Source organism: Flavobacterium sp. JAS (assembly GCF_020991455.1).
Taxonomy (GTDB): Bacteria; Bacteroidota; Bacteroidia; order Flavobacteriales; family Flavobacteriaceae; genus Flavobacterium.
This window is the reverse complement of the sequence record NZ_JAJMOX010000011.1, coordinates 115344-173014: the sequence shown is the minus strand read 5'-3', so window position 1 is coordinate 173014 and position 57671 is coordinate 115344. Positions and strand designations below refer to the sequence as shown.

54 protein-coding genes and 2 tRNA genes (1 of these 56 only partly in view) are annotated in these 57671 nt (G+C 33.4%); 44 read left to right on the top strand and 12 right to left on the bottom strand.

What is annotated here, in order from left to right; all coding sequences use genetic code 11:
• Positions 1-13 precede the first annotated feature (13 nt).
• The 23 genes from LPB88_RS17710 to LPB88_RS17605 all read left to right on the top strand — a co-directional run bounded on the left by LPB88_RS17710 (position 14) and on the right by LPB88_RS17605 (position 15454).
• Positions 14-505, top strand: coding sequence for a YgcG family protein (locus tag LPB88_RS17710; RefSeq protein ID WP_230716974.1), 492 nt, complete (start codon positions 14-16; stop codon positions 503-505).
• Between the two features lie 93 nt (positions 506-598).
• Positions 599-1498 (top strand): arginase family protein, encoded by a 900-nt coding sequence (locus tag LPB88_RS17705; protein WP_230716973.1) that lies wholly within the window; start codon positions 599-601, stop codon positions 1496-1498.
• Between the two features lie 120 nt (positions 1499-1618).
• Entirely contained in the window at positions 1619-2047 is a 429-nt protein-coding gene (locus tag LPB88_RS17700; protein ID WP_230716972.1) for a carbonic anhydrase, read from the top strand.
• Positions 2043-2297 carry a hypothetical protein gene (locus tag LPB88_RS23885; RefSeq protein WP_370635869.1) on the top strand — a complete coding sequence of 85 codons (255 nt, stop codon included), beginning with the start codon at positions 2043-2045 and terminating at the stop codon, positions 2295-2297. Before LPB88_RS17700 ends, LPB88_RS23885 begins: the two co-directional genes overlap by 5 nt.
• A 296-nt stretch (positions 2298-2593) precedes the next feature.
• Positions 2594-2983 (top strand): DUF1801 domain-containing protein, encoded by a 390-nt coding sequence (locus tag LPB88_RS17695; RefSeq protein ID WP_230716971.1) that lies wholly within the window; start codon positions 2594-2596, stop codon positions 2981-2983.
• 62 nt (positions 2984-3045) lie between these two features.
• Positions 3046-3726 (top strand): DUF4919 domain-containing protein, encoded by a 681-nt coding sequence (locus LPB88_RS17690; protein ID WP_230716970.1) that lies wholly within the window; start codon positions 3046-3048, stop codon positions 3724-3726.
• A gap of 18 nt (positions 3727-3744) precedes the next feature.
• Positions 3745-4176 carry a GNAT family N-acetyltransferase gene (locus LPB88_RS17685; RefSeq protein WP_230716969.1) on the top strand — a complete coding sequence of 144 codons (432 nt, stop codon included), beginning with the start codon at positions 3745-3747 and terminating at the stop codon, positions 4174-4176.
• 15 nt (positions 4177-4191) lie between these two features.
• Entirely contained in the window at positions 4192-4692 is a 501-nt protein-coding gene (locus LPB88_RS17680; protein WP_230716968.1) for a hypothetical protein, read from the top strand.
• Positions 4693-4771: 79 nt separating this feature from the next.
• Positions 4772-5362, top strand: a complete 591-nt coding sequence (locus LPB88_RS17675; protein WP_230716967.1) for a hypothetical protein — start codon at positions 4772-4774, stop codon at positions 5360-5362.
• A 345-nt stretch (positions 5363-5707) separates the two neighbouring features.
• A complete protein-coding gene (locus LPB88_RS17670; RefSeq protein WP_230716966.1) occupies positions 5708-6307 on the top strand; it encodes an NAD(P)H-dependent oxidoreductase in 600 nt (199 codons plus the stop codon).
• Positions 6304-6660: a DUF4180 domain-containing protein gene (locus tag LPB88_RS17665; RefSeq protein WP_230716965.1), complete on the top strand. Its 357-nt coding sequence runs from the start codon at positions 6304-6306 to the stop codon at positions 6658-6660. Before LPB88_RS17670 ends, LPB88_RS17665 begins: the two co-directional genes overlap by 4 nt.
• Before the next feature lie 231 nt (positions 6661-6891).
• On the top strand, positions 6892-7377 hold the full coding sequence (locus tag LPB88_RS17660; protein ID WP_230716964.1) for an SRPBCC domain-containing protein: 486 nt from the start codon (positions 6892-6894) through the stop codon (positions 7375-7377).
• 93 nt (positions 7378-7470) lie between these two features.
• Positions 7471-8367, top strand: a complete 897-nt coding sequence (locus LPB88_RS17655; RefSeq protein ID WP_230716963.1) for an NmrA family NAD(P)-binding protein — start codon at positions 7471-7473, stop codon at positions 8365-8367.
• A gap of 12 nt (positions 8368-8379) precedes the next feature.
• Positions 8380-9294, top strand: coding sequence for an AraC family transcriptional regulator (locus LPB88_RS17650; RefSeq protein ID WP_230716962.1), 915 nt, complete (start codon positions 8380-8382; stop codon positions 9292-9294).
• A gap of 65 nt (positions 9295-9359) precedes the next feature.
• Positions 9360-9776, top strand: a complete 417-nt coding sequence (locus tag LPB88_RS17645) for a hypothetical protein (RefSeq protein WP_230716961.1) — start codon at positions 9360-9362, stop codon at positions 9774-9776.
• A gap of 36 nt (positions 9777-9812) precedes the next feature.
• Entirely contained in the window at positions 9813-10493 is a 681-nt protein-coding gene (locus tag LPB88_RS17640) for an aspartate/glutamate racemase family protein (RefSeq protein WP_230716960.1), read from the top strand.
• A gap of 83 nt (positions 10494-10576) precedes the next feature.
• A complete protein-coding gene (locus tag LPB88_RS17635) occupies positions 10577-10945 on the top strand; it encodes a nuclear transport factor 2 family protein (RefSeq protein WP_089352506.1) in 369 nt (122 codons plus the stop codon).
• 79 nt (positions 10946-11024) lie between these two features.
• Positions 11025-11447, top strand: a complete 423-nt coding sequence (locus LPB88_RS17630) for a DUF1801 domain-containing protein (RefSeq protein ID WP_230716959.1) — start codon at positions 11025-11027, stop codon at positions 11445-11447.
• A gap of 6 nt (positions 11448-11453) precedes the next feature.
• The gene (locus tag LPB88_RS17625) at positions 11454-12551 is read left to right on the top strand and encodes an MBL fold metallo-hydrolase (protein WP_230716958.1); all 1098 of its coding nucleotides are present in this window, start codon (positions 11454-11456) and stop codon (positions 12549-12551) included.
• 103 nt (positions 12552-12654) lie between these two features.
• A complete protein-coding gene (locus tag LPB88_RS17620) occupies positions 12655-13182 on the top strand; it encodes a GNAT family N-acetyltransferase (protein ID WP_230716957.1) in 528 nt (175 codons plus the stop codon).
• Between the two features lie 20 nt (positions 13183-13202).
• Positions 13203-14327, top strand: coding sequence for a lactonase family protein (locus LPB88_RS17615; protein ID WP_230716956.1), 1125 nt, complete (start codon positions 13203-13205; stop codon positions 14325-14327).
• Positions 14328-14345: 18 nt separating this feature from the next.
• Complete coding sequence (locus LPB88_RS17610; protein WP_089352501.1) at positions 14346-14873, top strand: GNAT family N-acetyltransferase; 528 nt, start codon at positions 14346-14348, stop codon at positions 14871-14873.
• Positions 14873-15454, top strand: coding sequence for a TIGR00730 family Rossman fold protein (locus LPB88_RS17605; RefSeq protein WP_230716955.1), 582 nt, complete (start codon positions 14873-14875; stop codon positions 15452-15454). The genes LPB88_RS17610 and LPB88_RS17605 overlap by 1 nt, the downstream gene beginning before the upstream one ends.
• Positions 15455-15469: 15 nt before the next feature.
• On the opposite strand, the gene LPB88_RS17600 is transcribed toward LPB88_RS17605, so the two are convergent.
• Positions 15470-16303, bottom strand: coding sequence for an AraC family transcriptional regulator (locus LPB88_RS17600; protein WP_230716954.1), 834 nt, complete (start codon positions 16301-16303; stop codon positions 15470-15472).
• Between the two features lie 84 nt (positions 16304-16387).
• On the opposite strand from LPB88_RS17600, the gene LPB88_RS17595 reads away from it, so the two are divergent.
• From LPB88_RS17595 to LPB88_RS17575, 5 genes are all read left to right on the top strand, one after another.
• Entirely contained in the window at positions 16388-16780 is a 393-nt protein-coding gene (locus tag LPB88_RS17595; RefSeq protein ID WP_230716953.1) for a DoxX family membrane protein, read from the top strand.
• A gap of 5 nt (positions 16781-16785) precedes the next feature.
• The gene (locus LPB88_RS17590) at positions 16786-17736 is read left to right on the top strand and encodes a polysaccharide deacetylase family protein (protein ID WP_230716952.1); all 951 of its coding nucleotides are present in this window, start codon (positions 16786-16788) and stop codon (positions 17734-17736) included.
• A gap of 171 nt (positions 17737-17907) precedes the next feature.
• Positions 17908-18375 (top strand): SRPBCC family protein, encoded by a 468-nt coding sequence (locus LPB88_RS17585; RefSeq protein ID WP_230716951.1) that lies wholly within the window; start codon positions 17908-17910, stop codon positions 18373-18375.
• Positions 18376-18631: 256 nt separating this feature from the next.
• On the top strand, positions 18632-19000 hold the full coding sequence (locus LPB88_RS17580) for an iron chaperone (protein WP_230716950.1): 369 nt from the start codon (positions 18632-18634) through the stop codon (positions 18998-19000).
• Positions 19001-19006: 6 nt separating this feature from the next.
• Positions 19007-19693, top strand: coding sequence for a 2'-5' RNA ligase family protein (locus LPB88_RS17575; RefSeq protein ID WP_230716949.1), 687 nt, complete (start codon positions 19007-19009; stop codon positions 19691-19693).
• 87 nt (positions 19694-19780) lie between these two features.
• On the opposite strand, the gene LPB88_RS17570 is transcribed toward LPB88_RS17575, so the two are convergent.
• The 3 genes from LPB88_RS17570 to LPB88_RS17560 form a co-directional block, all read right to left on the bottom strand.
• Complete coding sequence (locus LPB88_RS17570) at positions 19781-20158, bottom strand: VOC family protein (protein ID WP_230716948.1); 378 nt, start codon at positions 20156-20158, stop codon at positions 19781-19783.
• Between the two features lie 82 nt (positions 20159-20240).
• Positions 20241-20942, bottom strand: a complete 702-nt coding sequence (locus LPB88_RS17565) for a VanW family protein (RefSeq protein WP_230716947.1) — start codon at positions 20940-20942, stop codon at positions 20241-20243.
• Positions 20939-21601 (bottom strand): class I SAM-dependent methyltransferase, encoded by a 663-nt coding sequence (locus tag LPB88_RS17560; protein ID WP_230716946.1) that lies wholly within the window; start codon positions 21599-21601, stop codon positions 20939-20941. Before LPB88_RS17560 ends, LPB88_RS17565 begins: the two co-directional genes overlap by 4 nt.
• A 329-nt stretch (positions 21602-21930) precedes the next feature.
• Between LPB88_RS17560 and LPB88_RS17555 the strand changes: the two genes are divergently transcribed.
• Positions 21931-23025, top strand: coding sequence for an acyltransferase (locus LPB88_RS17555; protein ID WP_230716945.1), 1095 nt, complete (start codon positions 21931-21933; stop codon positions 23023-23025).
• 3 nt (positions 23026-23028) lie between these two features.
• On the opposite strand, the gene LPB88_RS17550 is transcribed toward LPB88_RS17555, so the two are convergent.
• The 3 genes from LPB88_RS17550 to LPB88_RS17540 form a co-directional block, all read right to left on the bottom strand.
• Positions 23029-23454 (bottom strand): SMI1/KNR4 family protein, encoded by a 426-nt coding sequence (locus LPB88_RS17550; RefSeq protein WP_230716944.1) that lies wholly within the window; start codon positions 23452-23454, stop codon positions 23029-23031.
• 90 nt (positions 23455-23544) lie between these two features.
• Positions 23545-24288 carry a DUF2625 domain-containing protein gene (locus LPB88_RS17545; RefSeq protein WP_230716943.1) on the bottom strand — a complete coding sequence of 248 codons (744 nt, stop codon included), beginning with the start codon at positions 24286-24288 and terminating at the stop codon, positions 23545-23547.
• Positions 24289-24319: 31 nt separating this feature from the next.
• The gene (locus LPB88_RS17540; protein ID WP_230716942.1) at positions 24320-26467 is read right to left on the bottom strand and encodes a cation:proton antiporter; all 2148 of its coding nucleotides are present in this window, start codon (positions 26465-26467) and stop codon (positions 24320-24322) included.
• Between the two features lie 318 nt (positions 26468-26785).
• Between LPB88_RS17540 and LPB88_RS17535 the strand changes: the two genes are divergently transcribed.
• The 8 genes from LPB88_RS17535 to LPB88_RS17500 all read left to right on the top strand — a co-directional run bounded on the left by LPB88_RS17535 (position 26786) and on the right by LPB88_RS17500 (position 38708).
• A complete protein-coding gene (locus LPB88_RS17535) occupies positions 26786-28213 on the top strand; it encodes an L-serine ammonia-lyase (RefSeq protein ID WP_230716941.1) in 1428 nt (475 codons plus the stop codon).
• 121 nt (positions 28214-28334) lie between these two features.
• On the top strand, positions 28335-29534 hold the full coding sequence (locus tag LPB88_RS17530; RefSeq protein WP_230716940.1) for an SH3 domain-containing protein: 1200 nt from the start codon (positions 28335-28337) through the stop codon (positions 29532-29534).
• A gap of 49 nt (positions 29535-29583) precedes the next feature.
• Entirely contained in the window at positions 29584-30402 is an 819-nt protein-coding gene (gene panB, locus LPB88_RS17525; RefSeq protein WP_089352486.1) for a 3-methyl-2-oxobutanoate hydroxymethyltransferase, read from the top strand.
• 205 nt (positions 30403-30607) lie between these two features.
• On the top strand, positions 30608-31297 hold the full coding sequence (locus LPB88_RS17520) for an RluA family pseudouridine synthase (protein ID WP_230716939.1): 690 nt from the start codon (positions 30608-30610) through the stop codon (positions 31295-31297).
• Positions 31298-31373: 76 nt separating this feature from the next.
• Complete coding sequence (locus LPB88_RS17515; RefSeq protein ID WP_230716938.1) at positions 31374-32702, top strand: aldehyde dehydrogenase; 1329 nt, start codon at positions 31374-31376, stop codon at positions 32700-32702.
• 118 nt (positions 32703-32820) lie between these two features.
• A complete protein-coding gene (locus LPB88_RS17510) occupies positions 32821-33615 on the top strand; it encodes a hypothetical protein (protein WP_230716937.1) in 795 nt (264 codons plus the stop codon).
• A 95-nt stretch (positions 33616-33710) separates the two neighbouring features.
• Positions 33711-37760: a PAS domain S-box protein gene (locus LPB88_RS17505; protein ID WP_230716936.1), complete on the top strand. Its 4050-nt coding sequence runs from the start codon at positions 33711-33713 to the stop codon at positions 37758-37760.
• 96 nt (positions 37761-37856) lie between these two features.
• Entirely contained in the window at positions 37857-38708 is an 852-nt protein-coding gene (locus tag LPB88_RS17500) for a neutral zinc metallopeptidase (protein WP_230716935.1), read from the top strand.
• Positions 38709-38959: 251 nt separating this feature from the next.
• Here the strand turns inward: LPB88_RS17500 and LPB88_RS17495 are convergent.
• The 5 genes from LPB88_RS17495 to LPB88_RS17475 all read right to left on the bottom strand — a co-directional run bounded on the left by LPB88_RS17495 (position 38960) and on the right by LPB88_RS17475 (position 41915).
• Positions 38960-39033, bottom strand: a tRNA-His gene (locus LPB88_RS17495).
• Positions 39034-39389: 356 nt separating this feature from the next.
• A tRNA-His gene (locus LPB88_RS17490) sits at positions 39390-39463 on the bottom strand.
• 76 nt (positions 39464-39539) lie between these two features.
• Positions 39540-40256 (bottom strand): bacillithiol biosynthesis deacetylase BshB1, encoded by a 717-nt coding sequence (bshB1, locus tag LPB88_RS17485; protein ID WP_230716934.1) that lies wholly within the window; start codon positions 40254-40256, stop codon positions 39540-39542.
• A 145-nt stretch (positions 40257-40401) separates the two neighbouring features.
• Entirely contained in the window at positions 40402-41481 is a 1080-nt protein-coding gene (locus LPB88_RS17480; protein WP_230717040.1) for a chorismate-binding protein, read from the bottom strand.
• Positions 41482-41486: 5 nt separating this feature from the next.
• Entirely contained in the window at positions 41487-41915 is a 429-nt protein-coding gene (locus LPB88_RS17475) for a PaaI family thioesterase (RefSeq protein WP_089352477.1), read from the bottom strand.
• A 128-nt stretch (positions 41916-42043) separates the two neighbouring features.
• On the opposite strand from LPB88_RS17475, the gene LPB88_RS17470 reads away from it, so the two are divergent.
• From LPB88_RS17470 to LPB88_RS17440, 7 genes are all read left to right on the top strand, one after another.
• On the top strand, positions 42044-43555 hold the full coding sequence (locus tag LPB88_RS17470; protein WP_230716933.1) for a hypothetical protein: 1512 nt from the start codon (positions 42044-42046) through the stop codon (positions 43553-43555).
• Between the two features lie 322 nt (positions 43556-43877).
• Positions 43878-45734 (top strand): endonuclease, encoded by a 1857-nt coding sequence (locus LPB88_RS17465; protein WP_230716932.1) that lies wholly within the window; start codon positions 43878-43880, stop codon positions 45732-45734.
• Positions 45735-46058: 324 nt separating this feature from the next.
• Positions 46059-49712, top strand: a complete 3654-nt coding sequence (gene purL / locus LPB88_RS17460; protein WP_230716931.1) for a phosphoribosylformylglycinamidine synthase — start codon at positions 46059-46061, stop codon at positions 49710-49712.
• Between the two features lie 726 nt (positions 49713-50438).
• Positions 50439-52844: a TonB-dependent receptor domain-containing protein gene (locus LPB88_RS17455; RefSeq protein WP_230716930.1), complete on the top strand. Its 2406-nt coding sequence runs from the start codon at positions 50439-50441 to the stop codon at positions 52842-52844.
• A gap of 145 nt (positions 52845-52989) precedes the next feature.
• The gene (locus tag LPB88_RS17450) at positions 52990-53421 is read left to right on the top strand and encodes a hypothetical protein (protein WP_230716929.1); all 432 of its coding nucleotides are present in this window, start codon (positions 52990-52992) and stop codon (positions 53419-53421) included.
• Positions 53422-53601: 180 nt separating this feature from the next.
• Positions 53602-55380 (top strand): long-chain fatty acid--CoA ligase, encoded by a 1779-nt coding sequence (locus LPB88_RS17445; protein WP_230716928.1) that lies wholly within the window; start codon positions 53602-53604, stop codon positions 55378-55380.
• Positions 55381-55583: 203 nt separating this feature from the next.
• A protein-coding gene (locus tag LPB88_RS17440; protein WP_230716927.1) for a DUF6493 family protein crosses the window boundary here: on the top strand, positions 55584-57671 show its 5' portion. Its footprint extends 1005 nt past the window's final position; 2088 of the gene's 3093 nt are visible here — the first part of the coding sequence; its start codon is at positions 55584-55586; its stop codon lies off the right edge, out of view.

The following is a 57671-nucleotide window of genomic DNA, read 5'->3' as shown; positions in this document are numbered from 1 at the left end:
AAACAAATTTACCATGAAAAAAATAGCGTTCCTTTTAACAATTTTTCTTTTTTTATCGCATAACCTATTTGCGCAGACAAAAACCGAAACTCCAACTGTTTTTGCAAAATCATACGATTACGTAAATGATTTTGAAAAAATTCTTACTTCAGATCAAATCAAGTCTTTAACCGATTTTTTAAAAGTAAACGAAGCAAAAACAAAAAACAAAATCCTGATTGTAACAACTGCTTCAATAACTCCTTATACTGATCTAACCGATTATTCATTAGCTTTAGACAAGTATTTAATTTCTAAATTAAATATCGACACCTCTATTTTAATTTTGATTAGTAAGCAATTAAGGCAAATTCAGGTTCAGGGAGTCAATAAAATACGCGCTAAAATGACTGATCAGGAAATGAAAGATATTGTATCTACGTATGTAATTCCAGAATTAAAAAAAGGCGATTACTACAAAGGCTTACAAGAAGGTACAAGGCAGCTAGTAAAAAAGCTGGAATAAAAAATACAACATAGTCTTTGATTGCGAAAAGTCGGTCTTTTTTTATTTAGATCTAAATCATATTTTAATAACTTTATGGCTAAATAAGAAGTCATGAAAGAAATATGCATTGTTGAGTTTCCGTCTAATTTAGGTTTAAAAGAACCTCAACCCGGAAAAGAACCAGGCGTAAAACGTTTGCCTGATTGGTTATGGAAACATAATTTGCATAAAATAATTGATCCTAAAAGTACCATAAGACTCGACGCACCAAAATATTCAAATATCAGAGAGGTCGAAACTAATATTCTCAATGCAAATTTATTAGTCGATTATTCCCGGGAACAAGCCTATTTAATCAATAATTTATTGAGCCAAAATAAATTTCCTTTTGTGCTTGGCGGCGATTGCAGTATTCTTTTAGGGGCAGCAATTGCGTTAAAACAAAAGGGGAATTACGGATTATTGTATCTCGACGGCCACACCGATTTTATGGATGTTTCCCTTTCTGAAACCGGGGGTGTTGGCGGAATGGCAGCTTCTATAGTAACAGGTAACGGTCCAGAAAAACTTACCAATATTCTTAATTTATCTCCTTACATAAAAGAAGAAAACCTTTGGTGTGTAGGCAATCGCGAATATGATGACGAATACGAAAATGAAATCAGAAATTCTTCAGCGACCTACATAAGCCTTCAGACACTTCGAAAACAAGGTATTCTAAATACCATACAATCATTTCTCTCCGAAATCGAAAACAAAAATCTGGATGGTTTCTGGCTTCATATCGACGTAGATGTTTTAAACGATGCTATAATGCCCTGCGTAGACAGCCGAACTCCAGACGGACTTACCTATGATGAGTTCAATGAACTTACCTCCTGTTTATTTAAAAGCGATAAACTTAGCGGACTAGAAATAACAATTCTGGATCCTGATTTAGACCCAACTGGTCAATACACAAAAGATTTTGTAACAAATATTACCACGACTTTCAACTCCTTTAAGAATTAGATTTATTTGATATAAAAAAAACTTCTGGTGGCGATTTTATCTGTAGAAGCAAAATAATTTTGCATAGTTCTAAAAACAAGAATAGAACATCAAAAACAATTTAATTTTAAATTCCACAGTATGAAAACAAAAGTAGCAGTATTGGCACTTATCGTGTTCTCAATATTTGGTTGTAAAAGACACCACGAGCAAAAAAACAACATTACAGAAGTAAACAAAAATCTAACTTGCCTGGAACAATTAACAGAAGGTAACAAAAAATTCTTAGATCAAAAATCAATTCACCCACATCAAAACAAGCAAACCATTTTAGCTAATCAAGACGGACAAAAACCATTCGCAATTGTAATTACGTGCTCAGACAGTAGAGTTTCACCAGAAATTGTATTTGATCAGGGTATTGGAGATTTATTTGTGATTCGTAATGCAGGAAATTTAATTTCTGATATCGATATGGGAAGTATCGAATATGCAGTCGAACATTTAGATGCAAAATTAATTTGTTGTTCTAGGGCACACAGAGTGCGGAGCTGTAAAAGCTTACATTAATGATAAAGACGGAGCCTACAAAAAACATTTTAACCATATTGATGACATAGTTGAAACCATTTCGAAAGAAAAAGAAGAGATAGATGCAGACAAAACCACTCCAAAAGCGACAAACTATTTAGGAGCAATTAACGCTAATATCAAACATTCAGCAAAATTAATTCAGGACAATCCAATCATAAAAGAACATAAAGTTCAAATTGTTTCTATGCGATACGATGTACACATAGGAAAAGCAGAGCAATTGTAAACAATGTTCAACATACTAAAATATCAAAATCCGATTTGTGAAAACAAGTCGGATTTTTTTTATTTTGGCGTGTCCCTTCGGGTCGGGCTATTCGCTACAAGTCCTCGCACTTCCTTCGTCAGGCTGTAGGCTTTTCACTACTATCCCTCACACAAACAAACATTTCTATAAAAACATTCCTTTTTCAGATTAAATTTTCTTGATAAAAAAGACTATTTTAGCTACAACTAATAACTTCAAAAAGCCAAACAAAGAGTTATTTCATAATTCTAAAGCAAATAAAAAAGCTCATTATCATGAATGCAGCCACACAAGATTATAACAATTTGCAAAGTAGTTCAGACAAGGAAATCTGTGATCAGTTGGCAACTATAATCAACGAGAATTTACCAGATGCCGAAAACAAAATCTGGCACGCGCATCCTGTTTGGTTTCTCGACGGAAATCCAATTACAGGTTACAGTAAACTCAAAAATTGTGTCCGTTTATTGTTCTGGAGCGGACAATCTTTCGACGAAGAAAAACTTGTAAATGAAGGTTCTTTCAAAGCTTCAGAAATTCGTTATACATCTCCCGAACAAATAAACAAAGACGACTTAAAACGCTGGCTCAAAAAATCCATCGAAATACAATGGGATTACAAAAACATCGTAAAGCGCAAAGGAATACTGGAAAGACTTAAATAAAGAATCCATTTTTAACAGCAATAATACTTATCTAATTCAATCAAAAATCTAAAACCAAAACTATGATTAGAAAATTTTTATACCTGACAGTATTATTATTAACAATCACGTCATTCGCGCAAGAAGCCAGTTTTAAAGTTCCGGATTACAAAGCAATAGAAAAAGAGATTTCGGACAAAAAATCACCTTTTTATTATCCAAAATTAATGGAACGCTTTGTTAGCAATGATACGCTTTTGACCGTCGATGATTATCAGCATTTATATCTTGGCTATGTTTTTCAACCCAAATATAACGCATTCTGGAAATCTCCTGACGAAGAAAAACTTCGCGAATTTTATAGCAAAGAAAAACTGGAAACACAGGATCATGACGAAATCATAAAACTTGCCAATCATTCTTTAAGCGATTTTCCATTTGATTTAAGACAGCTCAATTTCCTTACCTATATCTATCATCTCAAAGGCGATGATAAATCTTCTGATTTGGCTTCCCTAAAATTTCACAACATCATGAATGCGATTTTTTCTAGCGGAGACGGAAAACAATGCGAAACCGGTTTTCATGTTATATTAGTCGAACACGAATATGTAATGCTAAATGTTTTCGAAATTGAATCTAAATCCCAATCTCTCGTTGATAATTGTGATTATTTAAGTTTCGAAAAAGGAAAATATAATGTCGATGGTATTTACTTTAACATCGAAAAAATGCTTGAAAATGAATCCAAAGCCCTAAAATAGAAAACCACCTTACTTCAGATGAAAATAGTATCGATTAGAAAAAGTGATTACGATTCTTTAAGAAACTTATTTTTAAAAGAAAGACAAAACACCTTTCATTGGCTCAATCCTTTAGAATTTCAGCTAAAAGATTTTGACCGCTATACAAAAGGAGAACTTATACTAGTTGCCCTTCTTGATGATATTCCCGTAGGTTTTATTTCGATTTGGATGAAAGATAATTTTATTCATCATTTGTATATCGACCAAAACCATCAGGGAAAAGGAATCGGAACTCAATTATTGAAAGCCGCAATTAAAAAAACTAAACTTCCAATTACTTTAAAATGTCTCGAAAACAACACAAAAGCTGTTAAATTTTATCTCCAAAAAGGCTTCTTCGCAGTAGAAAGAGGACAATCTGAACATGGAGGCTATATACTCTTTGAATTATTAAAAAACATTGACTAACAACCAAAATAAAAAATGAATACACAAACTACAATTCTTCTAATTGGTCTACTACTTATTTTAATTTCCATATTTTCCTCTTATCGAAAAACTCAAAAAAATAAAAACTTACAAACATTAAATCCAAATAAGTTAATACCGGGACCAATTGTTCACGAGCAGCTAACTAACGAGCAGATTGAAAAAATAAAAAAAATCCAATCTACTTTTTCAGATGTTTATCAGGTATCGTTGGAAGATACTATTACAAATTTTAAGAGAGATCGAAATCCCGATAACGAAATCAGAGTTTGGTTTAATATGATGCAAGCTTATGAAAAATTCATCTCAAAAGATTCTCAAATAACAGTTGAGAAGAAATCTGAAGTTTTCAAGTTAATTTTATTACGCTCTATGATGGATGAAAATATAGTACGAAGTCAAACTGAATGTAAAATATTAACTAAAAATGAAATGAATGAAATCTTTGAGTACTATACATTTGAATCCAAACCAATAATAACAGCAAAGGAATAAATTATATCGTAAGATTTTTAACCTCAGATAGTACTTTAAAAAAATCAAATAACCAATAAAAAACAAACCAAAACCCCAAATGAAACCAATTACCAAAAAAGACATCGATAAACCAATTGGAGGCTTATTTTTCATGATTATCAACACTGCAATCTGGGCTTTTATAGCCGAATATTATCTTGAAAATAAAGATTACAGACTTATTGGCATTCTCTTAGGCTTTATCATTACAGCCTTTTTATATTTCTATTTTACGTTTACCAAAGCACAAAAAACGCTGACTGATAGCGTTGAAGAAAAAACTGCCGAAGAAAAAGGTAAAGAAAAATGGTTTTTAATCATCTTTGGTTTAGAAGGTTTAGGGATACTTGTTGCCAAGAATATTTTGATGAACATCAATCATAACGAATTATTTATTTCGTTTTTTGCTCTGGTCGTTGGCTTGCATTTTTTTCCATTAGCCAAAATTTTCAATCGCACTTTTGATTATTATATGGGAACCTGGACTTGCTTATTTGCCTTAATCGGTATTTATTTAATAACGCAAAAAACTGCGACGGTAAATCTTGCAAATGTAGTGGTAAGTTTAGGCTGCGCAATTGCAACCATTTCTTATGGCGTTAGAATGATTAATGAAGGTAGAAAGTTGCTGCAAATACAAACCAAATAAGAAAAAAAAACAAATGACCTTGGTTTTATAAATACTCCAACTAAAAGTTTTTTTGAATGAGAGATTTCTGGCATAGCCGCGATTGAAACGATATCCTTTTTGCTGCTCCTTTAGCAGGGAAAAGATTTAGTGTAAAGCGGGACAAAAGGTCTTATTGTTTTTTTTTATGCTCCTAAAAAAAACTCCTGCTTTTATTGAATTTGATTTTTGTTTAGGAGGAATCTTTAGAAATTTTCATTTAAAAAGTCATAACATAGTCTTAGATTTAATTCGTACTTTAGTAGTAGACAAAACATTACGTTCTCTGTTTTAGTTTTATTCCTTTCTAAACTTAAAACCATACCAATGAATATCTTAATCGTTTATAGCCATCCGAGCAAAAAATCCTATACTTTTCAGGTTTTAGAACGTTTGAAATCTATCTTGGGAAAGCAAAATTGGAACATTGAAGTTTCTGATTTATACCAAATGAATTTTCAGAGTGATATGTCTGAAGAGGAATATGAAAGAGAAGGTTTTGCCAAAACAGATCTTCCAATTTCTAAAGACGTCTTGGCAGAGCAAGAAAAAATCGAAAAAGCCGATTGTATTATTTTTCTATATCCGGTTTGGTGGAGCGATTGTCCGGCAAAACTAAAAGGCTGGTTTGATCGGGTTTATTGCGTTGGATATGCTTACGGACAAAATGAAACTTCTAAAGAGATGAAAACAATTCCGGTAGGCCTCGCAATTTGTACGGCAGGACATCCAAATAAGTTTCTGGAAGAAATAGAAATGGCGCAAAGTATGCAAACTGTTATGTTGGAAGATCGTCTGGGAAAACGATTTGAAAATAAAGAAATGATAATTTTGGGTGGAACTCTAGAATTGGAAAAAGTTATGGAAAAACATTTTTCACAACTTGATACTGTTATAGAGAAAATTAAAAATTACTTATTGAAATGAAAATAGAAACGCATACGATAAACAATACAAGAATTGCCGAAGTAATTGCCGAAAATAGCATAATTGAATCTATAGAAGATGGTTCTCAATTAGTTGCCGATATTTATTATCAGGACTTTGATAGAATTATACTTTATGAGAAAAATATAACACCTCTTTTCTTTAATTTGAAAAACGGAATTGCCGGCGAAATACTTCAAAAATTCTCCAACTTTCGCGTGCGTTTGGCAATAATTGGTGATTTTGAAAAATATGAAAGTAAAAGTATCAAAGATTTTATTTTTGAAAGCAATAAAAATCGTCAAATCAACTTTGTAAATAGTTTAGAAGAAGGTTTACGAAGACTTTCTTAATAGTTTCTATAAATAAAATAGTAAACTTTATTTTTCTCTTTTTATGTGATTGCTTCGTTCCTCGCAATGATAAAATTGAGTCGAAATGCAAAATCATTAATTCCAACAATCTAAAATCTACAATCTATATTATGTCCTAAATCCCCCTTACAATTGTCTTCTCAACACCCTAACACACTGATAATTAAAAAGTAATTTTGTAATTATACTAATCTATAAAACAATTGAATTATGAATGCTTTAGATTTTACCACAACTCTAATTGTAGACCATTCTCCTCAAGAAGTTTTTAATGCCATTACCAATGTTCGCGGTTGGTGGTCAGAACAAATTGAAGGACCTACAGCCAAACTTAACGACGAATTTAATTATCATTACGAAGATATTCACCGCTGCAAAGTAAAATTAATTGAGGTGATTCCGAATCAGAAAATTGTTTGGCTTGTTGAGGAAAACTACTTCAAATTTACCGAAGATGAGACCGAATGGACAGGCACTAAACCTACGTTCGAAATCTCTGAAAAAGATGGTAAAACAGAACTTCGCTTTACACATGTTGGTTTAGTTCCGGAATACGAATGTTTTGACATTTGTAGAGATTCCTGGACAACTTATATTCAGAAAAGCCTAAAAAACTTAATTGCAACCGGAAAAGGAAATCCAAACGGAAAAGACAAACCTCAAACAGAAAATGAAAGAAAACTATCGGCCAAATAACGATAATCTTATTTTAGACTAAGACAATCGTAGATTTGGCTAAAGCTATTGCTTTGTTGTTGCGCAACTTTGTATCAACAAAAAAATAGAACGATGAAAATTATAATTACAGGTTCTTTAGGGAACATCAGCAAGCCACTGGCTACAGCATTAGCACAAAAAGGACATCAGATCACTATAATTACCAGTGACGCCGGAAAACAAAAAGAAATTGAAAAGTTAGGCGCAAAGGCAGCAATTGGATCTGTAGAAGATGCAGCATTTCTGACGCAATCTTTTACAGGGGCAGATGCCGTTTATTGTATGATTCCGCGCGCTAACTATTTTGATCCTAATCTTGATTTGGACGCTTTTACACGTAAAATTGGAAACAGTTATGCAGAAGCTATCAAAAATTCGAGTGTGAAACGTGTTGCTTTTCTAAGTAGTGTTGGTGCCCATTTAGAGAAAAATTCAGGAATAATTCAGCGTTACAATGAGATCGAAAGTGTTTTGAACAAACTTTCAGATGTTGGGATTACCTTTATGCGCCCAACTTCATTCTTTTATAATCTCTTAGCCTATATTCCGGTTATAAAAAATCGCGGTTTAATTGCTGCAAATTATGGCGCTGACAGAATGATTCCGTGGGTTTCTCCAAATGATATCGCCGAAGCAATTGCAGACGAAATCACAACTCCGCTTGACGGAAAAAAAATTCGTTATGTAGGAAGCGAAGAATTAACGGGTCATGAAACAGCTCAAATCATAGGCAATGCGATTGGAAAACCTGATTTAAAATGGGTTTTAACAACAGATCAGGAAACTCTGGACGGTTTGGTAAATGTTGGAATACAGCCAAAAATTGCTGCAGGTTTGGTTGAGATGTATGCTGGACTTTATAACGGTACACTTGCCGAAGACTACTACCAAAACAGACCTGCCATAATGGGAAAAACAAAACTGGCTGAATATGCAAAAGAATTTGCTGCTCTGTATAATCAAAATTAAGTAACTTGTAGCATGGCAAATCAACAACCTTATCGCATTAAAAGCATCAGCGAATTTCATGAATTTAGAGATTTGCCAAAACCGGAACATCCGCTAGTCAGTGTTTATAATTTTGAAGATATTAAACACCTGAACGAAGCTGAACCTAAAAGTCTCATGCTCGATTTTTATTCCATTGCACTAAAACGACATGCAAATGCAACGATGCGATACGGTCAGCAGGAATATGATTTTAATGAAGGGGTTTTGCTATTTATTGCACCAGGTCAGGTTTTTTCTATAGAAGGAAATGCAGAACTTCAGCATACAGGATGGTCCTTATTGGTCCATCCTGATTTTTTGTGGAATACGCCACTTGCTAAGAAAATCAAGCAATACGAGTATTTCGGATATTCGGTTCATGAAGCTTTACATCTTTCTGATAAAGAAGAAAAAATGATCATTGGAATCATCAAAAACATTCAACAAGAATATCAATCTAATATTGATAAATTCAGTCAGGATGTAATTATTGCCCAAATCGAACTATTACTTACTTATTCTGAGCGTTTTTACAATCGTCAGTTCATTACCAGAAAAATAAGCAATCATAAGATTCTGGAACGTTTAGAAAAATTATTAGACGATTATTTTACAAATGATTCCTTATCAAAAAAAGGATTACCAACGGTTCATTATGTTGCCGAAAACTTAAACGTTTCGCCCAATTATTTAAGCGGATTATTAAAAATGCATACAGGTCAAAGCACCCAACAACATATTCATGATAAATTAATCGAAAAAGCCAAAGAAAAACTTTCTACAACCAATTTATCCATTAGCGAGATTGCCTTTGAATTGGGTTTTGAGCATCAGCAATCCTTCAGTAAATTGTTTAAAACCAAAACAAATGTTTCACCTTTAGAATTCAGACAATCTTTTAATTAATTAACATTCTTCAATCAGATATCTAAAGATATTATCCATAAATTCGCTACAAATAAGCGAAAGTTATGAATCCGATTTTTAAAAATATTCTGGCCGTTATTATCGGTCTTTTTGTGGGAAGTGTTGTCAATATGTTCATCCTATTATTGAGCAACTCAATTATTCCTGCTCCAAATGGTGCTGACGTTACCACTGTTGAAGGCTTAAAAGCCACGATACATTTGTTTGAACCAAAACATTTTATCTTTCCGTTTTTAGCACATGCCATCGGAACTTTTGCAGGTGCTGCAGCTACTGTTTTAATTGCCTCAACTCATAAACAAAAACTAGCTTTAGGAATTGGCTGTTTCTTTTTATTAGGCGGTATTGTAAATACTTTCACCTTACCTTCTCCTCTTTGGTTTACTATTGTAGATTTAGTTTTTGCTTATATACCAATGGCTTACCTGGCAATAAAATTATTTGCAGGAAAGAAATCATAAAAACATTTTAGCCATTAATCTACTAGTATTAAATCAATGAAAAAAATTGGACTTGTGGGCGGAATCAGTTGGGTTTCGACCATCGATTATTACAAACTAATTAACGAAGGTGTAAACAAAAAACTAGGCGGATTGCAATTTGCCGAATGTCTTATTTATTCCTTGAATTTTGGTGATATACAGGAAAAAACCTGGCAGAACTCTTATGAGCTTTTATTAAATGCCTGCTTAAGCTTAAAGAAAAGTGGTATTGATGCCATAGTTTTATGTGCCAATACAGCTCATCTTTATGCAGATGAACTCGAAAAAGAAGTTGGTTTGCCTTTAATTCATATTGGTACCGAAACAGCAAAAGCCATAACACAAAAAAACATTACTACAATTGGACTTTTGGGAACTCAGTTTACGATGGAAATGGATTTTTATAAAGATCGTCTTAAAAGTTTTGGTCTCCAAGTACTCATTCCTGAAAAACAAGAAACCCGCGATTATATACAATATGTTCTAAAAGAAGAACTGGGAAGAGGAATTGTAACTCCAGAATCCAAGCAGAACTATATTAAAATTGCAAACGAATTAATTTCTCGCGGAGCCCAAGGTATTATTTTAGGTTGTACCGAAATTCCGATGTTAATTAATCAATCTGATTTTTCGGTTCCTGTTTTTGACACCACAAAAATCCATTCAGAAGCTATTGTAGACTTCATTTTGTCCTAAAAATAAAAGACAATAAATCCATCCCTGTTTTTATTTCAAAGAAGTAAATTTCATAACTTAGTTAGCTTTTAAATTCTAAAATCATGACTAAGAAATATATTGCGCAGGAGTTTTTAAAACTCGCAGCAAAAGGGCATTCTCACGAGGCTTTTCGACTTTATGTAGGTAAGAATTTTAAACATCATAATGCTTACTTTAAAGGCGATGCTCAAACTTTGATGTTGGCAATGGACGAATCATCACGAAAAAATCCGTACAAAACTTTAAAAATACATCATGCATTAAGAGACGGAGATATGGTTGCCGTGCATTCGCATGTAAAACAAAATTCGACTGATTTAGGTGCTGCCGTGGTGCATCTTTTTAGATTTGAATCAGACAAAATAGTAGAACTTTGGGATTTAGGACAATCGATTCCAACGGAAATAAAAAACGAAAACGGAATGTTTTAGAAATCTGTTTTTTACACGCAGATTTTGCAGATCAAACAGATTCTATTGACAATAAATTATTCAAATCAAATAATTCGTGATGGCAAAAAATAAAACAACTGAAACAGCACAAAGTGTGACCGATTTTGTAAATGCTGTTGAAGATGAAACTAAAAGAAAAGACTCTTTTGAACTCATCAGGATCATGCACGAAGTCACTGGTTTTGAACCCAAAATGTGGGGACCAAGTATTATTGGTTTCGGAAGTTATCATTATAAATATGCCAGCGGTCATGAAGGCGATGCGCCACTTGTAGGTTTCTCGCCCAGAAAAGCTGCAATCTCACTTTATGCCTATGCTTCGTCTGAACAGAAGGAAGAATTGCTTTCTAAATTCGGAAAATACAGGGCGGCAAAAGGTTGTGTTTATATCAAAAAAGTAGCCGATATTGATGTCGAAATTCTAAAGAAAATGATTGCTGCTTCGGTCGAATATTTAAATAAATTATATCCCTCAAATTAAGACACTATGGTTCTTACAATACTTATTATTTTAGTCGCAATCCTTTCTTTCTTTTTACTACACCCAAGATATGGAAAAAGACCATCAGGCGAAAGACTGGTTTTAATACAAAAGTCTCCTCAATATAAAAACGGAAAATTCGAAAATATCAATTATACGCCCGAACTTGCAGAAGGTTATGGCTACTTTGATATAGTTTCTGATTTTTTATTCAAGAAAGTAGATCGAAAAATTCCGACTGACATAATCCCATCAATAAAAACAAATTTACTGGAACTTGATAGCAATGAAGATATCTTAGTTTGGTTTGGACATTCTTCTTATTTTATTCAGCTTGAAGGAAAACGTTTTTTAATAGATCCCGTTTTCAGTGGCAATGCCTCTCCTATTATCGGAACTACAAAAGCATTTAAAGGAACTGATATTTATACCGCCAATGATCTTCCGGAAATTGACTATTTATTGATTACACACGATCATTATGACCATTTAGATTATACAACGATAATGGAATTAAAACCTAAAATCAAAAAAATAATCTGTCCGCTTGGTGTTGGTTCACATTTTGAATTTTGGAAATTTCCAAATCAAAATATCATCGAAAAGGATTGGTATGAAAAAATAGAACTCGATCAAAATATTACGCTTTATACCACTCCGTCAAGACACTTTTCCGGTAGAAGTATTAAACGTTGTAATACTCTTTGGACTTCTTTTGTATTAGAAACCAAAGACTTTAAAATGTATTTGGGCGGCGACAGTGGTTATGATTCTCATTTTGCTGAAATTGGTGCAAAATACGGTCCTTTTGATATTGCGCTTCTTGATAACGGCCAATATAATCCCGCCTGGAAATACATTCACAATCTCCCCGAAGATGTCATAAAAGCCATGAAAGATTTAAATACAAAAAGAGTTTTCCCGGTTCACTCTTCAAAATTTTCACTATCGCTTCATGCCTGGGATGAGCCTTTGATTAAAGTAACAGAATTAAACGCGGCTTCAGCAAATCCGATTCCGTTAATTACGCCAATGATTGGTGAATTGGTCGAACTAAAAAATGAAAAACAAGAATTTAAACAATGGTGGAAAGGAATCAATTAGATTTTAGATTTTAGATTTTAGATTTTAGATTTTAGATTTTAGATTTTAGATTTTAGATTTTAGATTTGAACACGTTTACTTTGTCATTAATAAACATAAAATAATGAATCAATCAGATTGTACTATTCGAAATGCTTCTCCATCAGAATTTGAAGAAATTGGAAAATTACTCATCAGTGTTTATTCGCAATTAGAAGATTTTCCGAAAGAAAATGACCAACCCAATTATTATAAAATGCTGGCTAATATTGGTGATTTTACCAATCATCCTGAAACTGAACTTTTAGTAGCAATCGATAATAATAAAATTCTTGGCGCTGTGGTTTATTTTAATGATATGAAATATTATGGCTCGGGCGGAATTGCAACTCAGGAACAAAACGCAGCAGGTTTCCGATTATTAGGCGTTGATACAAATACACGCGGAAAAGGAATTGGTAAATTACTGACGCAGGAATGCATCAAAAAAGCCACTGACAATAAACGCGAACAACTTATAATTCACTCTACTTTGGCAATGAAAACAGCTTGGAAAATGTATGAAAACATAGGATTTAAAAGATCTGAAGATTTAGATTTTATGCAGGGAGAATTGGCGGTTTTTGGATTTAGATTAAAGATTAACTCATAAAATTAATACCTTATTAAACCTTGAAACTTAAAATATACTTCTTAGCAATTGCACTTCTTCTAGTTTTTAATGTCTTTTCACAAAATACTTATGTCTTTCTGGGATCTTACAACAGAGATAAAACTGCAGAATCAATTCAGGTCTATCAACTAGATACTTTAAACGGAAAACTTAGCAAAATAACTTCTGTAAAGAATGTTGTAAATCCGTCGTATTTGACTTTGTCTCCAAACGGAAAATATTTGTACGCCTGTACCGATACCAAAACACCAAATGCAGGAAGTGTAAGCAGTTTCGAGTTTAATCCCGAAAATAAAACTTTGACTTTTTTGAACAGTCAAAGAAGTGGCGGCGAAAATCCCGTTTATGTGTCGGTTCATAAAAACGGAAAATGGCTTGTAAATGGTAATTATACCGAAGGAAGTGTCTCGGTTCATCCGCTTCTGGAAAATGGAAAAATAGATTCTATTGCCCAAAATTTTCAATATATGGACGGAAGCGTTAATAAAGAAAGACAAGTCAGATCGCACATTCATTCGACTGTCTTCTCGCCTGAAAATGATTATTTATTCATGCCGGATCTTGGTGCTGATAAAATACGTTCTTATCGATTTGATGAAACTCAGAAAAAACCTTTGGTAGAAACGGATCATCCTTTTCTTAAAACCGATTTAGAAGCCGGACCACGGCATTTTACGTTTCATCCCAATCAAAAATTTGGTTATTGTATCGAAGAAATGGCAGGCGCAATAAGTGTTTATCAATATCAAAATGGCGCTTTGACAAAAGTTCAGCATATCAACACACATCCGGATAAAATTACAGAAGGTTTTGAAAGTTCAGATATTCATGTTTCGCCTGACGGAAAATTTCTGTATGCGACAAACAGAGGAAAAGAAAACAATATTGCGATTTTCTCTATTGACGAAAATGGTCTTTTGAAAAACATTGGCTATCAATCGACTTTAGGGAAACATCCCAGAATTTTTGCGATCGATGAAAGCGGAAAGTTCTTGGTTGCAACGAATGTTAACACTGGAAATATTGTAGTTTTTAAAAGAAATTCAAAAACAGGATTGCTAAAGAAAACTGGGAAACAGGTTAAGATGGAGAATGTTTCTTGTGTTCAGATAAAAAAAATATAACTTTAAAAACAGCTCAATATGAATATATCCCCTTTAAATCTGCAACCTGAGATTCTAGAAGACGATCTAACCAAATTAATTCCGCTTCAGGAAAGTGATTTTAATGCACTATATAAAGTAGCATCAGATCCTTTAATTTGGGAACAACACCCCAATAAAAACCGCTACGAAAGAGAAGTCTTTCAAAATTTCTTTGAAGGTGCCATGGAAAGCAAAGGCGCTTTTCTGATAATTGATAAAACTACAGGCGAAATAGCGGGAAGCACACGTTTTTATGAATATGACGAAGAAAACAGAACCGTTTTTATTGGGTATACTTTTTATGGAAGAAAATTTTGGGGTACCGGATTTAATACTCACGTTAAGAAAATGATGCTCGAATATGCTTTTAAAGACGTCAACAAAGTTCAATTTCATATCGGAGCAGAAAATTACCGTTCCCAAAAAGCGATAGAAAAATTAGGGGCAGTAAAAGTAGAAGAAATAGAGGTTGCTTATTATAATGAACCCTCCCGTCATAATTTTGTATACGAAATAAAAAAATAATGAAAAGAATAACAGTATTCTGCGGGTCCAGTTTTGGTACCGAAGAAATTTATAAAGAACAGGCGACTTTACTCGGGCAAACCTTAGCAAAGCAAAACATAGAATTAGTTTATGGCGGTGCAAATGTTGGTTTAATGGGCGCAGTTGCAGATGGAATTCTAAATGAAGGTGGAAAAGCAATTGGTGTTCTTCCAAATTTTCTACGATCAAAAGAAATTGCGCATCTTGGTTTAACCGAATTAATTTTGGTACAAAGTATGCACGAAAGAAAAACCAAAATGAACGATTTATGCGATGGTGTTATAGCGCTTCCGGGTGGTTTTGGGACTCTCGAAGAGCTTTTCGAAATGTTGACCTGGGCACAATTAGGCTTGCATAAAAAACCAATTGCCATTTTAAACATCAACGGATTTTATGATTCTCTAATTGAATTAACGCAAACAATGGTCCAAAAAGGTTTACTCAAAGAAGTCAATCAAGGTATGCTTTTGGTTAGTGATAACATTGATGAATTATTGGATAAAATGAGAAATTATGTTCCGCCAACCGTTGGAAAATGGATTGATAAAGACAAATCTTAAAAATCGAGATCAATTCTAATTCTTAAATTGCTTTTTATAATCACTCGGATTCAATCCCGTATATTTTTTAAACAATCGATTGAGGTGACTCGCATCGCTAAAACCAAATTCATAAACAATTTCATTGATTTGCATATTGGTAAACTTCAATCGGGTTTCGATTAGTTTTATTTTATAGGCAATTGTGTATTGTTGAATACTTTGCCCGGTTTTGGTTTTAAAATATTCACTGATATATGTAGGAGAAACATTGAATTTTAAAGCCATTTTTGATGCTTTTAATTCCTCTGGCTGATAAATATTATGATGCACATAATTCAGTAAATCTAAACTCGGTTCAGCATTAGATTGGTTCAGAGCAAGCGGTGATATAAGCGAAATATTTCTGGCAGCAAGAGTAATAATCGTATTTAGTATTTGCTTTGTTACTTCTTGCTGTTGCGGAAAATTACTATTCTCTTCTCTAATCAATGCTTCTACCATGGCTCGCAACAAAGGTTTATCGGTTACGGTTTTTAAAATACAGCCCGGTAAATGATTGTGATTATGAAAGATAAATTCCAATTTCTGAATCCAATCACTATTTTGCGTTTTAAGATAACTATCATGAAACCTGATAAAGAAAAACTTCGTTTTCTCGATAACTTCAAAACTATGCGTGTCCTGAGGAAAAATCAAAAACAATTTATCGCTGCTATAAGGCAATCGGTGATCGTTGATAATCTGAATGCCTTTTCCTTCTAAAACAAAAACCATTTCAAAAAAAGTGTTTTTGCGTTCTTTGGCTTCGTATTCTGAAACTTCCAGAAACTGAAGTTCAAAAGGGCGGTATAAATTTCTAATTTCCATCTTCCAAAAATACAAATTAATCCAATGATTGTACAAATTTAAAAAAGTTGTTCTTCTCAACTTTGTACTATAAAATCATACAAAATGGAAACAACTTCTTTTTTACTATTACGCCTTGCAATCGCCATAAGCATGTTTGGTCACGGATTGGTACGTCTGCCAAAACTAACTACTTTTAGCAACTGGATGATTGGCAGTTTTGAAAATTCTATGTTGCCAAGAATCATCGTAACACCTTTTAGCTACATTTTACCAATAGCCGAATTTGCAATTGGCTTACTCTTATTATTAGGGTTATTTACAAGACCTTCTTTAATCGCCGGAGGATTTGTAATGTTAGCATTATTATTTGGAACTGCGATGATTGAGAATTGGGAAGCTATTCCGTCACAACTCATTCACATTGCATTTTTTGCTTTACTTTTACATTTCATTGATTCTAACAGTTGGGCAATTGATCTATTAATTAAAAAATAATTACCATGAGTTCAAGGCGAAATTTTATAAAACAAACCGGAATTATAGGTATGGTTGGCATGATAAATCCCATCGAAACTTTTTCAGAAATTCCAAAACCGACTCCTTTTTTATCTCCTCAAAAAACAAAATGGGCCGATGGTTCAAGATTAGTTGTTTCGATTTCAATGCAATTTGAAGCTGGCGGACAACCCGAAAATGCAGAAAGCCCGTTTCCTCAAAATATACAAAAAGGTTATATTGATCTTCCTTCAGCAACGTGGTACGATTACGGATATAAAGAAGGGATTCCGAGAATGTTGGACAATTGGGATAAACTTGGTGTAAAAGTTACTTCGCACATGGTAGGAACTGCAGTTCTAAAAAATCCTCAACTAGCCAAAGAAATTGTACAGCGAGGTCACGAAGCTGCTGCTCACGGAATGAGTTGGAGCACACAATATACAATGCCTTATGACGAAGAGAAAAAATTCATTAAAGACGGCGTTGATGCTATAAAAAATGTAACAGGCTTTACTCCTGTTGGTTATAATGCAAACTGGCTGCGACGCGGTACAAATACGCTCGATATTTTACAAGAACTTGGTTTTAAATATCATATCGATGATTTAAGTCGTGATGAACCTTTTATTATTCAGGTTAAAAATAAAGATTTCGCCGTTGTTCCGTATACAATTCGAAACAATGATATTGTTTTGATTGAAGGAAAAAACTTTTCCGCAGATCAATTTTTGCAACAGGTTAAAATGGAATTTAATCAACTATATGCCGAAAGCGAAACGCAACGCCGACAAATGTCTATTAGTTTTCATGATCGTATTGGCGGAACTCCTCAAATGGTAAAAGCAGCAAACGATCTTATTAAATACATGCAGCAACATAAAGGCGTAAGTTTTAAACGTAAAGACGAAATTGCCGAAATGGCGCTGCACGATAAAACTACAATAAGAGAATAAAAATATACTTTCAGAATTTGAAATCCATGCAGCTTAAAACTTGTATGGATTTTTTTTATTTATGTAATTGGAATTTGTTTCTTAAATTAGAGGTTGGAAAAAAAATATTTCAAGTTTCAAGTTTTACATTTCAAGTTTTACATTTCACATTTCACAACTAACAATTCACAGATGAAAGCAGAAAATAACCACTTCGCAAAAGCCGAAATGCTGATTAGAAAACCTCTTTCAGAAGTTTTTCAGGCTTTTACAGACCCGGAAATTACCCGCAAATTTTGGTTCACAAAAGGTTCCGGAAAATTAGAACAGGACACAAAAACCGAATGGACATGGGAAATGTATGGTTTTTCTCTAACTGTTACAACGCATGTTTTACAGGAAAATAAAAAGATTGTAATCGAATGGGGAAATCCTGATGAAACAACAATAGTCGAATGGATTTTTACTTCGTTGAACGAAAATGAAACTTTTGTAAGCATTACCAATTCCGGTTTAAAAGGAGATTCAGATAAAATAATAGATCAGGTTCGCAATTCTACTGAAGGTTTTACGTTAGTTTTAGCTGGAGCAAAAGCATATTTAGAACATAAAATTCAACTTAATTTAGTTTTGGATCGCTTTCCGAAAGGACTTGCGTAAGAAGATTAATGAATAAAGATTTTTATGTTTTAATCTCGCAAAGACGTAGAGACGCAAAGTTTTTTGTTTCACGCAGATTTAAAAAGATTTAGGCCGATATACGCAGATAATTATATAAAAAATAAATCTGCTAAAATCTGCTGAATCTGCGTGAAAAAATCCTTTTAATCTTTTAATCTTTGGCAAAATAAAACTTTGCGTCTCTACGTCTTTGCGAGAGATTCATTAACCTATTCTTCAAAATAAATTACATAAAATGGAGACTAAGAAACCAGAAAACATAGACGAATACATTGGAGCATTCCCAAATGATGTTCAGGAGATTTTAGATAAAGTTCGAATGACTATTCACAAAGCAGCGCCGGATGCCAAAGAAAAAATCAGTTATTCGATGCCGGCTTTTGAGCAAAACGGAATCGTGGTTTATTTTGCTGCCTACAAAAATCATATTGGTTTGTATGCTTTACCAAACGGTCACGAAGCTTTTAAGGAAGAACTTTCGAAATACAAATCAGGGAAAGGTTCTGTACAATTTCCACTAAATCAACCAATGCCTTTTGACCTGATTACTAAAATTGTAAAATTCAGAGTAAAAGAAAATATGGAAAAAGTGAAAAAGAAATAATACTAAATGAATTTACAAGAACATTATAACGAGCTCTACAAAAAATCATCTGAAGCTATTTTAGACGGTAATTACAAATTAGATTCTCAAATTAATGACCAATCTGATTCCCGTTTTGGAGTTACATTATTAATTCGTCCAAATGAAGTAATTAAGGCAAATATTCAGTTATTTTTAGACGAATTAAAAGCCATAGATCCTTTGCAATATTATTACCCCGATTCAGATATTCATATTACTGCAATGTCAATTATTTCATGTTATGAAGGTTTTAGTTTAGATAAAGTTTCGATTCCGGATTATGTCGAAATTATCCAAAAAAGCTTAATTGATTTAAACGAAATCAAAATTGAATTTCGTGGCGTTACAGCCTCACCTTCTGCTATAATGATTCAAGGTTTCCCAACAGATGAATCTTTGAATAATCTAAGAGATAAATTGCGTGAAAATTTCAAAAAATCAACTTTAGAACAAAGTATTGATAGTCGTTATGCCATTTCAACAGCGCATGTAACGGTTATAAGATTTCAGGAAAAACTTCAAAATCCAGAGAAATTAGTCGCGATTACAGGGAAATTCCGTGATTTTGATTTCGGAACATTTACGGTTGATAAAATAGAATTGGTTTATAATGATTGGTATCAGAGAGAGAGAAATACAATTCAATTGGCAGATTTTTATCTGATGAATTAAAAAAATAGCCACAAATTCACGAGTTTTATTTTGATTCTGTTTGTAAAAACTACAAGCAACGTTTAGCAAAAATTCGTGAATTCGTGGCTATTTTTTATATTCTTTCCCTGAGAAATTTCCAAAATGCCATAAAACACCTGACGGATCGTGTAAAAAACATTCGCTTCCCCAATCGAGATGGCGTGTTGGAGTTAATTTTACACTGTATTTTTCAGTCAGATTAAGTTTTAGAAGTTCATTGAAATAGTAATCAACATCTTCGACTTCAAGGAAAATCATCGTGTTTTCATTCCAGCTTTTATCATAATAATCTTGAAGATAAAAGGCTAAATCTCCCGTTTTAAAAACAGAAAACTTTGAGTCTAAAACTCCTTCTTCGAAACCTAAATCCTTGTAGAAACTTCTGGAGATTTCAAAATCTTTTGCTCCAATAAACGGTCTGATTGATACTGCTTTATGTTTCATTTTAATTTCATTTAATAGTAATTATTTTTCATAAATCTTCTACACAATAAAGCTACGAGGATTGATCCGATAAAAGGTATTGTTACTCTAAATTTACTACCTTATATTTAGATTGATTCAACAATTTTCTATCATTATTGAAAACATTTACATAAACAAAATTTTGATCCATTATAGATTCAAAAGCTAATTCTTTCTTCTCAATTACTTTTACACTAAACAAAGTTGCATGTAAATAATTATCAACTATTCTAATTTCAAACTTAACAGGAAATGGCAAGTTATTTTTTATTCTCAAATCTTTATATCCATAAACAATTGTTGCATCACAACCTAAAGGTGCAAACCTTGTTTCTTCAGTATAAATATCAACAGAATGATTGTGCCTCTCTAAAATTTCTAAACCAGCAATTAAACTCATTTGGTATACAATTCCTGATACCTGACACATCCCTCCTCCATTCTCTTGTTTTAACTTCCCGTCTACTAAAGTTCTGCTTTTCTTAAAATTCCGATTTGGATTTCCAATAATTTTCAGGAAAGAAAGGATTTGATTTGGTTTAAGAACATGTCGGTTTATTCTTTTTGAAGCCAATTCAATATTATGCAACTTATTTTCAAAAGTCAGACCTGGTTTTATTTCCTGCGATATTGTTAGTGCATAATCAAAAACAAATTCATGTTGCATTTCTTCAGAAAACTTGAAAAAATCTCTACTTAGCAAATCGTTTTTAAATCGAATAAGTAGTTTTAAATGTATTTTTATATGTTTCCAAATTCTCATTTTTTCTCAAATTCGATGATTAAATAAGAACTATATTCTTTCAGAAATGAAGTGGCTAAAAATGAATCTATTGTCACGAAAAACTTTCTGCAAAACTTAGGAAATCTATGAATGGGTAAAAACAGAAAACCAATAGTTCTTTTAATCTCAAAATTTGATTTTAACTTTAAATCTTCAACCGAAAAACTACTCGCTCCATGCCAATCTTCCTTTTTATAACCTAGAAGTTGCCTTCTTTTTCGGGAAGGAATATCAAAAATAATTCTTCCATTCTTTTTTAAGACTCTATTGCATTCTTCAAATATAGCATCAATTTTTCTTTCCTCTAAGTGCATGAAAAAATGAAAACTAATAATAGTATCAATACTATTATTCTCTATTATTAGTTGATCCGCTTCATTCAATAAAATTGTTTTTTCGGGGTATTTTGCTTTTGAGATTTCAACCATTGCACTACTTGCATCAACTCCTAAAGAGGCATAATTTAAAAGTCTTCCTGTACCACAAGCCAAATCAAGAATTACTTCATTTTTATTAGTCAATAATCGATCTAGAATTTTTCTTTCTTGATTATCGATAAATTTACCATAAGTATTGTTAAATCTATTTTCATCATATGTACTTGCCAAAGTATCATAATAACTTACAATTTCATTCATTTAGATTCTTTCAGGTTAAAAAAACAATTATCCTTTCTTCAAAATATTAACCAAACCTCTCCTAATTACTTCCATTCATTTTTGATAATAATTACCCGAATTTCAAAATCTTTGGCACCAATAAAGGATCGGATTGATGTGGCTTTGTGTTTCATTTTTACTTTGTTTTTATTTCTAAAATTATCAAAATCGGGCAAAAAAATTGTTAATAAAATCCTTTTTTTTGAGAAAGAAACTTTTGTAATTCAATTATCTTTACTGTCGAAAAGTTCTTTTTTCATTCGATAAGCTATCAAAAAATATTCATCAAAAAGCAAATCAATTTCAAAGTGCACAAAAAATTATATGGATTAGATCATTTACGCGCTTTCGCAATATGTTTTGTCTTTTTATTTCATTATCAACTATTTGAACATCCTGAATGGTTACCAAATATAGCAAAATTTGGTTGGACAGGTGTAGATTTATTTTTTGTTTTAAGCGGCTTTTTAATATCTTCTCAATTATTTTTTCAAATTAAAAATAACGTTAGAATTTCATTTAAAGATTTCTTTTTAAAACGTTTTTTCAGAATTCTTCCCTTATTTTGGTTTATAACAGGAGTTTACTTTTTAATTCCATTATTTAGAGAGAGGGAGGCACTTCCTCCAATATGGAAACTACTAACATTTACCCAAAATTTCGACCTAAACCTTCGCGATTTCGGAACTTTTTCGCATGCCTGGTCACTTTGTGTCGAAGAGCATTTTTATTTTCTTTTACCAATTGCACTTATTCTCTTGCAGAAATACAAACAATTTCATAAATCATATTGGGTATTAATCGGACTTTTTACTTTCGGTTTTATTATTCGATTTTATAGCTGGGAAATCTTATACTTTCCTCATATTGCTGACGAAAATGCATGGCTCTTTTGGCAAAAATACATCTATTATCCAACTTATAATCGTTTAGATGGGCTTTTGATTGGAGTTTCGATTGCAGCGGTATATCAATTTATGCCTGCTTTATGGAACGTAATTTCTAAGTATGGAAATCATTTTTTAATAGGTAGCTTAATTATATTAGTTGCAGCTTACTTTTTATGTTATGTAGAACATTCCTTTTATGCTTCCATTTTTGGATTCCCTTTAATAGGAATCGGATATGGTTTTATGGTTATTGGCGCCATTTCACCAACGTGTTTTTTATATCAGATTAATTCAAAAATTACTACTTTCATCGCCACATTATCTTACGGAATTTACTTAGTTCATAAGGGAATTATCCATATTACACAGTTACTTTTAAATTATTTTGGTTTTGATTCAGGTAGTACATTCAGTTTAATAATCTGTATTATTTCATGCATCTCGATTGCCTTTATACTTCATCAAATAATAGAAAAACCATTTATGAAATTAAGAAGAAAATGGGTTGCTTAAAAATTACAAAAACCAATCAATTCCATTATCTAGACGAACAAGAAAATCAGTAAATGACGTTCCAATTTCAATACTATACTTGCTATTTAAATCAATAAATGGTGAAAGAATTATTTTTACATTATCAAATTGATCTATTTCAATTCCTATAAATTCTCCACTACCATTTGAACCAATTCCAATAGTTCTAATCAGTTGCTCAACAATACTATACTCTTTATTGTTTTCAATAATTTCCTCTAAACCCCAAAGGTTTATAAATTCAACACCAATAAATTGATCAATCCCAAAATAGTTTTCAAGATAAAAAATATAATCCTCAGGAAGTTTTAAATTGGCAAATGATTCAACTTCAGAAATAGTAACAGAACCATTTATATCTCTTTTAGGAAAACTATATTTTGTAATTAGCTTTTGCAGATCTTCCATAATTTAAATTCCTTTTTAAGAATACATTCTATTTTAACATACAAAAAAATCTACTTTTAATGATTTAAAATTCAATCATAAACCCAATCTTTACTGATCAAAACCAAGTTGTTTTCGTAAATCCAGATTAAAACTATATTGTTCCTCAATTGGAATTATTTTTCTTGAATTTTTATTGATATCGCTTCCTTCAGCTGTCCATAGAAATGGGTAAAAATTAAAGACTTCATCGCCTTTTAATTTCGAAACTTCTTGTCTCCAGCCATTCCATCTGTTGCCTTCGTAGAATTTATCCAAGTCATTATTAAAACAGAATCCTAGAAATTCAGAATATGTAATATCAAGTTGTTCATATTCGAGATTGTCAGGAGAAAAATAATAGATCTTCCCTAAATCAGTTCCTAGTCCGCCTTCATTCAAAAGATAAAAACCGCCAATCGCATCATCAGCAATTAAGGTAAAACTAGGTTTTTCACCAAATTCTTTAAACGATTTTCCTTTGTTCCAATCTGGAAGCGTGCGATTAAATTTTGAATTTCCTGAACCCAAAATTCTAATCCAGCCGTCATCAACTAAAATCCCGCCAGTCATAAAAACAACTGCTCCCATTGTCGAACGGGTTGTAACCTGAGTTTTATATAATGTTTCTTTTGCTTTTGATGCATCTACGGGCAAAACTTCAACTTTGTTTTTTGCCGTTTTAATCCAGTCTTTGACAGTCGCCCAAGCAGGATCTTTTTTATCTATAAGTTCTTCAGTACTTTTCATTTTGTTTTGCGCCGTTACAGCAAAACTTAAAAATATCAATATAATTATTGGAAACTTCAGTGTCATTTTTTTTAATTGTAAGAATTATCTATGCAAACTAACTTTTCTTCAAAATATTGCCTAAACCACGGCCAATTTGCTCAATCGCTTCAAGGCCTTTTGTTAGTGGCGTAGCGGTAAAATCTTCGTAGGCATCCATCGCAGTTTCTTTACGATCGTCTTGGGCATAAACCAAAATCAGATTATTATCGCTGAATGATTTCTCGAATTTCTGTGGTAGTTTATCAAAGATAGTTTGGTACGAAACAGAACCTTTTCTGGATAAATTGAAAACAATTAAATCAGTTGGTTTTATTTCATCTGAAATAGCTTCAAAATCATCCCAATCCAAAATACTTTTAAATCCTAACTTAGCATTTAGCTTCAATTTAGTAGCAATTTGCTGAATGGCCTGATGCGTTTTATATTCGGCATAAATCACAATCGGAATACTTAATTCTTGCGATAATCTAAAGATTTTCTGTAACAGAAGATGAAATCCAACGCCTCTTTCTGAAAAAGGAGGACAAATAAAAACCAATCTTTTCTCTTCAATAAATGTTTTTTGAAACCTGCAAATAAATAAACTTTTGTCTACATTATTGATGATTGAATCTACATTTTCTCCAAAAATTTTATCCAGAAAACCTGTTTTTCTTGGCCAGCCCACAATCACAATGTCAGACATTATTTCTTTAGAAGTTCTCGCAATTCCGCTAGCAGGATTATGGTCAATTCTGGCAATCGTATTAATTTTTACTTCTGAAGCCGATCCTTGAATTACAAATTTATCAACGGCTTTTCGATACTTCAAAATATTAATTTCCGCCTGATCATTATTCGGAACAATTGTTAATAAAGTCACGGGATTAGATGATTTTTTATCTTTTATCAAAAGGGCAAAATCTAATAAACTAGCTGTCGCCGAAGTTTTTGCTAACGGAATCAATATATGTTCGTCCAGAATCTGATCGCTGTGTGCATCTTCATTTGAAACCTCTTCTTCGCAAATCGCAATCTTTTTAGCCGCTTTTTCAGTAGCAAACGAAGCTACGATACAAGTTATTAAGATTAAGATAATGGTTCCGTTCAGGATATTTTCATCCAGAATTTTAGCTTTAAATCCAACCAAAATAACAGCCAGAGTTGCAGCGGCATGCGCACTGCTAAGTCCGAAAATAAGTTGTCTTTCGGTCTTAGTATATTTAAAAACAATTTGGGTAAAAAACGCCGCAATCCATTTTCCAAAAATAGCCACAACACTCAAAGTTCCGGCAACAATTAAAGCTGTTGGACCGCTAAGAATTACGCTAATATCAACCAACATTCCCACAGAAATCAGGAAAAACGGAATAAACAAAGAGTTTCCAATAAACTCAATTCTATTCATTAATGCTGACGAATGCGGAATTAACGGATTCAGTGCCAAACCGGCAACGAACGCTCCAATAATGGGCTCTACTCCTGCTACTTCGGCCAAAAATGCCGCGAAGAAAACAACAGAAAGTACAAAAATATAATGGGCGTGTTTCTCACTTTCTAATTTCTTAAAAAACCATTTTGCAATTCTCGGAATAACCAAAAACATAATTGCCGAGAAAATAGCCAATGAAACCGTTAGTTTTATCCAGAAAGCCTGATTCAGATTTCCCTGACTGCTTCCCATGATAACGGCCAAAATAATCAAAACAGCTGTATCGGTTAAAATCGTTCCTCCAACGGTTATGGCAACCGCCTGATTTTTTGCAATTCCTAGTTTACTCACAATTGGGTATGCAACCAAAGTATGAGTTGCAAACATACTTGCGGTTAAAAAACTGGCATTGAAATCGTAATTTAAGAGATAAAAACAAACGGGAAAACCAATCGTTAACGGAAAAATAAAGGTAAAAAAACCAAACAATAAACTCTTATTTCTATTGGCTTTAAACTCATTCATATCGAGTTCAAGACCTGCAATAAACATAATATACAAAAGTCCAATGGTCGAGAATAAATCAACGGCAGAGTTTTTGGCCAGAATATTTAATCCGTGTGGTCCTATGATAACCCCGGAAATAATAAGTCCAATAATTCCTGGAATATTTATTTTTTTAAGTAAAATGGGGGACAAGAGAATAATAAAAAGTATTAACGAAAAAATCAATACTGGATTGTTAAGAGGTAATTCGAATTCGTGTATTAAATGCTTGAAAAATTCTATCATATTATAATTTTATCTTCTTGGTGGTATTTTAATTTTTCGTGAAAGGAGTTTCAAAATTAAAATGGAATTTCAGAAGTTATTATTTTACCGATTTATTTAAAACTAAAAAAAAACGGATTCTCTAGTGATTGCTTCATTACAAAAATACCTAAAAAAATTGCGAACTTTTCACGAAAACCGCATATTAAGTAATAAAATTTGATTCGTTACCAAATTAATAAAATTTAATATTTATTTTAACAAAACCGCAAGATTTCTAAACTAAATTAAATCATCTTTGCATTATTCAATTATCTTTGTCTTAATAAAAATTACACGATGGAAGAATGTATCTCTGTTTTTGATATGCTTAAAATTGGTGTTGGTCCCTCAAGTTCACATACTTTAGGACCTTGGAGAGCCGCAGAACGTTTTTTGGAAGAACTGAAAGACGAGTCAATTTTAGATCAGATTAAACGAGTAAAAGTCGATTTATACGGATCACTTTCGTTAACCGGAAAAGGCCATGCCACTGATTTATCGGTTATGTTAGGTTTAAGTGGTCAGGATCCTGAATATATTCCGGTTGAGAATATTGCCGGGATTATTAAAACGATCGAAGACACGAACGAAATTATTTTGGCTAACCAATATAAAGTTCCGTTTTATTTTCTTCAGGATATTGTCTTCAATAAAGAGTTTCTTCCCTTCCATGCAAATGGATTAAAATTTACGGCTTATAAAGCGGATGATTCTGAGTATGAATCTACTTTTTATTCTATTGGAGGAGGTTTTGTCGTTAAAGAAGAACGCACAAATGCCAAAATCAATGAGAAAATAAAATGTGCTTTTCCATTCCCGATTCAAAATGCTGTTGAGCTTTTAAATTATACGGTTTCAGAAAACAAAATGATTTCAGAAATTGTTTATGAAAACGAAAAATCAATGCGTCCCGAAGCCGAAATTCACTCGGAATTAATGCGCATCTGGAACACAATGCTTGAATGTATGTACATTGGCTGTCATACCGGAGGAGTTCTTCCCGGCGGATTAAACGTTCGCAGAAGAGCCTTTGACATGCACCAAAACTTAATAGGTTTATCTAATTATTCGAATCCGCAAACGTGGTTGGAAGAAATTAGAAAAACCGAAGTGAAATTTCGTCAGATCTTAAAATGGGTAAGCTGTTTTGCACTTGCCGTGAATGAAGTAAATGCTTCTTTAGGTCGTGTTGTTACAGCGCCAACAAACGGAAGCGCGGGAGTAATTCCGGCCGTTTTAATGTATTATTTGGTGATTGAAAACCATAATGCAGGCGAAAAAGAAATCAAACAATTTTTAATGGTTGCCGGAGAAATTGGAAGTATTTTCAAAAAAGGATCTACAATTTCAGCCGCAATGGGTGGTTGTCAGGCCGAAATTGGCGTTTCGTCATCAATGGCTGCAGCGGCTCTTTGCGAATTAATGGGCGGAACTCCTGCTCAGGTTTTAATGGCTGCCGAAATCGCTATGGAACATCATTTAGGTTTAACCTGTGACCCAATTGGTGGTTTAGTTCAGATTCCGTGTATCGAAAGAAATACGATGGGCGCCATAAAAGCCATAAACGCTGCCGAATTAGCACTTGAAACAGATTCTAAAAATGCAAAAGTGCCTTTGGACAAAGTAATCAATACGATGTGGGAAACGGCAAAAGATATGAATTCTAAATACAAAGAAACCTCTGAAGGTGGATTGGCAATTGCCGTAAATATGGCGGATTGTTAGAAAATAAAAGTTGCCACGAATTGCACGAATCTACACGAATTAATATTTTATTTATGCTTCATGCAGAAAAAAATTAGTGTAAATTCGTGCAATTCGTGGCAAAAAAAACAAAAACTACTCTATGAAAAAATACTGCTTTCTAATAGCATTATTATTTTGCTCTGTTCTATTACATTCTCAAGATCGTTATTTTCTAAACTCAGACACCAGATTATATACTTCTAAAAATATCTCTGCTGATTTTTTGGGCTATTTTAGATATGGTGCCGAAGTACAAGTACTTTCTGAAAATGAAAATAGCTGGTACAAAGTGAAAGCTGATAATTTCACAGAAGGATATGTTCCGGAAAAATTCATTGCCAAAAGATTAAACGCAAAAGATATTCAGACAAAAGACAGTGAAAATCCTATTCTAGAAGGCGGTGACAATTATTATGGCGGAAACCATCTTTTCGTTTTAGTTGCCGGTTTAAAAGCAAGAGCACTTCCTGATAAAAACTCAAAAATCAGAGAAATTTTATATACCGGAGATCCTGTTCCTGTAAATTACCTTCCTAAAAACCAAGACGAATGGGTTAATATAAATGGTAGTTTTAGTGACGAATATGCACAATTTACCCTTAGAAAATTCATTGGAAAAAGACCTGATTTTAATGCTTTAGTAAAAGAATTCGACAAACTGGATATTAACGCAATTGCTGATCGCAAAACAATTGGCGAACGACTTGTAGAATTGGCATGGAATAGCGAAAACACGACTTTAGCACCTGCATACCAAAGATATTATGAAGTTGTAAAACAATTAAACGATCCCAAACTTCTTGCTGATACGGAGCTAAATATGGCTATTGCCAAAGGATTAGCAAAACATAAAAAACCGGAAGAGGTTACTGCTTTTACCAAAAAAGTAGAATTTATACTAAAAGGTGTAAAAACCAAATCTCTATTCTTCTCTCAAAAGGACTTGGTCAAAATATTTGGTAAACCTTCTAAAAAAGCAACCGTAGGCGACGAATGCGGTATTTACCTGAGTGATTCTTTTTATTACTATCCTGACTTAGAAGCTTCTGTAGACGAAACCAAAAATCAGGCAGAAATTACTAAGGTTTTTATCAACGAAAACAACCAACTTGTTTTTAATACAAATTCGGTTTTAGACCATACAACGTCTGAAAAAGTATTTATAGAAAAATACGGAACTTATATTGGCGCTTCTATCAAATCGCCACACACTTACTCTATTCAATTAGAAGACAGTGAATTTAGAATTGATTTTAAAGACGGAAAGTTATTTACTATAGAAATAATCATCTATTGCTGATTTCAATTTATAATTATTCAATACTTTTACACCTTCAAAAAAACTCAAAATGTCAGTAGCAAAAAAAGATTATAAAAGAATCACAACAAAGTCATTAATCGAAATGAAAAGCAACGGAGAAAAAATCTCTATGCTTACCGCTTACGATTTTACAATGGCCAAAATTGTTGATACCGCGGGAGTCGATGTGATTTTAGTGGGCGATTCAGCATCAAATGTTATGGCGGGTCACGAAACGACGTTGCCAATTACTTTAGATCAAATGATCTATCACGCTTCATCTGTAGTTCGCGCTGTAGAAAGAGCTTTAGTTGTGGTAGATTTACCTTTTGGAAGTTACCAATCTGATCCAAAAGAAGCTTTGCGTTCTGCTATTAGAATCATGAAAGAAAGCGGTGGACACGCCGTGAAACTTGAAGGAGGAAAAGAAATAAAAGAATCTATCAAAAAAATATTAAACGCCGGAATTCCAGTTATGGGACACTTGGGTTTAACACCACAATCGATTTATAAATTTGGAACTTACAGCGTTCGTGCCAAAGAAGAGGAAGAAGCTGAGAAATTAATCGAAGATGCAAAATTGCTTGAAAAAGTAGGCTGTTTTGCTGTTGTTTTAGAAAAAATTCCAGCTGAATTAGCTCAAAAAGTTGCCGAAAGTATTTCAATTCCTGTGATCGGAATCGGTGCCGGAGGTGGTGTTGACGGACAAGTTTTGGTTATTCACGACATGTTAGGAATGAACAATGAATTTAGTCCGCGTTTCTTACGTCGCTACTTAAACTTATACGACGAAATGACAAAAGCAATTGGTCAATATGCTGCCGATGTGAAGTCTCGTGATTTCCCGAATTCTGGGGAACAATATTAGTTTTTTAAGATCCTAAGGTTCTAAGTTGCTAAGGTTCTAAGTTTTTTATTTAAATGCTTTTAAAAAAATAAGGTTCAAAGATGCAAAGCAGCAAAGGTCCAAAGGTCCAAAGTTTAAAAAAAAAAAATTGAATAGAATATTTTAAGTTCACCAAAAGGCTTTAGCCAAATTTCTTTTGATCTAAATTACCACACAAATCTAATAAATGAAAATCATCTCCAATAAGGGAAACTTACAAGTTTTGCACGAAGACAACCATATTATTGTGGTTAACAAACGCGTAGGCGATATTGTGCAAGGTGATAAAACCGGAGACAAACCTTTGTCAGATGTTGTAAAAGAATACATTAAAGATAAATACAATAAACCTGGTGATGTTTTTCTGGGTGTGATTCATCGTTTAGACAGACCTACAACCGGAATTGTTGTTTTTGCCAGAACCAGTAAAGCATTAACACGTATGAACGAAATGTTCAGTAATCGTGAAACTCAAAAAACCTATTGGGCAGTTGTGAAGAATAAACCTCAGGAAACAACTGCCAAATTGGTTCATTATCTTAAAAGAAACGAAAAAAACAATACTTCAAAAGCACATTTAAAAGAAGTTCCCGATAGTAAAATTGCCAGTTTAGATTATACTGTTTTCAAAGAACTTCAAAATTATGTGGCATTAGAAATCAATTTGCATACCGGTCGCCATCACCAAATTAGGGCACAATTGGCTGCAATTGGATCTCCAATTAAAGGAGATTTAAAATATGGTTTTGACCGAAGCAATCCTGATGGCGGAATTCATCTTCATGCCAGAAAATTAGTTTTTGTGCATCCTGTTTCTAAAGAAAACATTACAATCATTGCGCCAACCCCGGATGAAACAATTTGGAATGCGCTATGATTTTTATGATACAATTGTTAATTTTTTAATTTTTATCGATTAACTTGCATAGTCAAAAATCAAGGTAATCATAAAAATGGACTATAAAAACGACATCGGATACAGAAAAGAAACGCTCAAAAAATTGTTGTATAACATTCAAAAAAGCGAAGATTTAATTGTAAAAGCTTTATACGATGATTTTAAAAAGCCCGAATTTGAAGCTGTTTTAACCGAGACGAATTATGTCATTTCGGAACTTAAAGACACAATCAAAAATATTCACAAGTGGGCAAAGCCAAAACGTGTTTTACCGTCAATTCTTAATTTTCCTTCTACAGATTATATTTTTAAAGAGCCTTACGGAAATGTCCTGATTATCGCTCCCTGGAATTACCCTTTTCAATTGGCTTTATGCCCTTTGATTTCTGCCGTGGCTGCAGGAAACAGAGTTGTTTTAAAACCTTCCGAACTTACTCCGAATACCTCATCAGTAATTGCAAAAATTATCGAAAAAACATTTCACATCAATCATGTTGAAGTTTTTGAAGGCGGTGTTGAAGTTTCAAACAAATTACTGGCCAAACGCTGGGATTATATTTTCTTTACAGGAAGTGTTTCTGTTGGTAAAATTATTGCCAAAGCCGCTGCCGAGAATCTAACTCCGGTAACACTAGAATTGGGCGGGAAAAATCCTTGTATTATTGATGAAACTGCCAATTTAAGATTAGCCGCAAAACGAATTGTCTGGGGAAAATTTATAAATGCCGGACAAACCTGCATTGCACCGGACTATATTTTGGTTCAGAAAAACATGAAGGTCAATTTTCTTTCTTTCTTAATGGAAGAAATCATAAAAGCTTACGGCAAAAAAATGGAAAAATCTCCAGATTTTGCCCGTATTATCAATACTAAAAACTGGGTTCGTCTCGATAGTATGATCGAAAGAGAAAAAGTAGTTTTTGGAGGAGAAACCGATGCCAGCAAACTGTACATTTCTCCAACAATAATTGAAGATCCAGCCTTAGACAGTCCGGTGATGAAAGAAGAAATATTTGGACCAATTTTACCAATTCTAACGTACGAAACCCAAGCCGAGATTCAAAATGTAATTAACCGTTATGAAAAACCATTGGCTTTTTATGTTTTTAGCGAAAATAAATCATTTGCAAAAAAACTAATTACCACTTATTCTTTTGGCGGCGGTTGTATCAATGACACTGTTATTCATTTTTCGAATAAAAGACTTCCTTTTGGAGGTGTTGGTCATAGCGGAATTGGCGCTTATCACGGTCAATTAAGTTTTGATACTTTTTCGCACCATAAAGCTGTTGTTAGAAAAGGAAACTGGCTTGATTTACCAATGCGATATGCTCCTTACAAAGACAAATTAGCTTCTATTAAACGTCTATTAGACTGGATGTAAGTAATAAAAAACGATTTCGTAATGTTTTGTAGATTTTCATAAGAAATTGATTAAAAATATTATATTTACGTCACATTAAACAGCTTAAATTACAAGCATATAAACAATTTTACTTAGAATGAAATCTACACTTGACCAAATTGAAGACATCAAAAAAAATGGATATACCATAGATTTTGGATCCACTTTTAATTACGCTTTCGAAAACTACAAAAAAATAGCACTTTATTCCGGGCTTATCATATTGGTTTTTTCAGTAATTATTGCTGCCCTTGTCATGGGATTAGCGGTTACCTATTATGGTGTACAAGTTTTGACTAAGGATTTTATTCAAAATATAGAGAACCAAAAACTTTCTTATCTGGAGCAGTTTCTTTCTATAGCTGCTATTTCAGCATTTGCTGCTTTATTAGCCCCTTTTGGAGCAGGATTTCTTAAAATGGCAGATTGCGCTGATAAAGATGAAGAGTTTAATGTCTCGACCATTTTTACATATTACAAAGCACCTTATTTTGCTCAGTTGTTTACAATGGCTTTAATTCTTGCGCTAGTAAGCAATGCGATTTCAGCTGTTATTGAGAGCTTTGGAATCATTCTTTTAGGAAATACAATTTCAATTTTTATATCCTTTTTTACGTTTTTCGCCGTTCCATTAGTAGTTTTTGGAAAACTAAATGCAATAGACGCCATAAAATCAAGTCTGATCATAGTAGGCAAAAGTCCGTTACTAATCTTCTTGTTATTTGTTACTGGTTTCATCGGTTCTGTTATTGGTCTTTTCGGATGTTGTATCGGAATAATTTTTACAGTTGTTTTTAATAGTTCAGTAACTTATGCTACTTATTTCTCCATTTTTACTGAGGAAGAAGAGAAAGATGTAATTGATTCAATTGGACAATCGGATTTAGAATAAAACCGAAATTTCTAAATAAAAAAAGAGCCTAACCTACTCTTTTTTAGAACTTTCAAAAAATGCAATTTTACTAAACCAACATACCCCCAAATGCTATGGTAGTTAACTATAGTTTTTTCAATTCATTGATTTCAGGAATTGCTATTATTGGCAATTTCCTGAAATCAATTATTACAAACTGGTATGTTTTCAACTCTGACATTATTTTTTACAACAATCCTAAACTCATTATTTTAGGATTATCCCTATTTGCTTTCCTGGCACTGTTGATTTATCAGTTTTTTAGAATAAAAGCCCGAATTGGTTATTTTATCGAAAAAAAGAAAGAAGCCGAAACAGCCAGTAAAGAATATCAATTGTATATTTTGTTCTTTGGTATTGCGGTTATTGTAATCGAAATTATCAATGAAATCTTCAAAATCAGACCCAAAAGCCTGCTAATCATCAATGTTTCAATTGGTTTTTTTGTACTCCTTATTTATTTAATAACAGACAAGATCAAATGGCTTAGAGATAAAATTCAGCAAATATTTATAGGCTGCTTCTTTATTTACATTTCTTATGTTTGCTTTAACATTGTCCAGCTTTCAAATGACGTTGTCCCAATTATTGTTTTTTTAATCTCATTTTTCTTCTCTTACAACATTCTGAAACCAATAAAAATATATTGGTTTTTCGTTGCTCTCGTCTTTACTTTTCTCCTTATAACAGTTATTTTTCATTTAATACCGGTAAAATCTTCTGTATTATTAATCAATTTTTGTATTCTGATTTTCATTATCAATCAGGTTAAATATGCCGTTTTATTAAACAATCGTGACAATTTTAGATTTGCAAACGAAATTGTTCATAAGGGAAATTCACTCACTATTGCTACAAATCAAAAAGGAGCGATATTATTTTGCAGTGAAACAGTAAGCTCAATTTTAGGCTATTCCCCAGACGAAGTGATGGGTTTTGATTTCTGGAAACTCACAAAAGATGAAGGATACATCCAAAATAATTTCCCCGTAAATTATGAAGAAAACAAACTTTACATTCGAAAATTAAAGAGTAAAAACGGAGAGTTCAAATACATTCAATGGAAAGATAAAAAATTCTCTGACGACTTAATTATCAGTATTGGTCAGGATGTTACAGAACAAATTAATGTTCAGGATCAATACAAAAATCTAATTCAAACGGCTACTGATATTATTTTCGAAATAAACGCTGCCGGATATTTCACTTTTATAAATGAGTTTGGATTTTCAATTTTAGGTTATTCTGAGAGTGAAATTATATCCAAACATTATTCTAATTTCATTCACGAACATTACATCAGAGGCGCTGTAGACTTTTATGAAAATCTGGTAATCAACGAAAATAATTTCCCAACAATAGAAATTCCGGTCATTAAAAAAAACGGATTAGAAGTCTGGATTTCGCAAAAAATTATTGTCCGCAAAAATGATCTGGGCGAGACAATTGGTTTTGCTGGTATCGCGAGAGATATTACGGAAATTAAAAACATCGAAAACGAGAAAAAAAGACGTCTCGAAAAAATTGAAGCTTACAACAATTCGACAAAAAAACTCTCTACAACCGATTTTAGCAAATACAATGATCTAAACACGGTTATCGATTATATTGTAAAAGAAGCTGCTACAGTAAGCAAAACAAATCGGGTAAGTTTCTGGAAATATTATAAAGATTTAATTCGTTGCAAAAACATATTTAGCGTTGACAATCAAGGTTTAAATGACAAAAACATATTAGACAAAGAATCTTATCCCATTTATTTTGAAACGCTAAAAAATAAAGCAATTATTAATGCTCCGGATGTTTTTAATAAACTGGAAACTTCTGAATTTCAAAAACTTTATTTCACTAAAAACCACATTAAGTCAATGCTTGATGTCCCCATATTTTTAAGCGGACAATTAGCAGGTGTTGTTTGTTTTGAAAGCACCCAGGAACAAAGAGAATGGGATAATGAAGATATCAATTATGCCAGAACGATTTCTGATGTAATTTCGCTGGCCATTTCATCGCAAATGCGTTTGGAAGCCGAGCGTAAATTAGAATTTAAAAGTCAATTGCTTTATGCGCTTTCTCTTTGTACAGAGAAATTTTTATTGAGTAAAACTACTCAGGAAATGTTTCAGGAAACGTATGATTTAATTGGAAAAGCCGCCAAGGTAGACCACATGTATTACTACGAAAGAGACTTCACAACTAATACCGTCAGTCAAAAATACAAGTGGTCTAAAAAAGGAGTCACACATCAAATTACAAAATTAAGACAGCTTACAGAGGATAATTTAAAAGAAATTTATGATGCTGCCAAAAACAAAAAAATACTTAATACGCTTACGCGAAAGCTTGATGACACCTTTTTTAAACAACTATTAATTGATAATGAAATCAAATCAATTTTGATTTTACCTATCTACATCAACGATATTTTTACAGGATTTATAGGTTTTGATGATTGTAGCAATGAAAAAAAATGGTCTGAAGAAGAGATTTATATTTTTCAGGTTCTAGCCAACAATATTTCATCTGCCTTGGAGCGAAATCGAAATGAAAATAAAATTCTCGAAAGTGAAGAGAAGTTCAAATTAATCGCCAACAATATTCCGGGAACCGTTTATTTGTCAAAATTTGACGCTTTCCTGACTAAAATATTCCTGAGCGACGAAATTTTAAACTTAACCGGTTATTCAAAATCCGAATTTACTGAGAATAATTTATCCTTTTTATCCCTTATTCATCCCGATTATAAGGAGGAAGTAATGAACAGTCAGATTGATAATTTACAAAGCGGAAAACCACTGCACAACATTTATCAGATTCAGCGAAAAACAGGAGAATACATCTGGGTTGAAGAATTTGGCGATGTGATCAAAAAAGGAGATGAAATTGAATTTATAGGCGGAATTTATTTTGACATTACAAACAAAAAAGAAACCGAAGACGCTATAAAAGCCAAACAATTGGCAGAAGCTGCTAATAAATCTAAATCAGATTTTCTGGCTAATATGTCGCATGAAATCAGAACACCTTTAAATGGCATTATAGGTTTTACGCATTTATTAATGAAAACTGATCTTGAAGAAATTCAGGAAAAATACATGACCACAATTAATCAATCAGCACATTCTTTGTTGGAGATTATCAATGATATTCTTGATTTTTCTAAAATTGAAGCCGGAAAATTGGAACTTTTCATCGATTTGTACGACATTAAAAAAGTGCTCGGTCAGGTTTTTGATTTGATTATTTATGAATCAAATCAAAAAAATCTTGAATTAGAACTAAATGTAGATCCTGATGTTCCTAAATACATTTGGACAGATATTGTCAGAATCAAGCAAATCCTGATCAATTTGCTTTCAAACGCTGTAAAATTCACCAATGAAGGCTCTATAAAACTAAATGTTTCGGTTTTAGAAAGATACAAAAACAATAATTGCGTGATTCGATTCTCCGTAACAGACACGGGAATTGGAATTTTGGAAAAAAATCAAAAGAAAATTTTTAAGGCTTTTTCGCAAGAAGATAGTTCTACAACGAGAAAATTTGGAGGAACCGGTTTGGGATTAACCATTTCAAACCAACTATTGGCTCTTATGGAAAGCCGACTACAAGTGGAAAGTAAAATAGATGTTGGAAGTAATTTCTATTTTGATCTTAACCTAAAAACGAGCAATCAAAGCATTAATGAAAAATATAATTCGGAACTCAATAATATAAATTCAGAATCAGACTGCATCAACGAATTAAACAGCAAAAACCTAACTTTTTTAATCGTAGAAGATAACAAAGTCAATATGATGCTGTTAAAAACTATAATTAAAAACCTATACAATAACGCCTTTATTTACGAATGCGAAAATGGATATGAAGCCGCACAGCAATTTGAAAGCATCAATCCAAATTTGGTTTTTATGGACATTCAAATGCCAATAATGAATGGTTACGAAACCACAAAAGCAATCAGAAATACTGTTATTGGCCGCAATGTTCCTATAATTGCAGTAACTGCCGGCGCTGAAAAAGAGGAAAGAAATAAATGCATCTCTGCCGGAATGAACGATTATATTTCCAAACCAATCATGAAAGGAACTGTAGAAGAAGCTTTGACAAAATGGTTAAAATAAATTAAAACTAAATGAATCAAACTAGTCTCTAATTCCAAAAAAAAATATAAATTCGTAAAGACTTACCCTACAATAAATTTTAATACAATCATAATTATGAAATGGATAGGCAGAAGACAAAGTGATAATGTTGAAGACAGAAGATCAATCTCCGGCGGAAAAGTAGCCGTTGGTGGCGGTATCATTGGTATTATCATTTTATTGGTAAATATTTTCGGAGGCGAAAATGCGCAGCTTATAACACCTGTTTTAGAGCAAATGCAAGGCGGACAACAAACGCAAACTGAAGCAGCGGCTCCGCTAAGTAAAGAAGATGAAGAAATGGGGCAATTTGTCAAAGTTATCCTGGCCGATAACGAAGACATTTGGGGCAAAATATTTGCCGAAAACGGTATGACGTACAAAAATCCAAAATTAGTACTTTTTAGAGGCTCTGTTAATACTGCTTGTGGTGGCGCATCATCTGCGTCCGGGCCATTTTATTGCCCGGGAGATCAAAAGGTATATATGGATTTAGGCTTCTTTGAGGAACTAAAAACTAAATTTGGTGCCAAGGGTGGCGACTTTGCAATTGCGTACGTTATTGCGCACGAAATTGGCCATCACATACAAACCTTATTGGGAACCTCAGCCAAAATGCGTCAGGCACAAGAAGGAAAAAGTGAAGCCGAAGCTAATAAACTTTCGGTTGCATTAGAACTACAAGCCGATTTTTATGCCGGAGTTTGGTCACACTATAATGAGAAGAATTTAGATGTTGGTGATATTGACGAAGCTTTGAGTGCTGCAAACGCCGTTGGTGATGATGCTATTCAGAGTAAAATGCAAGGTCATATTGTTCCGGACTCCTTTACACACGGAACATCAGAACAAAGAATGTACTGGTTTAAAAAAGGTTTCAAAACCGGAGATATCAAACAAGGAGATACTTTTGCAGAAATAAGATAATTCATAAACCAAACTATAATAACCAAATGAGCATGACTTAATCGTCATGCTTTTTTGTTTTAGAAAACAAAAAAATCCAAAAATTAAATTTCAAATTCCAAACTCTTAGTTGTCTTGCTTTTTTGTCTTGTTTATTATTTCTGTTACAGCATCATTTTTGTCAATTGGAATTTGGAATTTAAAAAAAAAATTGGAATTTAAATTATAGGCACAAAAAAAGCCTTGAATTTCTTCAAGGCTTTAAATTTCTGGGTGGCTGACCGGGTTCGAACCGGCGACCCTCGGCACCACAAACCAATACTCTAACCAGCTGAGCTACAACCACCATTTTTCTTTGCGGTTGCAAATATACAACAAAGGTTTACTTCTACAAAGAAAAAAGGGTTCAAAACCGGAGATATCAAGTAAGAAAATGCTTTTGATGAAGTAAAATGGTTTACAAATAAAACCGTAATAACCAATAAATCATGACTTAAGCGTTGTACTTTTTTTTTGTAAAAAATAAAAAATAAATCCCAAAAATTAAATCCCAAATTCCAAAATCTTAGTTACTGTAATATTCACCATCTTGGAATTTGGACCCCAGCGATAGCGAACAGGCGAAGCAATTTTTAAAAAAATTGGAATTTAAATTATAGGCACAAAAAAAGCCTTGAATTTCTTCAAGGCTTTAAATTTCTGGGTGGCTGACCGGGTTCGAACCGGCGACCCTCGGCACCACAAACCAATACTCTAACCAGCTGAGCTACAACCACCATTTTTCTTTGCGGTTGCAAATATACAATAAAGGTTTACTTCTCCAAAGAAAAAAATGAAAAATTTACATCAAAATTATATCAAATTTTCTAAGCTATTGACTGCCAAACACCTTTCAACAGTAAAACCTTCTGCAAAATCTTTTCCAACGAGCCTTCCTAAGTCCTGCGCGCGATAATTTAGACTTTCAAAGAAGTTTTTACTTGTTATTGGCGTAGCAGGTTCTTTAGAATTTGGATCATAAAATTGCGTTTTGTACGCCGAAACAGCTTCAATCTTCTTTTTTTCGAAACCTGTAATATCAACTACAAAGTCCGGTTGGATGTTTTTCCATTGGATATAATGATAAACCACCTTTGGTCTCCATGCTTCCTGGTTCTCTCCGTCGATCGAAGTTTCGATTTTTATCAATCCAGATAAAAAGCAAGCATCAGAAACTAATTTGCTTCCTTTTCCGTGATCAATATGGCGATCATCTATTGCGTTACACAATACAATCTCAGGTTTGTATTTACGGATCATCTTAATAACTTCTAATTGGTGCTTTTCGTCATTTACAAAAAAACCGTCACGCATCTCTAAATTTTCACGAACCAAAACCCCTAATATTTTTGCTGCATCTTTTGCTTCAGCATCTCTGGTCTCAGCCGTTCCGCGTGTACCTAATTCACCACGGGTTAAATCTACGATTCCCACTTTTTTACCAAGAGATACTTCTTTTAAAATTGTTCCGGCACAACCCAATTCTACATCGTCAGGATGTGCACCAAAGGCTAATATATCTAATTTCATTTCTTTTTGTTTTTTTTTGTTTCAGGTTTCAAGTTGTAAACTGTGACTAAAAACTGTATCTTATTTTATGTTTCAGGTTTTCTTTGTTTCAGGTTTCAAGTTGACATCCGGAACGTGCAACTTGAAACCTGAAACCTGAAACTTTTTAACAGCTACTCTTTTTTATATTCAAAACTCTTTTCATTGTCATCGATTTATTGACGCTTTCCTCCCATTCTTTTTCAGGAATACTTTCTTTTGTAATACCACAGCCCATGTATAATATTGCTTTATTATCCTGGATTTGCATGCTGCGTAAATTTACAAATAAATCAGAACTAACAGTCTTATTAGCAAAACTGCTGTTTAATTCGCCTAGAAAACCAGTATAAAAAGTTCGATCATAGTTTTCGTTTTCGATGATAAACGCTTTTGCTTTCTTTTTTGGCAAGCCACAAACTGCCGGCGTTGGATGCAAAGTATCTATAACTTCTTCTAAAGTCGAATTATCGTTTAAAACTCCCGAAATATCTGTTTTGATATGCCAGATTGATCCGGCTTTGATACTGTACGGTTCTGTCACCACAACAGACGAAGCCACTTCGCGCAATCTTTTTACGATAAAATCAGTAACATATTGTTGTTCGTCTTTCTCTTTTTGCTGCCAGGAAATTTCAGTTTCCAAAGTCGCTTTCTGCGTTCCGGCTAAAGCGGTTGTTTCAAAAACATTTCCACTCGCTTTCAGTAATTGCTCCGGCGTTGCTCCCATCCAAAGCCCGATTTGAGGATGAAAAAAACAATAGGAGAAAGTCGTTGGATACAAATGAATCAAACGCTGAAAAATGGTACTCAAATCAAAGTTGGCTAAATCAATTTTCTCGCTTCTGGAAAGAACCACTTTTTTGAATTCGTCGTTTTTAATTGCTTCAATTCCTTTTGAAACCAAATCTTCGTATTGATTTTTGGCTTCTGAATCAAGATTAGTATCGTCCATTTCATTAAAATCAAAATCGATTTTAGTTTGTTCAGCACTAATAATTTTAGATTCTGCTTCCGGAATTAAAATCAGTTGTTTTTCATCAAAAGAAGCAAAAACAAAACCTTTCTCGCTATAATCTGAAACGGTATATAAAGCATCATTTTGCTGTAAAAACGCAAAAATACTTGACGAATTAGGTTTAGAATAGATTACAAAAGGTAAATTTTGCTCTTGATGTTTTTTTATTGTAGAGAAAAAGTCATTCATATTTTCTACTCTTTCTTTTTGTCCAAAACCATATTGGTCAATTTGCAAAGCGAAATCAGGTTTCCGGCTTCATCGGTAATTTTAATTTCCCAAAGATGAATACTTCTTCCTTTATGAATGATGCGCGCTGTACCAAAAACAAATCCTTCGCGAATACTTTTTAAGTGATTTGCAGAGATTTCGATTCCACGAACTTCTTGTTCTTTTGGATTGATAAAAAAGAATGAAGCTGCACTTCCAACACTTTCAGCCAAAGCGACTGAAGCGCCTCCGTGTAATAATCCTAAAGGTTGATGAACGCTTGGATTTACAGGCATTCTGGCAGTTAAAAAATCTTCGCCTGCATCTATATATTCAATTTTTAGCGTTTCCATCAAAGTGTTTTTAGAAAACTGATTGCAACGCTCTAATATTTGTTCTTTTGTATAATTCATTTAAAATAGGCTTTAAAATCGTAAAATTAAAGAAAAGATGAGATACAAATTAGAAAATACATTTCTATTATTTAAAATCATCTTCAAACATGTAAGTTTTTTGCTATTTTTACAGAAAAAGATTTTAAATGCGTCACTATTTTGCACTCCTTATTTTCGGTATACTTTTAGCACTCAGTTCTTGTCGAACAGATTTTGATACTGTTGCCAGTTCCGGAGATTTAAAGTTTTCAAAAGACACCGTTTATCTGGATACTGTTTTTAAAAATATTGGTTCGAGTACGTACCAACTTAAAGTGTACAACAGAAGCAAAAACGATATTTCGATTCCGACAGTTCAGTTCAAAAAAGGTTTAAGTTCAAAATACCGAATGACAGTTGACGGAATGAGCGGAAACAATGGCAAAATCTTCAATAATGTTACGCTTTTAGCGAAAGACAGTTTGTATATTTTTATAGAAACCACCGCCGATATTACAGATGCTAACCCAACTGATTTTTTATATACCGATGAAATTCAATTTGACAGCGGTGCAAATCTTCAGGAAGTTGCATTGGTAACACTAATACAAGATGCCGTTTTTCTTTATCCAAAACAAAATGCTGACGGAACTAAAGAGAAAATTAAAATAGAAGGTAAAGATGTCGATGGTTTTTATCTAAATGAAACTGATCCTGTTAACGGAAATGAATTGATTTTTACCAATAAAAAACCGTATATAATTTATGGTTATGCAGGAGTTCCGCAAAGCAAAACTGTGACTTTTAACGCCGGAGCACGAGTATTTTTTCATGCCCATTCAGGACTTTATGTCGACAATAAAGCTTCGTTACAGATTAACGGAACTGTTTCTACAACCGAAAAACTAGAAAATGAAGTTGTTTTTGAAGGTGATCGATTAGAATCGCTGTACGATGATATTCCCGGACAATGGAAATCTGTAATACTATCAAACGGAAGCACCAATCATTCTATAAATCATCTGACCTTAAAAAATGCCATTACAGGTTTAGACATTAAAGGTCAAGACAATACCAAAATTCAAATTAAAAATACTCAGATTTACAATTGTGCCGAATATGGGATTCAAGCTCAAAATGCCAAAATTAATGGTGAAAACATTGTAATTAATTACACAGGTTTAGCAAGTTTATCCTGTGTTTACGGTGGAAACTATCTTTTTACGCATTGTACTTTCAATAACAATTGGTCAAGTTCACAATTCGCTGTGAATTTAAGCAATAGTTTAGCCGGTGCGACTCCGGAAACCAATCCGTTGACTCAGGCAACTTTCAATAATTGTATTATTTATGGTTCAAATACCAATGAATTTAATTTGAGCAAAAATACCAATGCGCCATTTATATATCAATTAAACAATTGTCTATTAAAATTTAGCAGTTCCTCAACAAATCCTGATTATCAGTTTAAAACTGATCCTGTTCATTACAATCAGATTATTCTAAATGAAAATCCTAAGTTTTACGATGCCTCAAATAATAAATTCAATATCGATAATACGTCGTCCGCTTTCGCGAAAGGAAATCAGACGTATATCATTTCTTTAGATATTATTGGAGCTACAAGAACCTCTCCACCAGATTTGGGCGCTTATCAGAGTGCTGTTTTTCCTAAGTAATTGTTTTGCCAATAAGACGCTAAGACACGAAGATTTTTTCTGAAAATTATTATTTTAAGCATAATGTTTGTCAATTTCGACGAAGGAGAAATGACATAAAATGAGAAAACAAAATAAAACTATGCGTCTTAGCGACTTCGTGGCAAGAAAAAAACCTTGCATCTTAGCGCCTTCGCAGCCAAAATCCACCGTAAGAAAATATATCTAAAAATAATCTTCCCTTAACGCAACACATTCATAAAAATACTAGATTTGTTACAATTAATAAATTAACTCACTAAAAATCAATTTATTATTAACCCAAATCTTAAACCTACGTTTTATGAAAAAACTCTACTCTTTTCTATTATTATTCGTTTTTACGGCAACTTTTGCCCAAATTCCGTCCGGTTATTACAGTACTGCAACTGGAACAGGTTACACTTTAAAAACACAATTATACAATATTATTAAAGGTCATACTGACAATGGATATGCTGGTTTATACACCACTTACCAAACTTCTGATGTTGATAATTTTTATGAAAATGATGGAACTGTTTTAGACATGTATTCAGAAAATCCAGCGGGAACAGATCCTTATAATTATAGTACTGGAACCACGCAAAGATGTGGAAGTTATTCTGTAGAAGGCGATTGTTATAATAGAGAACATATTATTCCGCAATCTGTATTTAATGAGCAATCTCCGATGGTTTCTGATGCTCACTTTATTACTCCAACCGACGGAAAAGTAAACGGAGTACGCTCTAATTACCCGCACGGAGTAGTAAGCACGCCAACTTATATTTCTCAAAACGGAGGAAAACTAGGCCCAAATTCAACATCAGGATATTCAGGAACTGTTTTTGAACCTATCAACGAATTTAAAGGGGATATTGCCAGAATGTATTTTTATTTTGCAACTCGTTATGAAAACACTGTTGCAGGGTATTCATACGCAATGTTTGACGGATCCAGCAATAAAGTTTTTACAACTGCATTCTTGAATATACTTTTGGCCTGGAACGCACAAGATCCGGTAAGCGCAAGAGAAATTGCAAGAAACAATGCAATTTATGCCCGTCAGAATAATAGAAATCCATACATCGATCATCCTGAATATGTAAATCAAATTTGGAATCCTTCTGCAGATACTCAGGCTCCAACTGCTCCAACAAGTTTAGCTTCTACAACAAAAACAGCAACTTCTATTACAGTTGCGTGGAATGCTTCGACAGACAATATAGGTGTTACAGGTTATAATGTATATTCAAATGGTGTTTTAAAAACTACAGTAACTGGTTTAACAGCAACTGTAACTGGTTTAACAGCTTCTACAAGTTATAATATCAATGTAAGTGCCAAAGATGCTGCCGGAAATACATCTGCATTAAGCAACACAATCGCGGTTACAACTAATAGTAGTGGTGGAACTGGCGGAACAGCAACTGACTTACTTTTCTCTGAATACATTGAAGGTTCGGGAAACAATAAAGCGTTAGAAATTGCCAATAACACCGGTGCTTCTGTAAGTTTATCTGCTTATACCGTAAAAAAACAAACGAATGGCGCCGGATCATGGAGCACAGGTTTAGCTTTGAGCGGAACATTAGCTAGCGGAAGTAAATTTACGATTGTAAATAGTTTAATGGCTTCAAGCTGTTATCCAACAAGCTCAGCAAACATTTCGACAACTGCTACAGAATTAGCTTTTAACGGAAATGATGCTGTTGGTTTATTCAAAAACGGAGTTCTTATAGATATCATCGGAACTTTTAATGGCGGGACTGCAAATTTTGCCATAGATGTTACTTTAAGAAGAAAATCGACCGTTACTGCTCCAAGCACAACTTTTAATTTGGCATCTCAATGGGATTCATTCACTGCAGATACATGTTCAAATTTAGGAGCGAAACTAGTGAGAGATACAGCTCTTGAAACAGCGACAGAAACTTCTCTTGATTTTAAAGGAATAATTTTATATCCAAATCCGTCTAACGGAAACTTCAACATATATTTTAACACTATAGAAGCACCCTATTCTATCGAGATAATTTCAATATTAGGTCAGAAAGTATTTGAGAAATCAAATATCACTGATTCATTATCTACGATAAATAATTTGCCAAAAGGCATCTACATTGTTCGTGTTAATAAAGGTTCTGAAACTTTTAATAAAAAGATCATTATCAACTAATTAAAAACGAGTGCTTACTACATTAAAAAGCGGCAATATTGCCGCTTTTTTTGTTTTACAAAAATTTTAAAATAAGTTCTCTCGCAGATTTGGCAGATTAAGCAGATAAAGAACTGAATAAAAAATTCACGCAGATTTAAAATAAAATTCCAATCAATTTAAATCTGCTTAATCTGCCAAATCTGCGTGAAACAAAAAAACTTTGCGACTTCGCGTCTTTGCGAGATTTAACAAAAACTTTTTCAAAAGAGTTTGTTTTCAAATTTGCGCTTACTATTTATTTAAACTAAATTTGCACTTCAATACAACAAACTACACATCACAATGATCCATTTCTTTGAAAACCAAAGCAAAACTGTTTTTGCAGTACAAACGCAAAACGAAATTTCGGCTCAAGACATTTCAAAACTAAACTGGCTTTTTGCCAACTCTAATAAGATCGAAAAATCCGCCTTGTCGGATTTTTTTGTTGGTCCTCGTGCCACTATGATCACGCCTTGGAGTACAAATGCTGTAGAAATTACTCAAAATATGGGTATTCCGGGCATCATCAGAATTGAAGAATTTCATCCGGCAACGGAAGACTTTACTGATTTTGATCCGATGCTTTTTCAAAAATTCCCTCAATTAGATCAGGAAATTTTTACTATCAACGTTCAGCCGGAACCAATTTTGGAAATCGATGATATTGCTACTTACAATAAAGTTGAAGGTTTGGCTTTAAGCCAGGAAGAAGTAGATTACTTAGATAATCTTGCTGTAAAACTAGGAAGAAAGTTAACTGACTCTGAGATTTTTGCTTTCTCACAGGCAAATTCAGAACACTGTCGTCACAAAATTTTCAACGGAACATTTGTTATTGACGGTGAAGAAAAAGAAACTTCTCTTTTCAAATTAATCAAAAAAACATCACAGGAAAATCCTAACGATATAGTATCTGCTTACAAAGACAATGTTGCTTTTGTAAAAGGACCAAAAGTGCAGCAGTTTGCACCAAAAACAGCTGACAAACCTGATTATTACGAAATAAAAGAATTTGATTCGGTTTTATCTTTAAAAGCAGAAACACACAATTTCCCAACAACTGTAGAGCCTTTCAACGGAGCTGCAACTGGATCAGGAGGAGAAATTCGTGACCGTCTTGCAGGTGGTCAAGGTTCATTGCCATTAGCAGGAACTGCAGTTTACATGACTTCATATTCACGTTTGAATAATGATAGAAAATGGGAAAATGCTGTTGAAGAAAGAAAATGGTTGTACCAAACTCCAATGGATATTTTGATCAAAGCTTCAAATGGAGCTTCTGATTTTGGAAATAAATTCGGTCAACCGTTAATCACAGGTTCAGTTTTAACTTTCGAACATTCAGAAAACGACCGTAAAATTGGTTACGATAAAGTAATCATGCAAGCGGGTGGAATTGGTTACGGAAAATTAGATCAGGCTATTAAAAAGAAACCACAAGAAGGCGATAAAATCGTTATTCTTGGTGGAGAAAATTATAGAATCGGAATGGGTGGAGCTGCGGTATCATCTGCAGATACTGGAGCTTTTGGTTCAGGAATTGAATTAAATGCGATCCAACGTTCTAATCCTGAAATGCAAAAACGTGCTGCCAATGCCATTCGTGGTTTGGTAGAAAGCGATCACAACCCAATTGTTTCTATTCACGATCACGGAGCTGGAGGACACTTAAACTGTCTTTCTGAATTGGTGGAAGAAACGGGAGGTTTAATCGATTTGGATAAATTACCGGTTGGAGATCCTACTCTTTCTGCAAAAGAAATTATTGGTAACGAATCTCAGGAAAGAATGGGATTGGTTATTGGTCAAAAAGATATTGATACATTACAAAGAATTGCTGACAGAGAGCGTTCGCCAATGTATCAGGTTGGAGATGTAACGGGAGATCACCGTTTTACTTTCGAATCAAAATCTACTGGTTTAAAACCGATGGATTATGCTTTAGAAGATTTCTTCGGAAGTTCTCCTAAAACAGTTATGACCGATAAAACTATCGATAGAAAATATGCTGATGTTTCTTATGACAAGGCAGATTTCGAAAAATATTTACAAGATGTTTTACGTCTTGAAGCTGTTGCCTCAAAAGACTGGTTAACGAATAAAGTTGACCGTTGTGTGGGTGGAAAAGTAGCGAAACAACAAAATGCAGGTCCATTGCAATTACCTTTAAATAATGTTGGAGTTATGGCTCTGGATTATTTAGGAAAAGAAGGAATCGCAACTTCTATTGGGCACGCTCCTATTTCGGCTTTGATTGATCCGGTTGCAGGAAGTAGAAATGCTATTGCAGAATCGTTATCAAACATTGTTTGGGCGCCAATTAAAGATGGTTTAAAAGGAATTTCATTATCTGCAAACTGGATGTGGGCTTGTAAAAACGAAGGTGAAGATGCTCGTTTATACACCGCTGTTGAAGGCTGTTCTGAATTTGCAATCGAATTGGGAATCAATATTCCAACAGGAAAAGATTCACTTTCGATGAAACAAAAATATCCAAACGACGAAGTAATTGCGCCGGGAACGGTTATTATTTCGGCTGGAGGAAACTGTACAGATATTAGAAAAGTAGTTGAACCTGTTTTACAGAAAAACGGAGATTCAATTTATTATATCAATTTGTCTCAGGATGATTTCAAATTAGGAGGTTCGTCTTTTGCACAAATTAGAAACACAATCGGAAATGAAACTTCTACTATAAAAGATGCTTCTTTCTTCAAAAATGCTTTTAATACTATTCAGGAATTAATCGGTGAAAACCAAATTCTTGCAGGTCACGATATCGGAAGCGGTGGATTAATCACTACTTTATTAGAATTGTGTTTTGCTGATGTTAATCTTGGAGCAAAAATTGATTTTAGCGCTTTCGCGGAAAAAGACCTTTTGAAAATCCTTTTCGCTGAAAACATCGGAATCGTTTTCCAGGCAAAAGCAGATTCAGCTGTTGAAGTTAAATTGAAAGCTAACAATATCGAATTCTTCAAAATTGGTTCAGTTAAAAGTACTGCAACTTTAGAATTTGGAGAATATAAATTAGACATTCCAACTTACAGAGACATTTGGTTTGAAACTTCTTATTTATTAGATCAAAAACAATCTAAAAACGGAACTGCTAAAGCACGTTTTGAAAACTATAAAAATCAAGTTTTACAATATACTTTCCCATCACACTTTACAGGAAAAAAACCAGTAATCGATGCTTCAAAACCAAGACCAAAAGCTGCTATTATTCGTGAAAAAGGAAGTAATTCTGAGCGTGAAATGGCAAACGCAATGTACTTGGCTGGATTTGATGTAAAAGACGTTCACATGACCGATTTAATTTCGGGTCGTGAAACTCTTGAAGATATTCAGTTTATTGGTGCTGTTGGAGGATTCTCTAACTCAGACGTTTTAGGTTCTGCCAAAGGTTGGGCGGGAGCTTTCTTATACAACGAAAAAGCAAAAACAGCTTTAGATAAATTCTTCAAAAGAGAAGACACTTTATCTGTTGGAATCTGTAACGGTTGTCAATTGTTTATGGAATTAGAAGTTATTAATCCGGAGCATGAAGTTCATGGAAAATTATTGCATAACGAAAGTCACAAACACGAAAGTATTTTTACATCTGTAAAAGTTCAGGAAAATAATTCGGTTATGTTATCTAGTTTAGCCGGAAGCACTTTAGGAGTTTGGGTTTCTCACGGAGAAGGAAAATTCAATTTGCCTCTTGCAGAAGAAAACTATAACATTGTTTCTAAATATGCTTACGAAGGTTATCCTGCAAATCCTAACGGATCTGATTATAACACTGCAATGATGTGTGATAAAACCGGAAGACATTTGGTGATGATGCCGCATATTGAGCGTTCAACTTTCCAATGGAACTGGGCTCATTATCCAAAAGACAGAAACGACGAAGTTTCGCCTTGGCATGAAGCTTTTGTTAATGCAAGAAAATGGATTGAAAAAATCTAAAAATATATTTTATTACTGAGAAAGCGCTTGAATTATCAAGCGCTTTTTTTTTTGCCACAAATTCCACTAATTTTCACTAATTAGTTTGCGCGTATTTCTGCAATTTTAAAAAAATAATTCGTGGAAATTCGTGGAATTTGTGGCAAAAAAACCAACCTTTTATATAAAAAAAACACCCCAGCGCTATCCCTATGCTGAGGCATTTTCTCTTTAAACCTTTTAGTGCCGAGACAACTCCTGTTATTACATTTGATCTATTTAAAGCAAGCAATCCTGAAGCGCTCGTATTTTGTCCCCCGAAAAAAAATGAGTCTCCACAATTACATTGCTAAACAATACATCTCCTGCAATTCAAACTAATAAGTCTAAGCCAATAGTCGCAACGGCTCACTAAGGTTCTGCATCTGTCTATGGCGATTTTCGCTAAAACGTCTCCGCCAACCTGAATATTAGTTTCTACAAATTACTTATTTACTAAAAAATCAGTTTTATATTTAAAATAATATCTGCAAATTTGATTTTCTGCTTACGTATTTCAATACGGTAAAATTAATATTCAGATCAAAAAGGCAATAAGGCAATTCCCTGTTTATTATAGGGGAAAAACACCCTTTTTTATTCTTCTAAAAAAACACTATAAAAAATTAAATATCGTCTAAGACTAATTTAATAATATCTTAAGGCAGTTTAGGCATGCGTATTTACTGGGATAAATATCTTTGTCGTATGAAAAATTGCAAACAAAACCTGGTACTCATAATTATCTTATTTACAATAAGCCAATTTTCTTTTGGTCAAAAATCGGCTTCTATAAAGGGAAGTATTTCTGACGGAAAGCTACCTGTAGAATTTGTTGATGTTATTTTAAAAGCCGTAAACGATTCTACAAAAGTGGCTAATTATGCAGTGACAGATGTTTCCGGAAATTTTTCTTTAGAGAATGTGCCTTCTGGTAACTATCAATTGCAATTCAAACTAATTGGATTTAAAACCAGTTTTCAAAAAGTAATTCTTGACGGTTCTCCTATTTCTCTTGGAATAATCACTTTACAAAATGATACCCATTTATTAAATGCTGTAGTAGTTAATTCGGCAAAAAAACAAATTCAGAAAACTGATGAAGGTTTCATTTTTAGTGCCGTTTCGAATATTTCGCAATCTGGCGGAACTGCAATTGATATGCTTAAAAGTATTCCGACTGTAGCAGTTGATGCTGAAGGCGGAATAACCTTGAGAGGAAAATCGCCCATGATTTTAATTAACGGAAAAAACTCAGCAATTACCAATATGGATCAAATTGCAGCAAGCAGTATTGAAAATATTGAGATAATTAGCAATCCAACGGCAAAATACGATGCTAATGCAGAAAGCGGAATCATCAATATTAAATTGAAGAAAAACAATCAAAGCGGTATGAATGGTGCCATGGTTTTGGGTGGCGGTTTTGGTGCAAAAGGCAGAATAAACAGTTCGGTACTTTTAAATCACAAAACTGGAAAATGGAATTTTGGTTTGGGATATGACAACCGTTTTGCCGGTAGAACTAAAAAAATAAATGCTGAGCGAACAAACTATTTTATTGATGATGAGCATTTCATTAATCAAAGACGAAATGACGAACGCACCGAAGGTTTACAGAATTTAAAACTGAATATCGATTTTTCTCCAAACAGTAACAATAACTTTTCATTTGAAGCATTAGGGAATCTAGAAACTCAGGATAATGATGAAACCTTATATACGCAGGTAAACACGAGTGCAAACCAATTTTACTCTGACAACAAGAGACATTCTTTAGAACTAGAACGATCAAAAGTGGCTGAATTGGCTTTTACATACGATCGAAAATTTTCTGATGATCGAAAAAGCTTAACCGCAAGCATTACCTCATCATTCAATAAAGACAAGGAAAACACCAACATTGATACTTATAATTACGATCAGTATCACGAACAGATTGGTGATATTTTATTACAACGCACACATAATTATGATAACGAAAACATCTCGAGCGCCATTGTAAATTATGCCTTTCCTATTTCAGAAAAATCTATTGTAGAAACAGGTTACAAGGGAACATTTCGCTTTTTTAATTCAGATTTTGAAACCGCTGATTTGGTTAATGGCGAGTATGTTGTTAATCCAATTTCGAGCAATACTTTTAAATACAATGAGCAGATAAATGCGGTTTACGGAATGTTAAACTCTTTTATGGGTGATCCCGAAAATCCAAAGTGGAAATACAATTTAGGATTACGTGCAGAAAATGTTTCGAACAATGGAGCAACGCAAAACAACAGCGACAAGTTTAATAATGATTATTTGAAACTTTTCCCTTCGGCTTCTTTACAGTTGAATTTAGAATCTGATGATTTCATTAAAATTGGCTATAGCAAACGTATCAATCGCCCGGAGTTAGACCAGTTGAACCCATTTGTGGATATTACAGATGCCTTGAACCCGCATACTGGAAATCCGTATCTAAAACCTGAAATTATTCATATTGCCGAAATGAGCTATAATAAAGAATGGAAAAAATACTCCTTCTCTACCAATGCTTTTTATAGAAATGCTACCAATACTATTAAACAATATGCAGAATTACTTGACAATGGTGTAGTTTTATTGATGCCAAAAAATATCGGAAGTACTATTACTTATGGTCTTGAAACAATTTTCAGCCTAAAACCAATTGGTTTTTATGATGCCAATATTAGTGTAACGGCTTTTCAGCAAAATATAAATGCTTCAAATTTAGCACAGGATGTGGTGAGCAATGCTTTTTGCTGGTACGGAAAAATCATCAATAATTTTATTCCCTGGAAAGGCGGAAAACTTCAAATTATAGGAAACTACAACTCGGCATTAGCAACTCCACAAGGAAAACGAATTCCGATTTATAATGTCGATATGGGTTTTCAGCAAAAACTCGGAAAAGGAAATGCCCGTTTAGGATTGGTAGTTACCGATATGTTTAACACGCTTGAAAGCGGATACAAAAACAATACTGCTTTGTTTAGCAACAATCGAACTAATAAATCAGATACACGCGCTTTGATGCTTACGTTTGCTTATACATTTAAATCTGATTTTAAAGAGAATTTATTAGAAAATCAATTTTCAACAGAGTAATATTTGGGTAAATCCAAAATGTTAAAAAATAAACTCATTCTTGTAATTTGGATTCATTTTTCTACAGAAATTTGAACTATATTCGCCAAAAAAATCATGCCACTGATTTTTTTTGCAACCCAAAAAACAATTAAACCTACAAAGAATGAAAGCGCTACATTTATTATTGATTACATTATTTTTTGTTTCTACATATTCTTATTCTCAAGTTCAGGTAGACAAAATTACTTACAACAATCGAGAACGTTTTATTACCACCACTATTGGTTATCCTGTTCCGGGAACTTATTTAATTTCAGGGCAAAAAGAGCCAACTACTGTATTGAATCCTGATGGTACAGGAGTTATTCAGTCTGCCGATTTATCCAAAGTAAAAATCAATTGGGGAGTCGAATGTACTGAAGAAGGAATTCCGGTTTTTAGAGAAGGTTTTAATAGTGCCACGTATACATTTTGGTACAGGAACAATGATAGTGATACCTGGAATTATTCTCAATTCTCTATTCATTTTGCCAAGAAAAAAATGTTTCTGATGGGAGAAAGAGTAAAAGAATATGTTGACTACAATGTTCAATAATTTACTCAAAACTTAAAGTGACAAATTAAATATTTCTTGGTTTTTCTAAAAATTACTACAAAAAAGAAAACGTTTTCGTTGATTTTTAATAGTACCTATAATTTTTGCCATAAAATTTCACAAAATTAAAAATTATACCTATTTTTTATTTAATTTGCGATAAAATTCAATATATCTAACATGATTTCAATCACACGTCTTTTTGATTTTCCCTATTATCAACAAGAAACTTATAACCTTCCGGTTGCTCTGGCAACTAAAAAAAATGGAGTCTGGGAAAAAACATCTAGCCAGGAATATATTGCAAAAGCAAATGCTGTTTCAAGAGCATTACTGCGTATGGGCGTTCAAAAAGATGATAAAATTGCATTAATCACTTCTAATAATCGTACGGAGTGGAATATCATGGATATTGGTATTCTGCAAACCGGGGCACAAAACGTTCCAATTTACCCAACAATTTCTGAAGAAGATTACGAATACATATTAAACCATAGCGGCAGTATGTACTGTTTTGTATCTGATGATGAAGTACTTCAAAAAGTAAACGCCATCAAAGCGAATGTACCTACTTTAAAAGAAGTTTACTCGTTTAACGAAATCGCAGGCTGTAAAAATTGGACTGATCTATTATTATTAGGCGAAGACGAAAGCAATCAAAGCGAAGTTGATGCCAGAAAAGATAGTATTCATACCGATGATTTAGCAACTATTATTTATACATCAGGAACTACAGGAAGACCTAAAGGTGTAATGCTTTCGCACAAAAACATCGTTTCTAATGTTTTAGACAGCGCGCCAAGAATTCCGTTTGATCCGGGAAAAAGCACCGCTTTGAGCTTCTTGCCAATTTGCCATATTTTTGAAAGAATGATTTTGTACATCTATCAATATTATGGTGTTTCTGTTTACTTTGGAGAATCAATTGACAAGATTAGCGACAACCTAAAAGAAGTTCGACCAACTGTTATGACAGCGGTACCAAGACTTTTAGAGAAGGTTTACGATAAAATTTATGCAAAAGGAACTGAATTAACTGGTATCAAGAAAAAATTATTTTTCTGGGCGATTGATTTAGGTTTAAGATACGAGCCATACGGAGCCAATGGTGCCTGGTATGAATTTCAATTGAAAATAGCACGAAAACTTATTTTCAGTAAATGGAAAGAAGGTTTAGGAGGAAATTTAGATTTAATGGTTTCCGGAAGTGCTGCTTTACAGCCACGTTTAGCAAGAGTTTTTGCTGCTGCCGAAATTCCGGTTATGGAAGGTTACGGTTTATCTGAAACTTCTCCGGTAATTGCTGTAAACGACCAAAGAAATAAAGGTTTCAAAATTGGAACTGTTGGAAAAGTAATTCGCAACGTTGAAGTTAAAATTGCTGCAGACGGTGAAATCCTTTGCAAAGGACCAAATGTAATGTTAGGTTACTTTAAAGATCCTGAAAAAACTGCCGAAGCTTTGCAAGACGGCTATTTCCATACCGGAGATATTGGTGAAATTGACAGCGAAGGTTTCTTGAAAATTACAGATCGTAAAAAAGAAATGTTCAAAACTTCTGGTGGAAAATATATTGCTCCTCAATTGATTGAAAATGCTATGAAACAATCTCGTTTTATTGAGCAAATCATGGTAATTGGTGAAGGCGAAAAAATGCCGGCCGCTTTTATTCAGCCAAACTTTGAGTTTGTAAAAGAATGGGCAAAAATTCACAAAATAACTTTAGGAAGCACTGACAAAGAAATTAGTTCAAATGCTGATGTCATTAAACGTATTGACGAAGAAGTTGAAGGAATCAATGAGAAATTTGGTCACTGGGAAAAAATCAAACGTTTTGAGTTAACTCCGGATGTTTGGTCTATCGATGGCGGACAACTTACTCCTACTTTAAAATTAAAACGTAAAATTATTAAAGAAATCTATAAAGATCTTTACACTAAAATTTACGGACAAAATTAATTAATCAAAATAATAATAACCAACGAAAAAGGCTGTTCCAAAAGAACAGCCTTTTTTAATGTCTAATTTTGAAATGTTTATCATCCCTCTAACAATTTTAACCTAAATTTTCCTTTAAAAACACCCGATAAACCTTAATAATTTTATATTTTTGAGAATATACGCACACTTTCTTTTTTATCAATTTCAGTTCTTAAAACAGCATGAAAAAAAATTTAAAATACATAGACGGAAACTCTGATAAGTTTTGGCAAATTGAAGTTACAGGATTAGAATATACTGTGACTTATGGTAAAAACGGAACATCGGGAACTTCTCAAACCAAAAAATTCTCTACAGAGGAAGAATCTCTGAAATCAGCAGAAAAAATACTGGCAGAAAAAGTAAAAAAAGGATATTCAGAAACTGGTGATGTTGCTGTGGCTTCAAAACCAAAAACAGCCAAAAGTTCAAGCTCTGATGCAGTTCTGGAAGAATACGACGCCATTGTAAAATCAAAAAATATAGATTTATTATTGCCTTTCCTTAATGAAAAATCAAAAGGGAATATTGAAGCACTAAAAAAGCTCATCAAGAAAAACAAGCGTTATTTCATGACCTATACCGATCTTACAAAAGATCCGGGTTATGTAAAAAAAGACAAACACGATTATGGCTGGGGAACCCGCGGCGATAAAAAGCAAAACGACATTATTACGCTTAGTGCCATCGCTTTATTTGATAAAACCGACATCAATTCCTGGGATGAAGCTTTGAGTTTACTGAACGAAATAGATGAAAAACCTCAGGTTATAGAGGTTTTATTGTGGGCAAAACCCAATTGGCTTGATACCTTTATTTTAGAAAAAGTAAAAAGACAAGACTGGGTTGGTTTCAATTATCATACGCTTCGCAAATTAGAAGAACACAATTTATTGCAATTCAATCCTGAATTATATGCTTTGACTCTGGCAGCAACAAATGAGTGGCGTGCAAAGATGAAGACCCGAAGATTTATCAATACTTCATTGAATGACAAACTAACTTATGAAAGGGATATTCCGGAATTGTTTAATTATGAAACGATTTTGCACAACAGTTTTTTCAGAGAAAATGACTCTCAAAAACACGACGAATTTCAAACTTGGGCTATTATTTATAAATCATTATTAGACGAAAAAAAGATGGATCGTGCGTTTTTTATCGAAAATGCCGTCCTGATTCAAACTAAAGAATGGAACAATAACCTGAAATCGTTTTTTAGAAAAAGGATAGATGAATTTAATGTTACGCCCGACGAACTTATTGTTCTACAGGAAAACATATTCTCCTATTTACATCATCCTTATCCGCCTATAACAAGTTACGGGATAGAATTGATTAAGAAAATATACGATCATCCAAAATTCAAAACCAAATCATTTCTGGAGTGGCTCGAACCTTTAATGATGCGAAGCGATTGCAAAGCAGCTATTAAAAATGTTTTGCCAATTCTGGAGAAAATAACCAAATCAAATCCTAAACTAAGCACAACCATTGCATCAATTATTGCCGATGTTTATGTAATTGCCGATCTGGCTTTGCAGGAACGCGCTACCAAAATAATTACCAAAATTGCGAATGTAAAAGATAAGGTTCTTAAAGAGAAATTATCTTCTTATGTAACGCTGATGCAGGGAAATATAAAATCAGGATTAACGCCGTTTTTAAATGAAGACGATTTAGCTCTTGACGATTCTGCTTTAGAAGAATATACATTCGAACCTCAACAAGAATTATTACTTACAGAAGAAGTTCAATTGCCTAAGGATTGGAATGATGTTGTTTTTCAGTTTGGAAATTTCATAAATTCAGAAGAAACATTAGATTCCGAAATTCTATTGAATATTTACATCTCGCAACGAAATTTGTTTCCGACAGATTATTCAGCGCAGTTGCAGCCTTACGAAAAACAATTGCAAAAAAATTATTTTGAAGCAATTCACAAAAATTTCATTAAAGCATTTTTACTATCTAAAATCGCAAACATCGATAGCAAATTCAACAGCAAAGTGACTCATTATTCTAAGATTAATACACTTACATTCATGCAGTCTTTGCTAGAAAAAGTGCAGCAAAAAATAGATGCAAACTCTGCTTTGCCTCTGCTTTCTTTTCCGAGTCATAAACCATATTGGGTCGCTCCGAAGGTTTTGTTAGAAAGAGTTATCACGTATCAAAATACTAATGAAGAGATTGATTCTGTCGACTTGGCTATTGCAATCGCACGTATGCCGAGAGAAAATGTCGAAGAAGCACTTCCGTTACTGGAT

What these genes read in the sequence shown, in the direction of transcription:
- LPB88_RS17710 (WP_230716974.1), top strand. Translation starts at nt 14, where the DNA reads ATGAAAAAAATAGCGTTCCTTTTAACAATTTTTCTTTTTTTATCGCAT.
- LPB88_RS17705 (WP_230716973.1), top strand. Translation starts at nt 599, where the DNA reads ATGAAAGAAATATGCATTGTTGAGTTTCCGTCTAATTTAGGTTTAAAA.
- LPB88_RS17700 (WP_230716972.1), top strand. Translation starts at nt 1,619, where the DNA reads ATGAAAACAAAAGTAGCAGTATTGGCACTTATCGTGTTCTCAATATTT.
- LPB88_RS17695 (WP_230716971.1), top strand. Translation starts at nt 2,594, where the DNA reads ATGAATGCAGCCACACAAGATTATAACAATTTGCAAAGTAGTTCAGAC.
- LPB88_RS17690 (WP_230716970.1), top strand. Translation starts at nt 3,046, where the DNA reads ATGATTAGAAAATTTTTATACCTGACAGTATTATTATTAACAATCACG.
- LPB88_RS17685 (WP_230716969.1), top strand. Translation starts at nt 3,745, where the DNA reads ATGAAAATAGTATCGATTAGAAAAAGTGATTACGATTCTTTAAGAAAC.
- LPB88_RS17680 (WP_230716968.1), top strand. Translation starts at nt 4,192, where the DNA reads ATGAATACACAAACTACAATTCTTCTAATTGGTCTACTACTTATTTTA.
- LPB88_RS17675 (WP_230716967.1), top strand. Translation starts at nt 4,772, where the DNA reads ATGAAACCAATTACCAAAAAAGACATCGATAAACCAATTGGAGGCTTA.
- LPB88_RS17670 (WP_230716966.1), top strand. Translation starts at nt 5,708, where the DNA reads ATGAATATCTTAATCGTTTATAGCCATCCGAGCAAAAAATCCTATACT.
- LPB88_RS17665 (WP_230716965.1), top strand. Translation starts at nt 6,304, where the DNA reads ATGAAAATAGAAACGCATACGATAAACAATACAAGAATTGCCGAAGTA.
- LPB88_RS17660 (WP_230716964.1), top strand. Translation starts at nt 6,892, where the DNA reads ATGAATGCTTTAGATTTTACCACAACTCTAATTGTAGACCATTCTCCT.
- LPB88_RS17655 (WP_230716963.1), top strand. Translation starts at nt 7,471, where the DNA reads ATGAAAATTATAATTACAGGTTCTTTAGGGAACATCAGCAAGCCACTG.
- LPB88_RS17650 (WP_230716962.1), top strand. Translation starts at nt 8,380, where the DNA reads ATGGCAAATCAACAACCTTATCGCATTAAAAGCATCAGCGAATTTCAT.
- LPB88_RS17645 (WP_230716961.1), top strand. Translation starts at nt 9,360, where the DNA reads ATGAATCCGATTTTTAAAAATATTCTGGCCGTTATTATCGGTCTTTTT.
- LPB88_RS17640 (WP_230716960.1), top strand. Translation starts at nt 9,813, where the DNA reads ATGAAAAAAATTGGACTTGTGGGCGGAATCAGTTGGGTTTCGACCATC.
- LPB88_RS17635 (WP_089352506.1), top strand. Translation starts at nt 10,577, where the DNA reads ATGACTAAGAAATATATTGCGCAGGAGTTTTTAAAACTCGCAGCAAAA.
- LPB88_RS17630 (WP_230716959.1), top strand. Translation starts at nt 11,025, where the DNA reads ATGGCAAAAAATAAAACAACTGAAACAGCACAAAGTGTGACCGATTTT.
- LPB88_RS17625 (WP_230716958.1), top strand. Translation starts at nt 11,454, where the DNA reads ATGGTTCTTACAATACTTATTATTTTAGTCGCAATCCTTTCTTTCTTT.
- LPB88_RS17620 (WP_230716957.1), top strand. Translation starts at nt 12,655, where the DNA reads ATGAATCAATCAGATTGTACTATTCGAAATGCTTCTCCATCAGAATTT.
- LPB88_RS17610 (WP_089352501.1), top strand. Translation starts at nt 14,346, where the DNA reads ATGAATATATCCCCTTTAAATCTGCAACCTGAGATTCTAGAAGACGAT.
- LPB88_RS17605 (WP_230716955.1), top strand. Translation starts at nt 14,873, where the DNA reads ATGAAAAGAATAACAGTATTCTGCGGGTCCAGTTTTGGTACCGAAGAA.
- LPB88_RS17600 (WP_230716954.1), bottom strand. Translation starts at nt 16,303, where the DNA reads ATGGAAATTAGAAATTTATACCGCCCTTTTGAACTTCAGTTTCTGGAA.
- LPB88_RS17595 (WP_230716953.1), top strand. Translation starts at nt 16,388, where the DNA reads ATGGAAACAACTTCTTTTTTACTATTACGCCTTGCAATCGCCATAAGC.
- LPB88_RS17590 (WP_230716952.1), top strand. Translation starts at nt 16,786, where the DNA reads ATGAGTTCAAGGCGAAATTTTATAAAACAAACCGGAATTATAGGTATG.
- LPB88_RS17585 (WP_230716951.1), top strand. Translation starts at nt 17,908, where the DNA reads ATGAAAGCAGAAAATAACCACTTCGCAAAAGCCGAAATGCTGATTAGA.
- LPB88_RS17580 (WP_230716950.1), top strand. Translation starts at nt 18,632, where the DNA reads ATGGAGACTAAGAAACCAGAAAACATAGACGAATACATTGGAGCATTC.
- LPB88_RS17575 (WP_230716949.1), top strand. Translation starts at nt 19,007, where the DNA reads ATGAATTTACAAGAACATTATAACGAGCTCTACAAAAAATCATCTGAA.
- LPB88_RS17570 (WP_230716948.1), bottom strand. Translation starts at nt 20,158, where the DNA reads ATGAAACATAAAGCAGTATCAATCAGACCGTTTATTGGAGCAAAAGAT.
- LPB88_RS17565 (WP_230716947.1), bottom strand. Translation starts at nt 20,942, where the DNA reads ATGAGAATTTGGAAACATATAAAAATACATTTAAAACTACTTATTCGA.
- LPB88_RS17560 (WP_230716946.1), bottom strand. Translation starts at nt 21,601, where the DNA reads ATGAATGAAATTGTAAGTTATTATGATACTTTGGCAAGTACATATGAT.
- LPB88_RS17550 (WP_230716944.1), bottom strand. Translation starts at nt 23,454, where the DNA reads ATGGAAGATCTGCAAAAGCTAATTACAAAATATAGTTTTCCTAAAAGA.
- LPB88_RS17545 (WP_230716943.1), bottom strand. Translation starts at nt 24,288, where the DNA reads ATGACACTGAAGTTTCCAATAATTATATTGATATTTTTAAGTTTTGCT.
- LPB88_RS17540 (WP_230716942.1), bottom strand. Translation starts at nt 26,467, where the DNA reads ATGATAGAATTTTTCAAGCATTTAATACACGAATTCGAATTACCTCTT.
- LPB88_RS17535 (WP_230716941.1), top strand. Translation starts at nt 26,786, where the DNA reads ATGGAAGAATGTATCTCTGTTTTTGATATGCTTAAAATTGGTGTTGGT.
- LPB88_RS17530 (WP_230716940.1), top strand. Translation starts at nt 28,335, where the DNA reads ATGAAAAAATACTGCTTTCTAATAGCATTATTATTTTGCTCTGTTCTA.
- panB (WP_089352486.1), top strand. Translation starts at nt 29,584, where the DNA reads ATGTCAGTAGCAAAAAAAGATTATAAAAGAATCACAACAAAGTCATTA.
- LPB88_RS17520 (WP_230716939.1), top strand. Translation starts at nt 30,608, where the DNA reads ATGAAAATCATCTCCAATAAGGGAAACTTACAAGTTTTGCACGAAGAC.
- LPB88_RS17515 (WP_230716938.1), top strand. Translation starts at nt 31,374, where the DNA reads ATGGACTATAAAAACGACATCGGATACAGAAAAGAAACGCTCAAAAAA.
- LPB88_RS17510 (WP_230716937.1), top strand. Translation starts at nt 32,821, where the DNA reads ATGAAATCTACACTTGACCAAATTGAAGACATCAAAAAAAATGGATAT.
- LPB88_RS17505 (WP_230716936.1), top strand. Translation starts at nt 33,711, where the DNA reads ATGGTAGTTAACTATAGTTTTTTCAATTCATTGATTTCAGGAATTGCT.
- LPB88_RS17500 (WP_230716935.1), top strand. Translation starts at nt 37,857, where the DNA reads ATGAAATGGATAGGCAGAAGACAAAGTGATAATGTTGAAGACAGAAGA.
- bshB1 (WP_230716934.1), bottom strand. Translation starts at nt 40,256, where the DNA reads ATGAAATTAGATATATTAGCCTTTGGTGCACATCCTGACGATGTAGAA.
- LPB88_RS17480 (WP_230717040.1), bottom strand. Translation starts at nt 41,481, where the DNA reads ATGAATGACTTTTTCTCTACAATAAAAAAACATCAAGAGCAAAATTTA.
- LPB88_RS17475 (WP_089352477.1), bottom strand. Translation starts at nt 41,915, where the DNA reads ATGAATTATACAAAAGAACAAATATTAGAGCGTTGCAATCAGTTTTCT.
- LPB88_RS17470 (WP_230716933.1), top strand. Translation starts at nt 42,044, where the DNA reads ATGCGTCACTATTTTGCACTCCTTATTTTCGGTATACTTTTAGCACTC.
- LPB88_RS17465 (WP_230716932.1), top strand. Translation starts at nt 43,878, where the DNA reads ATGAAAAAACTCTACTCTTTTCTATTATTATTCGTTTTTACGGCAACT.
- purL (WP_230716931.1), top strand. Translation starts at nt 46,059, where the DNA reads ATGATCCATTTCTTTGAAAACCAAAGCAAAACTGTTTTTGCAGTACAA.
- LPB88_RS17455 (WP_230716930.1), top strand. Translation starts at nt 50,439, where the DNA reads ATGAAAAATTGCAAACAAAACCTGGTACTCATAATTATCTTATTTACA.
- LPB88_RS17450 (WP_230716929.1), top strand. Translation starts at nt 52,990, where the DNA reads ATGAAAGCGCTACATTTATTATTGATTACATTATTTTTTGTTTCTACA.
- LPB88_RS17445 (WP_230716928.1), top strand. Translation starts at nt 53,602, where the DNA reads ATGATTTCAATCACACGTCTTTTTGATTTTCCCTATTATCAACAAGAA.